This window comes from Aminobacter sp. J41 (genome assembly GCF_000526635.1).
In the GTDB taxonomy this organism is placed as follows: domain Bacteria; phylum Pseudomonadota; class Alphaproteobacteria; order Rhizobiales; family Rhizobiaceae; genus Aerobium.
The window spans coordinates 1-57,249 of record NZ_JAGL01000013.1; the positions used below are offsets into that span (position 1 = coordinate 1).

General features: G+C 63.4%; 53 protein-coding genes (1 of these 53 only partly in view). 24 read left to right on the plus strand and 29 right to left on the minus strand.

Annotated features, from left to right (window positions below; all coding sequences use genetic code 11):
- Together L630_RS0110675 and L630_RS22845 are read left to right on the plus strand one after the other, a co-directional pair.
- Positions 1-242 (plus strand): integrase core domain-containing protein (locus L630_RS0110675; protein ID WP_024848247.1); only part of this gene is annotated, 242 nt, incomplete at its 5' end.
- A gap of 386 nt (positions 243-628) precedes the next feature.
- On the plus strand, positions 629-886 hold the full coding sequence (locus L630_RS22845; RefSeq protein ID WP_144708639.1) for a hypothetical protein: 258 nt from the start codon (positions 629-631) through the stop codon (positions 884-886).
- Between the two features lie 6 nt (positions 887-892).
- Here L630_RS22845 and urtE read toward each other — a convergent pair whose 3' ends face one another.
- The 5 genes from urtE to urtA form a co-directional block, all read right to left on the minus strand.
- Entirely contained in the window at positions 893-1,588 is a 696-nt protein-coding gene (gene urtE, locus L630_RS0110685; RefSeq protein WP_024848248.1) for an urea ABC transporter ATP-binding subunit UrtE, read from the minus strand.
- Between the two features lie 2 nt (positions 1,589-1,590).
- Positions 1,591-2,337, minus strand: a complete 747-nt coding sequence (gene urtD / locus L630_RS0110690) for an urea ABC transporter ATP-binding protein UrtD (RefSeq protein ID WP_024848249.1) — start codon at positions 2,335-2,337, stop codon at positions 1,591-1,593.
- A 3-nt stretch (positions 2,338-2,340) separates the two neighbouring features.
- A complete protein-coding gene (gene urtC, locus L630_RS0110695; protein ID WP_024848250.1) occupies positions 2,341-3,555 on the minus strand; it encodes an urea ABC transporter permease subunit UrtC in 1,215 nt (404 codons plus the stop codon).
- Positions 3,552-5,165 carry an urea ABC transporter permease subunit UrtB gene (gene urtB, locus L630_RS0110700; RefSeq protein WP_024848251.1) on the minus strand — a complete coding sequence of 538 codons (1,614 nt, stop codon included), beginning with the start codon at positions 5,163-5,165 and terminating at the stop codon, positions 3,552-3,554. Before urtB ends, urtC begins: the two co-directional genes overlap by 4 nt.
- Before the next feature lie 73 nt (positions 5,166-5,238).
- A complete protein-coding gene (urtA, locus tag L630_RS0110705; protein ID WP_186445257.1) occupies positions 5,239-6,507 on the minus strand; it encodes an urea ABC transporter substrate-binding protein in 1,269 nt (422 codons plus the stop codon).
- Positions 6,508-7,026: 519 nt separating this feature from the next.
- Between urtA and L630_RS0110715 the strand changes: the two genes are divergently transcribed.
- Positions 7,027-7,476, plus strand: a complete 450-nt coding sequence (locus L630_RS0110715; RefSeq protein ID WP_024848253.1) for an SRPBCC family protein — start codon at positions 7,027-7,029, stop codon at positions 7,474-7,476.
- Positions 7,477-7,503: 27 nt separating this feature from the next.
- A complete protein-coding gene (locus L630_RS0110720; RefSeq protein WP_024848254.1) occupies positions 7,504-7,983 on the plus strand; it encodes a VOC family protein in 480 nt (159 codons plus the stop codon).
- Positions 7,984-8,003: 20 nt separating this feature from the next.
- Here the strand turns inward: L630_RS0110720 and L630_RS0110725 are convergent, their stop codons facing one another.
- The 5 genes from L630_RS0110725 to L630_RS0110745 form a co-directional block, all read right to left on the minus strand.
- Complete coding sequence (locus L630_RS0110725) at positions 8,004-10,061, minus strand: bifunctional aldolase/short-chain dehydrogenase (RefSeq protein ID WP_024848255.1); 2,058 nt, start codon at positions 10,059-10,061, stop codon at positions 8,004-8,006.
- Positions 10,062-10,089: 28 nt separating this feature from the next.
- On the minus strand, positions 10,090-11,043 hold the full coding sequence (locus tag L630_RS0110730) for a sugar-binding transcriptional regulator (protein WP_024848256.1): 954 nt from the start codon (positions 11,041-11,043) through the stop codon (positions 10,090-10,092).
- 194 nt (positions 11,044-11,237) lie between these two features.
- Positions 11,238-12,281 carry a substrate-binding domain-containing protein gene (locus tag L630_RS0110735; protein ID WP_024848257.1) on the minus strand — a complete coding sequence of 348 codons (1,044 nt, stop codon included), beginning with the start codon at positions 12,279-12,281 and terminating at the stop codon, positions 11,238-11,240.
- 47 nt (positions 12,282-12,328) lie between these two features.
- Entirely contained in the window at positions 12,329-13,315 is a 987-nt protein-coding gene (locus L630_RS0110740; RefSeq protein WP_034329967.1) for an ABC transporter permease, read from the minus strand.
- The gene (locus tag L630_RS0110745) at positions 13,315-14,829 is read right to left on the minus strand and encodes a sugar ABC transporter ATP-binding protein (protein WP_024848259.1); all 1,515 of its coding nucleotides are present in this window, start codon (positions 14,827-14,829) and stop codon (positions 13,315-13,317) included. The genes L630_RS0110740 and L630_RS0110745 overlap by 1 nt, the downstream gene beginning before the upstream one ends.
- A gap of 152 nt (positions 14,830-14,981) precedes the next feature.
- Here L630_RS0110745 and mtnK point away from each other — a divergent pair, with 152 nt between their 5' ends.
- The 4 genes from mtnK to L630_RS0110765 all read left to right on the plus strand — a co-directional run bounded on the left by mtnK (position 14,982) and on the right by L630_RS0110765 (position 19,979).
- Positions 14,982-16,250 carry an S-methyl-5-thioribose kinase gene (gene mtnK, locus L630_RS0110750; protein ID WP_024848260.1) on the plus strand — a complete coding sequence of 423 codons (1,269 nt, stop codon included), beginning with the start codon at positions 14,982-14,984 and terminating at the stop codon, positions 16,248-16,250.
- Positions 16,247-17,344 carry an S-methyl-5-thioribose-1-phosphate isomerase gene (mtnA, locus tag L630_RS0110755; protein ID WP_024848261.1) on the plus strand — a complete coding sequence of 366 codons (1,098 nt, stop codon included), beginning with the start codon at positions 16,247-16,249 and terminating at the stop codon, positions 17,342-17,344. Before mtnK ends, mtnA begins: the two co-directional genes overlap by 4 nt.
- A gap of 131 nt (positions 17,345-17,475) precedes the next feature.
- On the plus strand, positions 17,476-17,610 hold the full coding sequence (locus L630_RS23545) for a hypothetical protein (RefSeq protein ID WP_256366536.1): 135 nt from the start codon (positions 17,476-17,478) through the stop codon (positions 17,608-17,610).
- A 50-nt stretch (positions 17,611-17,660) separates the two neighbouring features.
- Positions 17,661-19,979: a glucose/quinate/shikimate family membrane-bound PQQ-dependent dehydrogenase gene (locus L630_RS0110765; RefSeq protein ID WP_024848262.1), complete on the plus strand. Its 2,319-nt coding sequence runs from the start codon at positions 17,661-17,663 to the stop codon at positions 19,977-19,979.
- 34 nt (positions 19,980-20,013) lie between these two features.
- On the opposite strand, the gene L630_RS0110770 is transcribed toward L630_RS0110765, so the two are convergent.
- Genes L630_RS0110770 through L630_RS0110805 form a run of 8 tightly spaced genes read right to left on the minus strand, consistent with a single transcriptional unit; the run spans position 20,014 to position 31,086 of the window.
- Complete coding sequence (locus L630_RS0110770; protein ID WP_024848263.1) at positions 20,014-21,759, minus strand: peptidase M14; 1,746 nt, start codon at positions 21,757-21,759, stop codon at positions 20,014-20,016.
- Positions 21,756-22,607 (minus strand): ABC transporter permease, encoded by an 852-nt coding sequence (locus L630_RS0110775; RefSeq protein WP_024848264.1) that lies wholly within the window; start codon positions 22,605-22,607, stop codon positions 21,756-21,758. Before L630_RS0110775 ends, L630_RS0110770 begins: the two co-directional genes overlap by 4 nt.
- A gap of 6 nt (positions 22,608-22,613) precedes the next feature.
- Positions 22,614-23,540, minus strand: a complete 927-nt coding sequence (locus L630_RS0110780) for an ABC transporter permease (protein WP_024848265.1) — start codon at positions 23,538-23,540, stop codon at positions 22,614-22,616.
- 54 nt (positions 23,541-23,594) lie between these two features.
- On the minus strand, positions 23,595-25,127 hold the full coding sequence (locus L630_RS0110785) for an ABC transporter substrate-binding protein (protein ID WP_024848266.1): 1,533 nt from the start codon (positions 25,125-25,127) through the stop codon (positions 23,595-23,597).
- A 22-nt stretch (positions 25,128-25,149) separates the two neighbouring features.
- Complete coding sequence (locus L630_RS0110790; RefSeq protein ID WP_024848267.1) at positions 25,150-26,964, minus strand: ABC transporter ATP-binding protein; 1,815 nt, start codon at positions 26,962-26,964, stop codon at positions 25,150-25,152.
- On the minus strand, positions 26,961-28,715 hold the full coding sequence (locus L630_RS0110795) for a biotin carboxylase N-terminal domain-containing protein (protein WP_024848268.1): 1,755 nt from the start codon (positions 28,713-28,715) through the stop codon (positions 26,961-26,963). Before L630_RS0110795 ends, L630_RS0110790 begins: the two co-directional genes overlap by 4 nt.
- Positions 28,712-30,307 carry a 5-oxoprolinase subunit PxpB gene (pxpB, locus tag L630_RS0110800; protein WP_051473197.1) on the minus strand — a complete coding sequence of 532 codons (1,596 nt, stop codon included), beginning with the start codon at positions 30,305-30,307 and terminating at the stop codon, positions 28,712-28,714. Before pxpB ends, L630_RS0110795 begins: the two co-directional genes overlap by 4 nt.
- Before the next feature lie 11 nt (positions 30,308-30,318).
- On the minus strand, positions 30,319-31,086 hold the full coding sequence (locus L630_RS0110805) for a 5-oxoprolinase subunit PxpA (protein ID WP_024848270.1): 768 nt from the start codon (positions 31,084-31,086) through the stop codon (positions 30,319-30,321).
- Between the two features lie 231 nt (positions 31,087-31,317).
- Between L630_RS0110805 and L630_RS0110810 the strand changes: the two genes are divergently transcribed.
- The gene (locus tag L630_RS0110810; protein WP_051473203.1) at positions 31,318-32,001 is read left to right on the plus strand and encodes a GntR family transcriptional regulator; all 684 of its coding nucleotides are present in this window, start codon (positions 31,318-31,320) and stop codon (positions 31,999-32,001) included.
- A gap of 14 nt (positions 32,002-32,015) precedes the next feature.
- On the opposite strand, the gene L630_RS0110815 is transcribed toward L630_RS0110810, so the two are convergent.
- The gene (locus L630_RS0110815; RefSeq protein WP_024848272.1) at positions 32,016-32,918 is read right to left on the minus strand and encodes a helix-turn-helix domain-containing protein; all 903 of its coding nucleotides are present in this window, start codon (positions 32,916-32,918) and stop codon (positions 32,016-32,018) included.
- A gap of 204 nt (positions 32,919-33,122) precedes the next feature.
- Between L630_RS0110815 and L630_RS0110820 the strand changes: the two genes are divergently transcribed.
- From L630_RS0110820 to L630_RS0110855, 8 genes are all read left to right on the plus strand, one after another.
- Positions 33,123-34,145 (plus strand): TRAP transporter substrate-binding protein, encoded by a 1,023-nt coding sequence (locus L630_RS0110820; protein ID WP_024848273.1) that lies wholly within the window; start codon positions 33,123-33,125, stop codon positions 34,143-34,145.
- A 93-nt stretch (positions 34,146-34,238) separates the two neighbouring features.
- Entirely contained in the window at positions 34,239-34,739 is a 501-nt protein-coding gene (locus L630_RS0110825; RefSeq protein ID WP_024848274.1) for a TRAP transporter small permease subunit, read from the plus strand.
- Positions 34,740-36,023 carry a TRAP transporter large permease gene (locus tag L630_RS0110830; RefSeq protein ID WP_024848275.1) on the plus strand — a complete coding sequence of 428 codons (1,284 nt, stop codon included), beginning with the start codon at positions 34,740-34,742 and terminating at the stop codon, positions 36,021-36,023. It begins immediately after the preceding gene.
- A gap of 7 nt (positions 36,024-36,030) precedes the next feature.
- Entirely contained in the window at positions 36,031-36,876 is an 846-nt protein-coding gene (locus L630_RS0110835; protein WP_144702969.1) for a dihydroorotate dehydrogenase electron transfer subunit, read from the plus strand.
- Positions 36,870-37,814, plus strand: a complete 945-nt coding sequence (locus L630_RS0110840) for a dihydroorotate dehydrogenase (RefSeq protein WP_024848277.1) — start codon at positions 36,870-36,872, stop codon at positions 37,812-37,814. Before L630_RS0110835 ends, L630_RS0110840 begins: the two co-directional genes overlap by 7 nt.
- Positions 37,811-39,085, plus strand: coding sequence for a Zn-dependent hydrolase (locus L630_RS0110845; RefSeq protein WP_024848278.1), 1,275 nt, complete (start codon positions 37,811-37,813; stop codon positions 39,083-39,085). Before L630_RS0110840 ends, L630_RS0110845 begins: the two co-directional genes overlap by 4 nt.
- Before the next feature lie 182 nt (positions 39,086-39,267).
- Complete coding sequence (locus tag L630_RS0110850; RefSeq protein ID WP_024848279.1) at positions 39,268-39,963, plus strand: orotate phosphoribosyltransferase; 696 nt, start codon at positions 39,268-39,270, stop codon at positions 39,961-39,963.
- 18 nt (positions 39,964-39,981) lie between these two features.
- Positions 39,982-40,302: a hypothetical protein gene (locus tag L630_RS0110855; protein ID WP_024848280.1), complete on the plus strand. Its 321-nt coding sequence runs from the start codon at positions 39,982-39,984 to the stop codon at positions 40,300-40,302.
- Positions 40,303-40,378: 76 nt separating this feature from the next.
- On the opposite strand, the gene L630_RS0110860 is transcribed toward L630_RS0110855, so the two are convergent.
- Positions 40,379-42,223, minus strand: a complete 1,845-nt coding sequence (locus L630_RS0110860) for an FUSC family protein (protein WP_024848281.1) — start codon at positions 42,221-42,223, stop codon at positions 40,379-40,381.
- A 445-nt stretch (positions 42,224-42,668) separates the two neighbouring features.
- Here L630_RS0110860 and L630_RS0110865 point away from each other — a divergent pair, with 445 nt between their 5' ends.
- Positions 42,669-44,021 (plus strand): MFS transporter, encoded by a 1,353-nt coding sequence (locus tag L630_RS0110865; RefSeq protein ID WP_024848282.1) that lies wholly within the window; start codon positions 42,669-42,671, stop codon positions 44,019-44,021.
- Between the two features lie 76 nt (positions 44,022-44,097).
- Here the strand turns inward: L630_RS0110865 and L630_RS0110870 are convergent, their stop codons facing one another.
- Positions 44,098-44,961 carry a LysR family transcriptional regulator gene (locus tag L630_RS0110870; protein WP_024848283.1) on the minus strand — a complete coding sequence of 288 codons (864 nt, stop codon included), beginning with the start codon at positions 44,959-44,961 and terminating at the stop codon, positions 44,098-44,100.
- A 115-nt stretch (positions 44,962-45,076) separates the two neighbouring features.
- Between L630_RS0110870 and L630_RS0110875 the strand changes: the two genes are divergently transcribed.
- The 6 genes from L630_RS0110875 to L630_RS0110900 all read left to right on the plus strand — a co-directional run bounded on the left by L630_RS0110875 (position 45,077) and on the right by L630_RS0110900 (position 50,820).
- Positions 45,077-46,291: a pyridoxal phosphate-dependent aminotransferase gene (locus L630_RS0110875; protein WP_024848284.1), complete on the plus strand. Its 1,215-nt coding sequence runs from the start codon at positions 45,077-45,079 to the stop codon at positions 46,289-46,291.
- Between the two features lie 170 nt (positions 46,292-46,461).
- Complete coding sequence (locus L630_RS0110880) at positions 46,462-47,031, plus strand: peroxidase-related enzyme (protein ID WP_024848285.1); 570 nt, start codon at positions 46,462-46,464, stop codon at positions 47,029-47,031.
- A gap of 329 nt (positions 47,032-47,360) precedes the next feature.
- Positions 47,361-47,597, plus strand: coding sequence for a hypothetical protein (locus tag L630_RS0110885; protein ID WP_024848286.1), 237 nt, complete (start codon positions 47,361-47,363; stop codon positions 47,595-47,597).
- A 154-nt stretch (positions 47,598-47,751) separates the two neighbouring features.
- Positions 47,752-48,945 carry an NEW3 domain-containing protein gene (locus tag L630_RS0110890; protein WP_024848287.1) on the plus strand — a complete coding sequence of 398 codons (1,194 nt, stop codon included), beginning with the start codon at positions 47,752-47,754 and terminating at the stop codon, positions 48,943-48,945.
- Positions 48,942-49,880, plus strand: coding sequence for an ABC transporter ATP-binding protein (locus L630_RS0110895; protein WP_024848288.1), 939 nt, complete (start codon positions 48,942-48,944; stop codon positions 49,878-49,880). Before L630_RS0110890 ends, L630_RS0110895 begins: the two co-directional genes overlap by 4 nt.
- Positions 49,870-50,820 (plus strand): ABC transporter permease, encoded by a 951-nt coding sequence (locus tag L630_RS0110900; protein ID WP_024848289.1) that lies wholly within the window; start codon positions 49,870-49,872, stop codon positions 50,818-50,820. The genes L630_RS0110895 and L630_RS0110900 overlap by 11 nt, the downstream gene beginning before the upstream one ends.
- Before the next feature lie 5 nt (positions 50,821-50,825).
- Here the strand turns inward: L630_RS0110900 and L630_RS0110905 are convergent, their stop codons facing one another.
- From L630_RS0110905 to L630_RS0110940, 8 genes are all read right to left on the minus strand, one after another.
- Positions 50,826-51,323, minus strand: coding sequence for an RES domain-containing protein (locus L630_RS0110905; RefSeq protein ID WP_024848290.1), 498 nt, complete (start codon positions 51,321-51,323; stop codon positions 50,826-50,828).
- 8 nt (positions 51,324-51,331) lie between these two features.
- A complete protein-coding gene (locus L630_RS0110910) occupies positions 51,332-51,682 on the minus strand; it encodes an antitoxin Xre/MbcA/ParS toxin-binding domain-containing protein (protein ID WP_024848291.1) in 351 nt (116 codons plus the stop codon).
- Between the two features lie 104 nt (positions 51,683-51,786).
- Positions 51,787-52,869: a sn-glycerol-3-phosphate ABC transporter ATP-binding protein UgpC gene (ugpC, locus tag L630_RS0110915; RefSeq protein WP_024848292.1), complete on the minus strand. Its 1,083-nt coding sequence runs from the start codon at positions 52,867-52,869 to the stop codon at positions 51,787-51,789.
- A 12-nt stretch (positions 52,870-52,881) separates the two neighbouring features.
- Entirely contained in the window at positions 52,882-53,730 is an 849-nt protein-coding gene (gene ugpE / locus L630_RS0110920; RefSeq protein ID WP_024848293.1) for a sn-glycerol-3-phosphate ABC transporter permease UgpE, read from the minus strand.
- Positions 53,731-53,785: 55 nt separating this feature from the next.
- Positions 53,786-54,670 carry a sn-glycerol-3-phosphate ABC transporter permease UgpA gene (gene ugpA, locus L630_RS0110925; RefSeq protein ID WP_024848294.1) on the minus strand — a complete coding sequence of 295 codons (885 nt, stop codon included), beginning with the start codon at positions 54,668-54,670 and terminating at the stop codon, positions 53,786-53,788.
- 80 nt (positions 54,671-54,750) lie between these two features.
- On the minus strand, positions 54,751-56,061 hold the full coding sequence (ugpB, locus tag L630_RS0110930) for a sn-glycerol-3-phosphate ABC transporter substrate-binding protein UgpB (protein WP_024848295.1): 1,311 nt from the start codon (positions 56,059-56,061) through the stop codon (positions 54,751-54,753).
- Positions 56,062-56,377: 316 nt separating this feature from the next.
- Positions 56,378-57,061 (minus strand): ABC transporter ATP-binding protein, encoded by a 684-nt coding sequence (locus L630_RS0110935; protein ID WP_024848296.1) that lies wholly within the window; start codon positions 57,059-57,061, stop codon positions 56,378-56,380.
- Positions 57,058-57,249 carry the end of an FtsX-like permease family protein gene (locus L630_RS0110940; protein ID WP_024848297.1) on the minus strand. The gene runs 1,014 nt beyond the window's last position, so the window shows 192 of its 1,206 coding nt (coding positions 1,015-1,206); its start codon lies beyond the right edge, outside the window; it ends in the stop codon at positions 57,058-57,060. Before L630_RS0110940 ends, L630_RS0110935 begins: the two co-directional genes overlap by 4 nt.

The window sequence follows — 57,249 nt, forward strand, 5'->3', positions numbered from 1 at the left end:
GCTACTGCGAGAGCTTCAACTCGAAGCTCCGCGACGAACTGCTTGACGGTGAGATCTTCTACAGCCTCGCCGAGGCCAAGATCATCATCGAAGCCTGGCGGCGATACTACAACACCAAGAGGCCACACTCGTCGCTTGGATACAAGCCACCGGCACCCGAGGCCATCATCTGGCCTGCGCCAGCAAGCGGAGCAGCACCGTCATCTGCCCGGGCAATAGCCCCAAGGCCGATCATGAACTAAGATTGAAACCGGACCACCCTATGGGGTCAGGCCACTTCGACATTGCTTAAACCTTTGTGGTAGATCAAAAGAATCTGGGGGGAGTATTTTCGTGGACGAAAAGACGCTTGAGGCAGCAGCAGCGCACGCCGTCACCGAAGAGGCACTTGAGGCAATTGTCGAGCGTGGGCACTATCTCGACCACCTCAAGAAGGTTAATGATGTCTATTACGACCAGATCAAGATAGCCGACCAAAAGGCGGCCTACCTGTTCACCTTTATGGTTGCTTTCCTCGTTGCTTCCGCAGAGGGTCGCGACGTCTTTAGCGCGGCGCGCTATGCGCAGGGAAGCTGGCACACCATCGTGCTTTCTGCCTGCATGGCGCTTGCGGTCGTCACCACGATATTTGCGGCGGTGCTGGTCGTGCTTCCGCGCAAGGCGACGGGCGGCACAACGCTCTACTGGGGGGGCCTGGTCCGACAACCGCCAGCGCTTCATCGAGGCCGACCGCACCGGCGACCCGCAGTTCCTGACGCGCGAATATCTCGGCAATGTCGACGCTCTGGCTTCCATCGCCCGGCGCAAGTTCATGTTCGTCGCCACCGCCTTCCGCGGCCTGCTACTCGCCATCCTCGCCTATGTCCTGCTGCTCGCGACGAGGTGAGGTGTCTCACAGCATCAGGTGCCGCCGTACTTCCGGGTCATCCAGCCCCGCCGCTTCGCCGGCGAAGACAATCTCGCCGCGGTCCATGATGGCGACGGAGTCCGCAAGTTCCCGCGCGAAATCGAGATACTGTTCGACTAGCAGGATCGTCATCCCGAGCGTGTCGCGGAGCCAGGCTATCGCGCGGCCGATGTCCTTGATGATCGACGGCTGGATGCCTTCGGTGGGCTCGTCGAGGACGAGCAACTTAGGCCGCATCACCAGCGCGCGGGCAATTGCGAGCTGTTGCTGCTGGCCGCCCGACAGGTCGCCGCCGCGGCGTGACAGCATCTCCTTCAGTACCGGGAACAGCTCGAACACGTAGTCCGGGATCGCCCGTTGCGACTTCGGCAGCGGCGCAAAGCCAGTCTCGAGGTTTTCGCGCACGGTGAGCAGCGGGAAGATCTCGCGGCCCTGCGGCACGAAGCCGATGCCGGCGCGCGCACGGTCGTAGGCCGCCAACCGGTCGATCGGCTTGCCGTCGAAGGAAATGCTGCCGCCTGATAGCGGATGCTGGCCAACGACGGCCTTGAGCAGGCTCGTCTTGCCGACGCCGTTGCGTCCGAGCACGCAGGTGATGCGACCTTCTTCCGCGTTCAATGAGACGCCGCGCAGCGCCTGGGCTGCGCCATAGTGGAGGTTGGCGTTGTGGACTTGGAGCATCGTCATCTCCCGAGATAGACTTCGATGACGCGCGGGTCCTGCGAGACATGATCGATGCTGCCTTCCGACAGTACCGAGCCCTCGTGCAGGCAGGTCACCTTGACGCCAAGCTCGCGCACGAAGTGCATGTCGTGCTCGACAATGATTACCGAATGGCGGGTGGCGATGTCGCGCAGAAGCCGCACGGTTTCTTCCGTCTCCGCATCCGTCATTCCCGCGACCGGTTCGTCGACGAGCAGCAGCTTTGGTTCCTGCGCCAGCAGCATGCCGATCTCGAGCCACTGCTTCTGGCCGTGGCTGAGATTGCAGGCGAGTTCATTGCGCCGCTCCTCGAGCCGGATGGTGGCGAGGATCTCATCGATCCGCGTGCTCTCCTCAGCCGAACTGCGGTCGAAGACGGTGCGCAGGATGTTGCGAGGGCCTTTGAGCGACAGGGCGATGTTGTCCTCAACCGTGTGGCTCTCGAACACGGTGGGTTTCTGGAACTTGCGGCCGATGCCGAGATTGGCGATGTCTGCCTCATCGTAGCGGGTGAGGCCGTGCTCGCCGTCAAAAAAGATCTCGCCCTTGTCCGGCCGCGTCTTGCCGGTGATGAGGTCCATCATCGTTGTCTTGCCGGCGCCGTTCGGGCCGATGATCGCGCGCATCTCGCCTTTGTCGAGCACCAGGGAGAGGTCATTGATAGCGCGAAAGCCGTCGAACGAGACCGACACCGCATCGAGATAGAGAATGGTGTTGTTACTGCTCATCGATCACTCGGCGGGTTGCGGACGTGCGGCTAGGGCCGGCCCGGTGACAGGCGCGGCTGCGGGGCCGGATGGGGATACCGCGGGCGGTTCGGCTGGCGGCACGGGTGCCACGCGCCGGCGAGCCTTGAGCGACGAGCGCCACTGCTCCCACACTCCGACGATGCCCTTTGGCATGAGAAGCGTTACGGCGATGAAGAGGCCGCCCAGCGCAAACAGCCAGACTTCGGGAAGAGCAGCGGTGAACCAGCTCTTGCCCCAGTTGACGGCGATCGCGCCGATGACCGGGCCGACGATGGTTCCGCGCCCGCCAACAGCTGTCCAGATCACCACCTCGATGGAGTTCGCGGGGGCAAATTCGCTCGGATTGATGATGCCCACCTGCGGCACGTAGAGCGCACCTGCAATGCCGGCCATCACGGCGGAGATGGTGAAGGCGAGCAGCTTGATGTTCTCCGGCCGCCAGCCGAGGAAGCGCGTACGGCTTTCGGCGTCGCGCACGGCGACCATCAGCTTGCCGTACTTGGAGCTGACCAGTCTCGCGGTGGCGACCACCGCGAGTGCCAGCATCAGTGCGCTGGTCGAGAACAGCGCCGCACGCGTTGCCGGCGCCTGCAGGCTGAAGCCAAGGATGTCCTTGAAGTCGGTGAGGCCGTTATTGCCGCCAAAGCCCATGTCGTTGCGGAAAAAGGCCAGGAGCAGCGCATAGGTCATCGCCTGGGTGATGATCGACAGGTACACGCCCGTGACGCGCGAGCGGAAGGCGAGCCAGCCGAAAGCGAAGGCAAGCAGGCCCGGCGCGAGCATCACCATCAGCGCTACGAACCAGAACTGATCGAAACCGTACCAGTACCATGGGAGCTCCTTCCAGTTGAGGAAGACCATGAAGTCGGGCAGCACCGGGTGGCCATAGACGCCGCGGCTGCCGATCTGGCGCATCAGGTACATGCCCATCGCGTAGCCGCCGATGGCGAAGAAGGCGCCATGGCCTAGGCTGAGGATGCCGCAGTATCCCCAGACGAGGTCGAGCGACAGCGCCAGCATCGCGTAGCAGAGGTACTTGCCGAGCAGTGCCACTGCATGCGGCGGCATATGGAAGCTGCTGGAAGGCGGCACAGCAAGGTTCAGCACCGGCACCGCGATGGCAGCAGCGACGAGAAGGATGAGGAGCAGGAGGACGCGGCGGTCGAGCCCGCCGGAAAACAGTCGCGAGAATATCATGCTTCTACCGCCCGGCCCTTGAGCGCGAACAGTCCGCGTGGGCGCTTCTGGATGAACAGGATGATCAGCACCAGGACGACGATCTTGCCCAACACAGCACCGGCATAGGGCTCAAGGAACTTGTTGGCGATGCCGAGAGAGAAAGCGCCAAGCAGCGTGCCCCAGAGATTTCCGACGCCGCCAAAGACGACGACCATGAAGGAGTCGATGATGTAGCCCTGGCCGAGATTGGGTGAGACGTTGCCGATCTGGCTGAGGGCGACGCCGGCAATGCCCGCGACGCCTGAGCCCAGGCCGAAGGTGAAGGCGTCGACCCAGGGTGTACGGATACCCATCGAGGCGGCCATGCGCCGGTTCTGGGTGACCGCCCGCATATGCAGGCCCCAGGACGTGCGGTTGAAGATGAACAGCAGCAGCGCAAACACCGCGAGCGAGAAAACGACGATCCAGAGCCGGTTCCAGGTGATCGCCATCTGGCCGATCTCGAAACTGGCGGACATCCAGGAAGGATTTGCCACCTCGCGGTTGGTCGGGCCAAAGATCGTGCGAACCGCCTGCTGCAGCACGAGTGAGACGCCCCAGGTGGCCAGCAATGTTTCGAGCGGCCGGCCGTAGAGGAAGCGGATGATGCCGCGTTCGATGGCTATGCCGACGGCACCCGCGACGACGAAGGCAATTGGCAGGGCGAATGCGAGCGACCAGTCCTGCAGGTTCGGCGCGATGCTCTGGACCGCTCCCTGCACGACAAAGGTCGTGTAGGCGCCTAGCATCACCATCTCGCCATGTGCCATGTTGATGACGCCCATGACGCCGAAAGTGATGGCAAGCCCAATAGCGGCAAGCAGCAGCACCGAGCCAAGCGAAATGCCGAACCAGATGTTCTGTGCCGCGTCCCATGCGGCAAGCACGCTGCGGATGTTGTTTGACGCGCGCTCGGCGGCGCGTCTCAGGTCGCCCTCAGACTTCGCCTCGACGGCGGCAAGCAGCGACAGGACGTTGCGGTCGCCAACGGAGCCCAGAACCTCGACTGCGGCGATCTTTTCAGCGTCGGGCAGGTCAGACTGAAGGACGGCTGCGGCGCGCGCTTCCTGCATCCTCTGCTTCACCGCAGGGTCCTCCTCGGCGGCGATCGCCGCATCGAGCGCCTCGACCATGGCAGGATCTGGATTGGCGAGCATGTTGCTGGCGGCGGAGAGCCGCGCTTGCGGGTTTTTCGCGCCCAGCGTCAGCGAGCTGAGCGTGTCGCGGATGACGCGGCGCAGACCGTTGTTGACCTTGACCTTCTTCAGCCCGGATGCAGAAGCGTCCGGCACTTCCTCGCCGGTCAGCGGGTCGAGGAGCTTGGCGTTCTTCCCAGAACCTTCAACGATATAGACGGCGCCGTCCGACTTGCGCGCCTGCAGCCTGCCTTCGCCGAGGGCTTCCAGCAGCGGCCGTACCGCTGGGTCCCCGGTTGCGCCCAGCTCACGCACCAGCGCTTCGGTCTGGTCGAACTTTTCAGCAGTTGCGAATTTCGCGGCGATTTCGGCAAGCGACGGATCCTGCGCGCGCGCGGTGCCCGCAACAAGCAGCAGCGGCAGCAGGATGAGGCACAGGGCGCGCAGGATCATCGTTAGCTCATTTCAGTCTGGGAGGAAGGAAGGCCGGGGCGAAGGCGGCATTCTTCGCCCCGGCTGTGGGGCATCAGTTGATGCCCTTTCCGCCGCACTTGCCCGTTGCGACGTTGAAGTTTCCGCACGACAGCGGCGCGCGCCAGTCGGCGATGAGGTCCTTGGAATCAGGCAGGAAGTCCGACCACTCGTCGCCCACGACGAGGCCCGGCGTCTCCCAGACGACCTCGAACTGGCCGTCGTCCTGGATCTCGCCGATCAGGACCGGCTTGGTGATGTGGTGGTTCGGCATCATGGTCGAATAACCGCCCGAAAGGTTCGGGACCGACACGCCGACGATGGCGTCGATGACGGCGTCGGCATCGGTGGTGCCGGCCTTCTCGACCGCCTTCACCCACATGTTGAAGCCGATGTAGTGGGCTTCCATCGGATCGTTGGTGACGCGCTTGTCGTTGCCGGTGTAGGCGTGCCAGGTCTCGATGAACGCGGCATTCGCCTCGCTCTCGACCGACTGGAAGTAGTTCCAGGCGGCAAGGTGGCCCACCAGCGGGCCGGTGTCGATGCCGGCAAGTTCCTCCTCACCGACCGAGAAGGCGACGACCGGGATGTCCTCGGCCTTGATGCCCTGGTTGGCGAGTTCCTTGTAGAACGGCACGTTCGCGTCGCCGTTGATGGTCGAGACCACCGCCGTCTTCTTGCCGGCCGAGCCGAAGTTCTTGATGTCCGTGACGATCGTCTGCCAGTCGGAGTGACCGAACGGCGTGTAGTTGATCATGATGTCCTCTTCGGCGACGCCCTTGGACACCAGGTAGGCCTTGAGGATCTTGTTGGTCGTCTGCGGATAGACGTAGTCGGTGCCGGCGAGCACCCAGCGCTCGACGCCTTCCTCATTCATCAGGTAGTCGACGGCCGGGATCGCCTGCTGGTTCGGGGCAGCGCCGGTGTAGAAGACGTTGCGCTGGCTTTCCTCGCCCTCGTACTGGACCGGGTAGAACAGTAGAGAATTCAGCTCCTCGAACACCGGCAGCACCGACTTGCGCGACACCGAGGTCCAGCAGCCGAACACGGCGTCGACGCCGTTGACGGAGATCAGCTCACGCGCTTTTTCGGCAAAGAGCGGCCAGTCCGAGGCCGGATCGACCACCACTGCCTCGAGCTTCTTGCCGAGCAGGCCGCCCTTCTTGTTCTGCTCCTCGATGAGCATGAGCATGGCGTCTTTCAGCGTCGTCTCCGAGATCGCCATCGTTCCCGACAGCGAGTGGAGGATGCCCACCTTGATGGTGTCCTCTGCGGCAAAGCTCTGTCCGGCGGACATCATGCCTGCGATGATGGTTGCTCCCATCAGCAGGCCGCTGGCGCGCGAAGTCAGTTTCATGACACTTCCCCTCTGGTTGTTTGCTGCGCTGCAAAAAAGCAAAGCAACCAGCGTGCCAATTATTGGTCGCTGACCTTTCTCATCAATAATCCAAGGGGTTGCGTGATCAGCATAGTGGGCTGCGAATTGCGGTGACTCTGAGCGGTCGGCAAGTTAACGCGAGTACCTGCATTTTTTTTTAGCATTTGCACAATTTGCGCAGAGTAGATGCAGTGCAGACTTCCAGGCAATTTCGCAGCTGGCGGAAATCCCAGCCCGTTTGTCATTCATGCGTGGCGGTGGTGCTTGTAGGTTCGGGGTCTGCGAAACCCGGGATGCCTGAGGTCAAGAAAAAGTTTTGCGGCAGCGGTGTCGGAGCCGACGCTCTACACACGTCTTTAATGAGCCAGCTGCTCGAGCTGGCGATCATCGGTCATGCCGGCGAAGCTTTGCAGAGCCAGAGCCCGCGCTGAGCATTCGACGACCACAGAGCAACGGGAGTGTCACATGCCAAGTACTATCCGTCTGCACCGCGTCTTCGCCGCCAAGCCTGAGAAGTTGTACCGGGCATTCACCGAGCCTGACGCCGTGGCGAGCTGGCTGCCGCCCTTCGGATTCACCTGTACTGTTCAACAGTTGGAGCCCAAAGTCGGCGGCCGGCACAGGATCTCGTTCCGCAACTTTTCCACCGGATCCAACCCTTTCTACTTCGGCGGCACCTATCTGGAACTCGTTCCGAACCAGCGGCTTGTCTACACCGACAGCTTCGAAGACCCGAACATGCCGGGCGAGATGAAGGTTACGGTCGATCTCAAGGCCGTGTCCGTTGGCACCGAGGTCAACATCGAGCAGCAGGGCGTGCCGGACGCGATTCCCGCGGAAGCCTGTTACCTCGGCTGGCAGGAGTCGCTGCAAAAGCTCGCGAAGCTCGTGGAGCCCGAGATTCCGGACGAATAGACCCCTAGCTACAAAGAGGAGGAAGCGATGAATTTTCCCAAGAACATCATCTGCCTCTGGTACGACAAGGATGCCGAGGAAGCGGCCAACTTCTATGCCAAGACCTTCCCCAACAGTTCGGTCGGTGCAGTCCAGCGGGCGCCGAGCGACTTCCCGTCCGGAAAGGAAAAGGACGTTTTGACGGTCGAGTTTACCGTCGCCGGAATTCCGTGCGTCGGCCTCAACGGCGGGCCGATGTTCAAGCACAGCGAGGCCTTCTCCTTCCAGATCGTGACCGAGGACCAGGAGGAGACCGACCGCTACTGGAACGCGATCGTTAGCAACGGCGGCCAGGAAAGCATGTGCGGCTGGTGCAAGGACAAGTGGGGCATTTCCTGGCAGATCATCCCGCGCGTGCTTCTGGAAGCAATGGCCGCGGGCGGCGCCGAAGCCAAGCGGGCCTTTGAAGCCATGATGCCGATGCGCAAGATCGACGTCGCGACGATTGAAGCCGCCCGGCGCGGGTAAGCGCGGGCGGCAGAACCGACCTACCTCAACGCAGCCGCGATGTTGCCGCCGTCGACGGTGGTAACGTCCGCGGTCGTGCGTTCGGCGAGCGCATGGTGCAGGAATGCCTGGGCGACGTGGTCGGCAGTGACTTCAAGTCCGAGCAGGTTGCCGGACATGTAGTCCTTCTCAGAGAGCCCGCGCGCCTTCGAGCGGCTGGCGATCATTTCGTCCGTCAGGAGGCCCGAACGGATGCGGTCGGCATTGACCGCGTTCGAGCGCACGCCGATCGAGCCATATTCCAGCGCATACTGGCGCGACAGGAACAGGCTCGCGGCCTTCGGCAGGCCGTAGGCACCGAATTTCGGGCCGGGATTCACGGCCTGCTTCGAGGTGTTGAAGAGCAGCACGCCGCCGGTCTGCTGCGCCTTAAAAATCCGGACAGCTTCCCTGGCGACGTTCTGGTGCGAGAAGAAGTTGAGCTCGAAGCTCTTGCGAAGGAGCGCATCGTCAAGCTCGCCGATCTCGCCCTCGAAGGCAGCACCCGCATTGGAAACGACGATGTCGACGCCGCCATAGGTGCGCACGGCCTTGTCGAAGGCGGCGGCGATGTCGACAGGATTGGTGATGTCCGCACCGACGCCGATCGAGCCGTTGCCGGCTGCTTTCGCGGCTTCCGCTGCGCGGTCTGCGTCAAGGTCGACGACGACGACATGCGAGCCCTGTGCGGCAAACAGCTTGGCCGTTGCCGCACCGATCGCACCGGCGCCTCCGGTCACTAGCGTGACCTGACCGGTGAGCGGCTTCGGCTTGTTGCCGGCGAGCTTGGCCTGTTCTAGCGACCAGTATTCGAGCTCGAAGAGGTCCGACTTTGCCAGCGGGCGGAAGTCGCCGATGGCTTCCGCGCCACGCACGGCCTCGATCCACATCTCGCCGACGTCCGAGGCAATCTTCGCGTCCTTGAGCGTGCGGCCGAAGCCGAACATGCCGAGGCCCGGTACCAGCAGGAGGCGCGGCATCGGGTCGAGCATGGTGCGCTTCATATCATCGCGCGCGTCATTCTCCTCAAAGTAGCGGGTGTAATCGTCGACGAAAGCGGCGACGCGCTCCTTCACCACTTGCTCGTAGGCCGCAAGATCGTCGGCGTCTGGCGCGGGCAGGGCAAGGGGGCCGGTCTTGATGCGGATGGAAAGGTCCGGCGTCGACACGCCCCGTGCGGCGCGGCGCTCGAGGCCCTCTGCGTTCACGAATTCAAGGACCTGCGGCGATGTGCGGAAGACACAGACCATGCGGTCGAAGCGACCCTCGCCGTGGCGGACGGCTACCGCTCCACGCAGCATCGGCGCGATCTGGGCCGGATCGGGCAGGCGATTCGGCAAGGTGACCGGAACCAGCCGGTTGACCTTGTTTGCCGCGATGTAATCTTCCGCCACTGTTACGTGTTGGATCATGCGGTCGTAAGCTTCTTTCGCCGTCGCCCCGAAGGTGAAGATGCCGTGCTTGTCGAGGATCAGCCCCTCGACCGAGGTGTCCTGCTCGTAGATCTCGGCCGCGGCCTTGGCGAGGTCGAAGCCCGGCTTGATGTAGGGCACGTATCCCATCTTCGGCCCGAACACCTTGCGGATCAGCGCCTCGCTGTCGCTGCCCTGGTCGACGATGGCGAGTACGGCGGTGGAATGGGTGTGGTCGACGAACTTGTGCGGCAGGAACGCGTGCAGCAGCGTTTCGACCGACGGGTTGGGAGAGGACGGGTTGATGAGGTTGGCGCGTTGCAGCGCGACCATGTCCTCATCCGAAAGCTTGTCCAGCGTGCGTGCCTTGAGGAGCGGTCCGAGCTTCACAGCCGGCAGCCCCTCCGGTTCGATCACCGCCATATCCCAGCCGCTGCCCTTGACGTGCAGCACCGGCCAGCGATCGCCGACTAGGTCAATCGCCTCAAGCTTGACCGAGGTATTGCCGCCGCCATGCAGCACCAGGCGCGGATCGCCGCCGAGGAGGCGGGTCGTGTAAACCCGCAGCGCAAGGTCGCGCTCAACGCCCTTCTTCGCATAGCTCTCGACGAGGGCTTCGGCTTCGGTTTCGTTCCACAGGTTCTTCATGTCGGGTCCGGCGGTCTGTTGGATTGGATCAGGAACTTTTCGGCAGGTCGGCCAGAAGGCGCTCGGCCATGCCCTGGGTGAGCACGAGATGGGTGGCGAAGCGCCCGGCGAGTGCCGCCTTCAGCGGCTCGAGCTTGGCCTCTTCCTGCACGACCATCATTCGCTTCGGAATGCTGCGCAGCGAAGCGAAGTCGGCGGAGATGACGCGGCGGTTGTAGTCGCAATCGAGCAGCTCGCCCCTCGCGTCGATCATCTGCCCGGCAATCACGCCCGTGGCACCCTGACGGCGCAGCTCTTCGACTTCCGCAGACGTCATCGCGCCGCATTTGACGACGTGCGCGTCTTCGCTGACGAGGCCGACGGAGTAGAGCGCAAGGTCGCAGTCGGCGACACCGGCCAGCTGCTCGCGGATCACCGGCTCCTCGCGCAGCTCGCGCGCCAGCCGCTCGTTCGTCAGCACCAGCGGCGCGTAGAAATTGAGGCCGCGCGCGTTGAGCCGGCGGGCGATCTCCATGGTGCACTGATCCGGTCGGTAGGAGTAGGGCGCGCCGAGATTGCCGCAGAGTTGCACGACGGTGACGTCGTGGAGGTCCGCGTAGGACATGACGTCGGCGATATTGTAGACGGTGCGGCCCCAGGCGATGCCGATTTTCTGGCCGCTTTCGGCGAGCGAGAGGAAGACGCTGGCGCCGAGGGCCGGGATCTCGGTTGCCGGATCAAAGGACGCGCCGTTTTCGGGGGCTACCCAGACGCCGTCTAGCCCGAAGGCGTCCTCGATCCGCCGCGCAAGCACGTCGCTTGCGAAGAGCGCGGTTGAGGTGGCGATGGTGACGATGCCGGTTTCGCGCGCCTTTCGCAGATAGAGCGCGACAGACGCGCGCGAGATGTCGAGCCGCTTGGCGACCTCGTCCTGCCGCAGGCCGTGGGTGTAATAGAGCCACGCTGCCTTGTGCACGATCTGGTCGGCGGGGCGGATGGACATCGACTTCTCCTCTTGGCTCGACATTATTCAATGTGAATGACAAAAGTCAATTCGCATGGCCGTTACGAAGAGGCAAGGGTGGCGGGTTCACGCCCGGGGACCCAGATGGTGATCGGTCAGCAAGCTAATGCTGAAGGCAAAAACCCGCCGGAGACCGGCGGGTTTTGTCGAGGAAGCGCTCAGCTGACGCCGCCTTACTCGTTCGGGTTCGGCATCCATGCCGGCATGGCAACGTCAGCATGGCGGAACTGCGGCATCTTTGCCGACAGGTCTTCCATGTTCTTGATATCGTTGTCGTTGAGGTCGGCCTGGGTGATGAGGGTCGGCGGCACGATGACGCTGCGGCCCGGATCTTCGCCAGCGAGCATCATGGCAAGCGCACGGACGGAGACCTGACCCACTACGGCGGGGTTGGTTGCCGCGGTTGCGGCCCAGGACGAGCCGGGCTCGCGCATTGCCGAAATGTCTGCGGTCGAGACGTCAGCCGAATAGATCTTGATGTCCGAAGACAGGCCTGCTTCATCGACCGCGATCTTCACGCCCTTGGCGAACTCGTCATAAGGGGCGAACACAACCTGGATGCCGGGGTTGGCGGTCAGCACCGAACGGGCCTGGTTGGCGACCGAGTTGGCGATGGGGTTGTCGAGCGTGCCGAACTGCGCGACTTCCTGGATGCCGGAATACTTCGCCTTGAACTCCTTCCAGGTCTCGTCGCGGCGGTCGAGCGGGGCGATGCCCGCGACATAGACATAGGCGGCCTTCCAGGACTCGCCATTGTCCTTGATCGCCTGCTCAAGGGCGAGGCGGGCAAGGTCACGGTCCGACTGCTCGATCTGCGGGATTTTGTCGTTCTCGACGTTGACGTCGAAGGCGACGACCTTGATGCCGGCGTCGACCGCGCGCTGCGCGGCTTCTTTCATCGACTCGGTCAGGCCGTGCTGGATGATAATGCCGTCGACGCCGAGCGCGATCGCCTGGTCGACCATGTCGGCCTGCAGCGCGGCGTCCTGGCGGCTGTCGAAGACGCGCAGGTCGACGCCCAGCGCCTTGGCCTGCGACTCGACGCCCGACAGGTACGCCTGGAAGAAGTCACCGGTCGAAAGGTAGCGCACGAGCGCGATGCGCACGTTCTCCGGCTTGTCGAACGGTGCCGGGCGGTCCTGCGCCAGCGCCGGCAGCGCCAGCAGGCTGGCTGCGGCGAGCGTCAGCCTGCCCAATGTCCTGCGTGTGATGCTCATTCCTCACTCCTCCACGTTATGCCGCTGTGCGGCGTATGCATTGCTCCCTATTTCGTCCTGCTCGACAGCGCGAAGGTGAACACGAGCGCCACGACGAGCACCGCGCCCTTGACGAAATCCTGCGTGTAGTAGGGGGCGTTCATCATGGTCAGCCCCTGCAGGAGAACGCCCACGAAGAGCGCGCCGATGGCGGTGCCGAAGGCGTTCGGCTTGGCGGCTCCCAGTACCGCAAAGCCGATCAGAGCGGCGGCAACCGCGTCGAGGAGCAGATTGTTACCTGAGGCGATGTCGCCGCGTCCAAGTCGCGCAGCGAGCAGAATTCCGCCGATCGAGGCGAAAATTCCAGATATGACGTAGGCCCAGATCTTGTATGCCTTGACGGGTGCGCCGGCGAGTTCGGCTGCCTTCTCGTTGGAGCCGACGGCGTACATCATTCTCCCGAAGCGGGTGAATTCGAGGAAGAACCAGATCAGCACGGCCAGTACGAGCAGTACCACCACTGACACCGGCACGAGGTTCGGCAGGAAGAAGTCGAAGCGGTGACGGCCAAGCGACAGGAACGCTTCGCTGAAGGTGCCGGTAGCCGTCGAGCCGTCCGGCAGGGTCATGCCGGCCGCGATCGAGCGGCCTTCGGTGGGGATGCGCTGCAGGCCGACCAGCAGGAACATCATGCCGAGCGTCGCCAGCAGGTCCGGGACGCGCATGTAGACGATGATGATGCCGTTGATGAGGCCGACGATGGCGCCGATGGCAAGGCAGAACAGCACCGCGACAAACGCGCTCTGCTCCATCACCACCATCGCATAGGCCGCCGCCATCATCGCACTGGTCGCGACCGAGCCGATGGACAGGTCAAAGCCGCCGACGACCAGCGTGGCCGTGACGCCCAGTGCCAGGATTCCGGTAATCGCCACGGACTGGAAGATGAAGACGGCGCTCTGCGGTGAGGCAAAGCCGGGCGCGGCAACCGCGAAGAAAATGATGAGCCCTGCAAGCAGCGCAAGGAAGCCGTAGCGGATGACGATGTTTGCCATCAGGCGGCACCTCTTCTGTCGTCTTTGTCTTCGCCGGCGACCTGCGCCAGCAGTCTGTCCATGTCCAGGTTGGCGTTCCGATGCTCGCCGACGATGGTGTGCTCCGACATCACGAGGATGCGGTCGGCCGTCTCGAGCGCTTCGTCGAGCTCAGTAAGGAACAGGAGCGTCGCGCGGCCCGGCGCGCTGGCGCGCAGCTTTGCGGCAATGTCACGCCGCGCCGCGATGTCGACACCCTGAAAGGGCTCGTCAAGGATCAGCAACTGAGAGGGCTGCGACAGCCACCGGCCGACCATCACCTTCTGCTGGTTGCCGCCCGAGAGCGTCTGCATCCGGTCGCGCTCGTTGCGGCAGACGATGCCGAGGCTCTGGATCTGCTCGCGCGCGATCGCCCGTTCGGCACGGGTGCGCAGGATACTTCCCAACGACAGCCGGGGCAGGAACGGCAGGCTCATGTTCTTGTAGAGATTGAAGTCCGCGACAATGCCGCTCTCGGCGCGATCCTTGGCGACGAGGAAGACGCCGGCTGCGATGGCATCCGCAGACGTGCGCGGCGCATAGTCTTGTCGGGCTAGCCGCATCGTTCCGCCGAGCGGCCGGCGCACGCCGAACAGCGTCTCGGCGAGCTTCGTCTTACCGACGCCCACGAGACCGGTGATGGCGACGACCTCGCCGTCACCCAAGGTGAGCGAAAAGGGGCGGGCGGACGGCGCAATGCGCAGATCGTTCGCCTCGAACACTTTGCGAGTCGCATCCGCGACGGTCACTGCCGCATGACCCATCTGGCGGCCCAGCATCGCGTTGACCGCGCCCTCATAGTCGAGCGGCTTTTCCTCGAACACGCCGGTGATGACGCCGTCGCGGAGTGCTACGATCCGGTCGGCGACGCGGCGAATGTCCGACATGCGGTGCGAGATATAGAGAATGGCGACGCCGTGGGCGCGCAAGCGGTCGATGACCGAGAACAGCCGGTTCGCCTCCGCGCTCGACAGCGACGAAGTGGGCTCATCAAGCACCATCACCTTGGGCTCATGCGCCATGGCGCGTGCGATCGCGACCATCTGCCGGTCGGCGAGCGAAAGATCCGAAATGCTTGCCCCGAGGTCCACCTGGAGCCCGAGCCGGTCGGCAACTGCCCGCGCCTCTCGACGCACCCGGCGCGGGTTGAAGATCAGCGGCGCGCTCTTGCCGCTGAGCCGGTCCATGGTGAGGTTCGTGGCCACGTCGAGCGTCGCAACGACGCCGTCATTGATGTTCTGGTGGACGGTGACCACGCCCGCCCGGATCGCCTCGGCAGGCGAAGCCGGTTCATAAGGCTGTCCCGCCAGCTCCATCACGCCGCCGCCGCGAGGATAGACCCCGCTCATGATCTTGACGAGAGTGGACTTGCCGGCGCCGTTCGCGCCCATCAGCACGGTAACGGTTCCCGTATGCAGTTCAAGATTGACGTCGTTCAGCACCCGGATGGGTCCGAACGACTTCTCCAGCCCTGCAATACGGAACATGGCATCCATGCCGCCATTCCTCCCCTGGACACGACGCTACGGCACGTTGTCGGCAAATGTCAACATGATTGACAATTGCCAGACCGCTCACTAGCGTTTTCGACATTGGAGGCGGCCGCATTCATCTCGCGGCCGGGTGCGGGTGCGACGGGAGGAGTTGCATGGACGCCAAATCTTTTGAGGCGTTAACGGTCGAAAGTTTGCCGGCACGGCTTGGTGGGCTGGAGGAGCTGCGGAGTCGGCTTGGCGCGGAGCCTTCGGCCTGGCGCGTGCGCGAGGTCGGCGACGGGAACCTCAATCTCGTCTTCATTGTCGAGACCGACAAGGGCGGCGTCATCGTCAAGCAGGCATTACCCTATGTACGCCTTGTCGGCGAAAGCTGGCCGCTGCCGCTGAAGCGGTCCTTCTTCGAATACCACGCGCTGACGCGCCAGCAGGCGCGGGCGCCTAGGCAGGTGCCGGAAGTCTACCACTTCGACGAGGCGCAGGCGCTCGTCGTCATGGAGTACCTGACGCCGCACGTAATCCTGCGCCGAGCGCTGATCGAGGGCCGGCAGCTGCCGAGCATCGCCGACGACCTCGGTCTGTTCATGGCGCGCACGCTGTTTCGCGGCTCCGACCTTTCGATGTCGACGCGCCAGCGCAAGGCCGACCTTGCCCTTTTCGCCGACAATGTCGAGCTGTGCGACATTACCGAAAACCTGGTCTTTTCGGATCCCTATTTCGAGGCCGAGCTGAACGCGCATACCAAGCCGCAGCTTGATCCGCTCGTTGCGGAGCTGCGCGCCGACCGCGACCTGAAGGTCACTGCACAGCGCATGAAGCACCTGTTTACCGCCAAGGCCGAAACGCTGGTGCACGGCGACCTGCACACCGGCTCGATCATGGTGACCGACAGCGACACGCGCGTCATCGATCCGGAATTCGCCTTCTACGGGCCGATCGCCTTCGACGTCGGCATGCTATTCGCCAATTTCTGGATGTCCTACTTCTCGCAGGAAGGACACGAGGAGGGGGGCAGCCGCGAGCCGATGCGGGCCTATCTCCTCGACGTTCTGGAACGCTGCTGGAGCGTTTTCCGCACCGAGTTCTCGCGGCTGTGGCGAGAGGAGCGCAATGGTATCCTCTACCAGCGAACGTTATTTGAAGACCAGGGTGATGCGCTTGGCGCCGAACAGGCGCTTGATGAGCTCTTGCACGAGATCTGGGTCGACTTGCTCGGCTTTGCGGGTATCGAGATCCATCGCCGCATTCTCGGCCTCGCGCACAATGCCGACTTCGAGACCATTAGCGACCAGGACCTCAAGGCGCGCTGCGAGGCAAAGGCGCTGAAGTTCGGTCGCCACATCGCCGTCAACCGCGACCGGATCCACTCCATGAGCGAGGCAAATGCGCTGGCGGCACGACTTTGCAAGGGAGCGGTAACGTGAGGGTTGGCGACAGGCACTATCGCACGATCTGGCTGGCCGAGGACGGTCGCTCAGTCGACATCATCGACCAGCGCTGGCTGCCGCACGAGTTCCGCATCGCCAACCTTTCCAGTGTCGAGGATGTTGCGGTCGCCATTCGCGAAATGTGGGTGCGCGGAGCGCCGCTGATCGGCGTCACCGCCGCCTACGGCGTTGCCATCGCCATGCGCGACGACCCGTCGGATGCCAGGCTCGAATCTGTCTGGGACCAGTTGCACGAAACCCGCCCGACCGCGATCAACCTGCGCTGGGCGCTCGACGAGATGACGCGTGTGCTGAAGCCGCTGCCGTCGGAGGAACGCGCAGAGGCCGCATTCGCCCGCGCGGCGGAAATCGCCGACGAGGACGTCGAACTTAACCGTGCCATCGGCAGTCACGGTCTCACCCTGATCCGGCAGATCGCCGCATCAAAGAAGCCCGGCGAGCGCGTCAACATCCTCACCCACTGCAATGCCGGCTGGCTGGCAACGGTGGATTGGGGCACGGCGACGGCGCCGATCTACATGGCTGTCGAGGAGGGAATTCCGGTCCACGTCTATGTCGACGAGACCCGTCCGCGCAACCAGGGCGCGCAGCTGACCGCGTGGGAGATGGCTGGTCACGGCGTGCCGCACACGCTGGTGGTCGACAATGCCGGCGGCCACCTGATGCAGCATGGCGAAGTCGACATGGTGATCGTCGGTACCGATCGCACCACCGCCAATGGCGACGTCTGCAACAAGATCGGCACCTACCTGAAGGCGCTTGCTGCCCGCGACAACGGGGTGCCGTTCTACGTCGCCTTGCCGTCACCGACCATCGACTGGACCGTGAAGGACGGGGTCAAGGAAATTCCGATCGAGGAGCGCTCCGGCGACGAGGTTTCGCTGGTGTGGGGCCGCACTGCTTCGGGCGAGGTTGTGCAGGTCCGCATTTCACCCGCCGCCACCGGCGCGGCCAATCCGGCGTTCGACGTCACGCCCGCCCGGCTCGTCACCGGCCTCATAACCGAACGCGGCGTTGCCCCGGCCTCGGCCGATGGTCTTCGCGCGCTCTTCCCTGACGAGCCCAGATAATAGCTTCCAGTCCGTCCACAAGACGGACTAAGCCCGCTGCTGATGCAGCAACGCACTGACGCATCATGCGTGGAACAAACTGCCAGCCTGACCGTTGCGGCTCAGGATCCGGCGTTGAGGCTGCGTGAGGGATGTCTTCAAGAACAGTTATATGGCTGGTTGCGATCGCGGTTATCGCCATCGCGATCGTCTTCCTGACGAGCGGGCGCGATGCGTCCGACCGTCCCGGCACGCCTTCGCCTCACGCTATCGACCAGGACCAGTAACCTGTCATTGCTCGCCTGCGTGAGCGGTGGCCCCTGCAGCGGGAGACGACATGACGCTCACCATCACTGCCATCGTGCTCGCCCTGTTCGGAATCGCACTTGCAGGCGGCGGCCTGTGGCTGGTGGTCCTGGGAGGCAGTTTCTTCTACCTGATCGCCGGGCTGGTGATGCTGGTGACGGCGGCGCTGCTCTTTCGTCGCTCGCTTGCTGCGCTGTGGCTTTATGCCGTCTTCGTCGTTGCTGCGCTCGCCTGGGCGATCTGGGAGGTCCGCTTCGACTGGTGGCAGCTTGGGCCGCGCGGCGGCATCATCATTCTGATGGGCATCTGGCTGCTGACGCCATGGGTGCGCTGGCGGCTACTTCCTGCGAGCGGGCAGCCGACGGCCGGTTTCGCGCTCGGCGCGGTGGTTCTCGTCGCGATCGCCGTAGCCGTCTATTCGATGTTCCAGGATCCGCATGATATCGCGGGCAACCTTCCTGAAGAGCGGCTCGCGGGGGCGCGCATCGGGGAGGTGCCCGACGGAGAATGGCACCAATACGGGCGGACCGCGCTTGGCCAGCGCTTCTCGCCGCTAGACCAGATCAACACCGAAAACGTTTCGACGCTTCAGGTCGCCTGGCAGTACCAGACCGGAGATGTGAAGCTGCCGGACGATGTTGGCGAGACGACCTACCAGGTCACCCCCCTCAAGGTGGGTAATACCCTCTACCTGTGCACGCCGCACAACTGGGCGATCGCACTTGACGCCACTACCGGCGAAGAAAAGTGGAAGTTTGACCCCAATGCCGGGATGAACCCCGACCGGCAGCACCAGACCTGTCGTGGCGTCACCTTCTGGGCCGACCCCGCGACCGGCGCCGACACGCCCTGTGGCCAGCGCGTCTACCTGCCGACCTCGGACGCACGCCTTATCGCGTTGGACGCTGCCACCGGCGAGGTCTGCACCAGCTTTGCCGACAACGGCGAGCTGCACCTCGAACAGGGCATGCAGTACAACCCCGCGGGCTACTACTATTCGACCTCGCCCCCGGTCATCAGTGCCGGCAGGATCATCATCGGCGGGGCCGTCAATGATAACTATTCGACACAGTCGCAGTCCGGCGTCATCCGCGCCTTTGACGTGCGTACCGGACGCCTGATCTGGAACTGGGATTCCGGCAACCCGGACGATACCGCGCCTATCGGGGAGGGCGAGTTCTACACCACCAACTCTCCCAACAGCTGGTCGGTGTTCAGCTACGATCCTGATCTCGGCCTCGTCTACATACCGCTCGGCAATCAGGTGCCGGACCAGCTTGGCATGGGCCGCAGCGAGCATGTCGAGAAATATTCGTCTTCGATCGTCGCGCTCGACATAGAGACGGGACAGGTGCGCTGGGTGCGCCAGACGGTGCACCATGACCTGTGGGATATGGATGTGCCGGCGCAGCCGGTGCTGATCGACTTGACGCTGCCTTCTGGCACGGTACCTGCGCTGATCGGTCCCACCAAGCAGGGCGACATCTACGTGCTCGACCGCCGCACCGGCGAGCCGGTCATCCCCGTTCGTGAAGTGCCGGCGCCCACCGGCGCAATCCCGGAGGATTTTACCTCACCTACGCAGCCGGTCTCGGACCTGTCACTGGAACCCCCGCCGCTCGAGGAGCGCGACATGTGGGGCATCACGCTGTTCGACCAGCTGGCCTGCCGCATCCAGTTCCATCGCTACCGGTATGAGGGGCGCTACACGCCGCCCTCGCTAGAAGGCACGATCGTCTATCCGGGAAATTTCGGCGTCTTCAACTGGGGCAGCGTCGCGGTCGATCCTGAGCGGCAGATCATGTTCGGCATGCCGACTTATCTCGCCTTCACCTCGCGGCTTGTACCGCGTGATCAAATTCCGTCGAAGGGCGAGGACGAGAAGGCGAGCGAGCAGGGGCTCAACCGCAATGAAGGCGCGCCCTATGGTGTGTTCATGGGGCCGTTCCTCGGGCCCCTTGGCATTCCCTGCCAGACCCCGCCTTGGGGCTACGTGGTTGGCGTGGACCTGCGTACCGGCGAGATCGCCTATAAGCATCGCAACGGCACCGTCTACGACATGACGCCGCTGCCGCTTCCCTTCAAGCTCGGTGTCCCGGGTATCGGCGGGCCGATGATTACGCGCGGTGGCGTGGTTTTCCTCGGAGCCGCGGTCGACAATTATCTGCGCGCCTATAACGTCACCACTGGCGAACAGTTGTGGGAAGCCCGCCTGCCCGCCGGTGGGCAAGCGACGCCGATGAGCTACACCGGCGAGGATGGCAAGCAGTATGTCCTGATCGTTGCCGGCGGCCACGGCTCCATCGGCACGAAGGCTGGTGACTACGTCATCGCCTATCGGCTGCCGTAGTGTTAGCTCGCTAGTGCCGCCTGGTAGGCCGCAGTCAGGTGGCTGCGGGGCTGTCCTTCATTATCTCCTGCCACGCTTCGTAGGCGGCGAGAACGGTCTCGCACTGCGCAGTGTGGCCGGCGACGAAGAGGTCGTCGTAGATCGTCTCGTCAGGATACTCGGTGATCAGCGTCACGGGGGCGCTGTTGCGCTCATCCAGCGAGACGAGGCAGGGGAAGCCGTTGATCATCTCGAAACCGGTCTCCCCGGCGTGGGTTTCGAACAGGGCGATCTGCTGCGCGTTCATTTCGAGCAGGCCTGGGATTCTGGCAAGGTGCTGTGTCACCGCCTCGGTCAGCGAACGTGCAGGCTCGTCCCAGCCCTTGTGATAGCGCACGATGAGGAAGAAGCCCTTGGGCACCGTCCACATCGCGAAGTTGCGCGGCACGTAGCCGGAAAGCGGCCGCGTCCACTCGTGCGAGGGGTAGCCGTGCAGGTTGACGTGCAGCCGCGCGCCGCTCATGGCCTGCGCTTCAAGGCGGATCGCCTTCTCGAACAGAAACGGGCCTGCGTTCTCGGCGCTACGGTACTCCAGGTCGTCGCCGAGCGCGGTGTAGCGGGCGGCGTGCGACATGTGGCGGGGATTGTCCTGGCGCAGGCGCTGGTGCAGGGCATAGCCGTCGGGGTTTTCGCTCGGAGCGAGGGTGAAGTGCGCACCGGGGCGCTTCGCGAGAAACTTCGAGGCCCTCAGGGCACCTACGACGCCAGTCGTCTCGTTGGCGTGCTGGCCGCCGCTGATCATGACGGGGATGTCGCTGCCGACCACATAGGTCGCCTTCACCTGCCGGCCGGAGCGGGCGGTGGCGGCGAAACTCTTTCCGCCGATGGCGGTAAGCTCGGATGCGATCTGCTCGGCCGAAAGCGGCGCCGTCGCCGTGTCGAGCGGCTGGTCAGGTGAGGGGATGAAGCCGGTCGTGAACGAGCGGGTCTCGATGCGGAGGGCGACCTCGGAGCCCTGGACGACTTCCGGCACGATCTGGCCGGGGCGCAGGGTGCGGGCGGTGAAGGCGCGGCCGGTCTTGCGGGTGAAGAATTCGATGCCGGAGAAGTAGAGGTCCTCGTGCAGTGCCTCGCGCAGACTGACGACTTCGTCGCCCACGTGGAGAGCTTCGTCCTCGGCGGGGAATTCGACGCGGATGTTCAGTTCCTCGAAGAACGGCTCCTTGTCGCCCCAATCTCGAGCGGCGATAGCACCCATCGCCGCGTCGTAGACTTCCTCGAAGTCGGTCACCAGCCGCTCGCCCTTGGCGTCGCCCGCGCGACGGATCCAGCCTGTCGGGGAGACGGCCGACTCGCCCGCAGCATCGTCATGGACGCGGTTTGGTGCGAAGACTTGCAGTTCGCGGCTCCCGCCGTTGGCACCCGTCAGGCGGACGTCATAGTGGAACGCGCCGTCATTGCGCGCGACGAAACTGATTGCGCGCTCACCGACCATCGCCGCCAGCGGGTAGCACTCGAGCCGGAAGCGGTTCTGCGGTGCTGCCTCGTGCACTGGATAGCGGATCTCGATCGCGGCAATGCCGGCGAGGTCAATCTCCTCGAGGAAGGCATAGAGCAGCGGCTTGTAGGCCGAGCGAATTCGCGCCTTCACGCCCTTTTTCGCAAGCGCTTCTTCTGCCGCCTTGCGGCTCTTGCGGTCATCGAAAACCCAAGCTTCGAATTCGTCACCCGGTTTTGCTTCGGCGATGATGCGGTTGAGGGTGCGTTCGAACTTGCGTTCAGTCAGCAGGAAGGTGCTCATGGTCTGGAACTGCGTCCACTCGGATCAAGGGTGTCTCGGAGCCAGTCACCCAGGAGGTTCAGGCCGAGGACGGTAAGAAGGATGGCAAGGCCCGGGAAAACGCTCACCCACCAGGCGGTCTGCAGGTAGGTGCGGCCGTCGGCCAGCATGCCGCCCCAGCTCGGGGTGGTCGGGTCGATGCCGAGGCCGAGGAAGGTCAGGCTGCTTTCGAGCAGGATGTTGTTGGCGACGTTGAGAGTCATCAGCACGATCACCGGGCCAAGCAGGTTCGGCAACAGGTGCTGGAAGATGATGCGGAAGTTGCTGACGCCGATCGCCTTTGCGGAAAGGATGAACTCGCGCTCGCGCAGCGACAGCACCTGGCCGCGCACGAGGCGCGCATACTTCACCCACTCGGAGATGATAAGCAGGAAGATGGTGTTGGTGAGGCTCGGGCCCACGATGGCGACGAAGGTCATCGCGAGCAGGATGAAGGGCATCGCCAGCTGAATGTCCGCAAAGCGCATCAGCAGCATGTCCCAGAAGCCGCGATAATAGCCGGCAACGAGGCCGAGGACGGTACCGAGAATGACGGCGCCGATCACCGATACGACGCCGACCAGTAGCGAGACCTTGCCACCGGCAAGCACGCGCGCCAGCACGTCCCGGCCGAGCGGATCGGTACCGAAGGGGTGCGCGAGGCTCGTGAACGGCGGCGTCAGGCGGGCGGCGAGGTCTACCTTGGCGGCTCCGCCCGGAAACAGGACGTCGGAGAACAGCACGCCCAGGACGATCAGTGCGGTCAGCACCGCGCCGAGGATGAATTCGAGATTGTTGAAGCGGGCTCGACGGGCCGTGGCTGTGGCCATGGGGTGCTACTCCAACCGGATGCGCGGATCGACAAGGCCGTAGGCGATGTCGACGATGAGGTTGACGCCGACGATCAGCAACGCCAGCACGGTGATGACTGCCTGCAGCACCGGATAGTCGCGGGCGTTGACGGCGTCGAAGGCGAGCGTGCCGAGACCCGGCCAGCTGAACACCTTCTCGATGACGACGAGGCCGCCGAGCATGCCGCCGAACTGCAGGCCGAAATAGGTGATGAGCGGAATGGCGCAGTTGCGCAGCGCGTGCTTGTAGAGGACGCGGCGCTCGCTCAGGCCCTTGGCGCGCGCGACCATGACGTACTGCGACTGCAGCGTCTCCAGCATGGCCGTGCGCACGAGGCGGACGTTGGTGGCTGTCAGGATCACGCCCATGGTCAGCGTCGGCATGATGTAGCTCTCGAAGCCGACCATGCCGCTCGGCGGCAGCAGGCCGAGGAAGATAGAGAACAGCAGCACCAGCATGGTGGCGAGCCAGAAGTTCGGGAATGAGACACCGACCAGCGAGAAGATGCGAATGATCTGGTCCGCTGCCTTCCCCTTCGAAACGGCTGCCCAGATTCCGAGCGGGATCGACATGACGATCGAGATCAGCATCGAGACAAAAGCGAGCTTCAGGGTCGACGGGGCTGCGGCGGCGATCAGGTTGGAGACCGGGGCGCCGCTGGCGAAGCTGCGGCCGAGGTCCAGCGTGAGGAGGCCGTGCAGGAAGGCGAGATACTGCTGGTAGAAGGGTTTGTCGGTGCCGAGCGCCGCCCGGACGCGTTCCAGGTCGGCTTCCGACACGGAGCCGCCGCCGCCAGCAAACATCATCACCGCCGGATCGCCGGTCAGACGTACGGCGTACGACACGAACAGCGTGATGACGATAACGACGAAGACGGCCTGGAGTATTCGCTTGAGCAGATAGCGTGCCACGGTCTCAACCTCGGGTGAGAGGAGCGCCGCTGAGAAGCGGCGCTCCGATTGACGTTACTCAACGGTAATTTCGTTGAGCTTCAGACGGTTGTCCGGAGCTGCCTGGAAACCCTTCACGCGCTTGGCGACGCCATAGATCGCGTTGGTGTTGTAGAGCGGCAGCTCGAGCGCATCGTCGGCGACGTACTTGCCGATCGCCTGCAGCATCTTCTCGCGCTGGGCGCGATCGGTCACCGGGCGCTGCTCCTCGAGCATGCGGTCGAGCTCGGCGTCGTTGCCGTACGGGTTCCACTTCTCGCCGGTGTGGTACATGGCGTAAGCGGTGTTGTCGTAGTCGAACGTCCAGCCGCCCCACTTCTGCTGGAACATCGCGCCGGTCTTGCCCTGCGGGATGATGTCCGAAATGAGCGTGCTGGTTTCGTACGGCTTGATGGTCGCGTTGAGGCCGATCGCCTGCAGGTAGCTGACAATGACCTGCGCGACCTCGTTCATCGAAGCGTCGTTGCTGCGGATGTCGATCTGCAGCTCGGTGCCCTCGGCAACGCCGGCTTCCGCGAGCAGCTTCTTGGCGCCTTCCGGATCATACGGCAGGCCCTTCAGCTGGGGATCGTAGCCGAACGACAGCGCGCTCTGGAAGCTGACGATCTCGGAAGCCTGGCCGGCAAGAATCGCTTCGACGATCGAGGCGCGATCGACGGCCATGATGATCGCCTTGCGCACGCGCACGTCGGCAGTGATGCCGTGGCGGGTGTTAAAGCGCAGCGCGTCAACGGTCGGTCCGGGAACGCTGACGACCTCAAGCTTCGAGTCGCCTTCGATGACCGGGATCATCGCGATCGGAATGGTCGGCGGGACGACGATGTCGACGCGGCCGGCCTGAAGTTCGGCAACAGCGGTCGAAGGCTCGGAGATGAAGCGGTACTCAAGCTCGGAAATCTTCGGTGCACCACCCCAGTAGTCGGGGTTCGCTTCGAGCTTGATGCTGACCTTCGGATCGTAGGAGACGAACTTGAACGGGCCCGTACCGACCGGGTTCAGGTTGAACTCCTCGCCGTTCTCCTGGACGTATTTCGGCGGAACAATCATCGCGCCATAGCCGGCGAGCTTGGTGAGCAGCACCGGATCCGGGGCGTTCAGCTTGAAATCTACAGTGAACGGATCGATGATCTCGACGCTCTCGATCGAGGTGTAGTTCGAACGCTGCGGGCCCTTGCCGCCTTCTTCGCCAAGCAGGCGGTCGAAGGTGAACTTGACGGCTTCGGCGTCGAACTCTTCGCCGTTGTGGAACTTGACGCCCTGGCGCAGCTTGAAGCGAATGCGCTTGCCGTCATCGAGCTCTTCCCACGACTCCGCGAGACCCGGGACGATCTGCATGTCCGGACCGCGGTAGGTCAGGCCGTCGTAGATGTTGGTGGCAACGGCCGCCCACGCGACCAGGAAGGTGTCGATCGGGTCCCAGCTGCCGGCATCCTGCGGCACGGACACAGTCACCTTGCCCTCGGCATGCGCCGGCATCGCAGCAAAGGACACGCTGCCCAGTGCAAGCGCTGTCAGACCCGCCAGGATTCCCCTTCTGATGATCTTCATGTGTTCACTCCTCTATGAGCTGTTAATCGGGCACTCGCGCCACGAAATGGCCAGGGGCGATCTCGTCGTGGGCAAGAATGGCGGGTTCGTCGCCGACGGCGCGGACGGGGTTCGGGATCTCGCCGTCGATCCGGATCGCTGCGCGCTCGTGCGCGGGGTCGGCAATTGGGACGGCTGACAGAAGGCGCCGGGTGTACGGGTGGGACGGGTTCTCGAAGATCTGCTGGCGGCTGCCCATCTCCATGATCTGGCCGAGATAAAGAACCGCCACGCGATGGCTCATCTGCTCGACGACCGCGAGGTCGTGGCTGATGAACAGGTAAGCAAGGCCAAGATCCGCCTGCAAATCCATGAAAAGATTGATGATCTGTGCCTGTATCGACACGTCGAGCGCTGACAGAGCCTCGTCGGCGATGATCAGCTTCGGGTTCGATGCGAGCGCACGTGCAATGCATATGCGCTGGCGCTGGCCGCCCGAGAACTCATGCGGATAGCGCGAGGCAACGGACGACGACAGACCGACGCGCTCAAGCAGTTCGTGGACGCGCTTCGTCACTTCCTTACCGCCGGTGAGGAGCCTGTGCGTGTTGATTGGCTCGGCGATCGAGAAACCAACGGTTTTGCGCGGGTCGAGCGAGGCAAACGGGTCCTGGAAGATGTACTGCACTTCCTGGCGCATCTTGAAGAGTTCCGCCGCCGTCATGTCGGCAAAGCGCTTGCCGCGGAAGCGGATGGTGCCCGACTGCGCCTTCTGCAACTGCTGGATGGTGCGGCCGATGGTGGACTTGCCGGAGCCGGACTCCCCCACCAGCGCCAGCGTCTCTCCCGGATAGACGTCGAAGCTGACCTTCGACACCGCGCTCAGCCGGTGCGTGACCTTGCCGAGGAAGGTCTTCTTGATATCGAAGCGCACCATCATGTCCTCAACGGACAGGAGAGGGGCATCTCGGCGCACAGTGTCCTGCACACGTTCCTCGCCCACGATCTTCGGCTGACCGTCCTCGAGGACGGTGAGCGGGCGCCGCTTCGGCAGGGTCTCGCCCTTCATGCTGCCGAGGCGGGGTACCGCCGACAGCAGCGTGCGGGTGTAGGGATGCTGCGGATTGGCGAAGATCTCGCGGACCGGGCCTTCCTCGACCTTCTTGCCCTTCCACATCACAACGACATGGTCCGCCATCTCGGCGACGACGCCCATGTCATGTGTGATGAAGATCATGCCCATGCCGAGCTCGCTCTTGAGATCGCGCATGATGTTGAGGATCTGCGCCTGGATCGTCACGTCGAGCGCCGTGGTCGGCTCGTCGGCGATCAGCAGCTTCGGCCGGCATGCAAGTGCCATCGCGATCATCGCGCGTTGCCGCATGCCGCCCGAGAGCTGGTGCGGATAGCGGCTCATCAGGTTCGCCGCGTCGGGCAGGCGCACCATTTCCAGCAACTCGCGCACCTTCGCGCGTGCCGCCGAGCGGGAGATATTCTCGTGCAGCAGGATCGCTTCGCTGATCTGGTCGCCGACGGTGAAGACCGGATTGAGCGAGGTCATCGGCTCCTGGAAGATCATCGCGATCTCGTTGCCGCGGATCGAGCGCATCTCGCGCTGCGAGGCCTTCGCAAGGTCGCGGCCCTCGAACAGGATCTTGCCGCTCTCGAAATGGGCTCCAAGATTGTCGGTGAGCCGCATGATCGACAGCGAGGTCATAGACTTGCCCGAGCCGGACTCGCCGACGACGGCGACGGTCTGCCCGGCTTCGACGGTGAAGCTGAGGTTCTCGACCACGCGCGACTGGCCAAAGGCGACGGTCAGGTTCTCGATCGACAGAAGCGGCGTCGAAGTCGTCATGATGGTGTCGCCTCCTGGGTGCTGTCTGGAACGATGCGGCCGAGCTCTTCGCCGGCACTGACCGGGCTGCCGGCGACAACCGAGGCTGTAAAGGTGCCATTGCTGCCGGCGAGGATCTGGGTCTCCATCTTCATGGCCTCCATCACCCCGAGCACGTCGTTCTCGCGCACGGTCGCGCCGTCCTGAACGCGCCATGCAAGGAGTGTCCCGGACATGGGCGCCAGCACGCTGCCCGGATCTTCACTCGCCGTCTCTCGGTTCTCCTCGGCGTCGTCGGCTGCGCCGGCTCCGAACACCGTCCAATAGGCCCGCGGTACATCGACGTCGACCATCCTGCCTTCAATCTCGATCCTGGCGCGCCGGGTCTGCTGCGATCGTGCAGGCTTGGCGCGGGCGTGGGGTTCGAGCTTAGCGGCGAAATCGGTCTCGATCCATCGGGTGTGGACACGGAATACGGGGCCGGTGAAGTCGGCCTCTTCGAGCACCTGCCGGTGGAAGGGCAGCACGGTCGGAATGCCCTCGATGTTGAACTCGGCGAGCGCCCGCCGCGCACGCGCAATCGCCTGCTCACGGGTGGCGCCGGTTACGATGAGCTTGGCAGTGAGCGAGTCGAAATTGCTCGGCACAACGGAGCCTGCCTCGACGCCGCTGTCTAGACGGATGCCGGGGCCCGTCGGCGGTTCGAACCGCCTGATCTCGCCGAAGGCAGGCAGGAAGCCACGGCCCGCATCCTCGGCGTTGATGCGGAACTCGATGGCGTGGCCGCGCGGGGCAGGGCTTTCGCTGATCGACAGCGGCAGTCCATCGGCAATACGTAGCTGCTCGACGACGAGGTCGATGCCGGCGGTTTCCTCCGTCACCGGGTGTTCGACCTGCAGGCGGGTGTTCACTTCGAGGAAGGAGAGGACGCCCGAGGCGCTCAGCAGATACTCGACGGTTGCCGCGCCGGTATAGCCGACTTCGCGGCAGATCGCGGCTGCGGAATGGTGGATCGCGGCGCGTTGGTCATCTGTGACGAACGGCGCGGGGGCTTCCTCGACCAGCTTCTGGTTGCGGCGCTGCAGCGAGCAGTCGCGTGTGCCGACCACGACCACATTGCGGTGCGTGTCGGCGATGATCTGCGCCTCGATATGGCGCGGGCGGTCGAGATACTGCTCGATGAAGCACTCGCCGCGGCCAAATGCGACCAGAGCCTCGCGCCGGGCCGATTCGAAGAGCTCCTCCACCTCGGCAAAGTCGTGGGCGATCTTCAGGCCGCGCCCGCCGCCGCCATGCGCTGCCTTGATCGCAACGGGGACGCCGATCTCGCGGGCGAAGGCCAGCGCCTCGGCGGCACTGTCGATCGCGTTTTCGCTGCCACGGGCAAGCGGCGCGCCGATCTTGGCTGCAACGCGCCTGGCTTCCAGCTTGTCGCCGAGCGCGCGGATGACATCTGCAGAGGGGCCGATCCAGGTCAGGCCGGCATTGACGACCGCCTCTGAAAATTCCGCCCGCTCCGACAGAAAGCCGTAGCCGGGATGCACGGCATCCGCCCCGCTGCGCTTCGCAATCTCGATCAGCTTGTCGATGTTGAGATAGGTGTCCTTCGGCGTCGAGCCGCCGAGGGCATAGGCTTCGTCGGCGTGACGCACAAACAGGGCGTTGACGTCCTCGTCCGCGTAGACGGCGACCGACTTCACCCCGTAGTCGCGGCAGGCGCGCACGATGCGCAGGGCAATCTCGCCGCGGTTTGCGATCAGAACCTTCTTCATGGTCTGCCGCCCTTTCTCGTGGTCTCGATGGCGTGGAAGCGGATGCGTGCTCCCGCCGGGATCTGGCTGGCATAGCTCAGCTGCTCTTCGCGCAGCGTGGCAATGACGGGATAGCCACCTGTCACCGGATGGTCGGTGAGGAACAGTACCGGCTGACCGTTGGCGGGTACCTGGATGGCGCCCGAAAGCGTAGCTTCACTCGGCAGTTCATCGCGAAGCTTGCGTTCCAGCGGCTCACCGGCAAGGCGCATGCCGACGCGGTTGCTCTGCTGGCCGACCGTCCATTCCTGTGTGAGGAAGAACTTGACTGCCTCGTCCGTGAACCAGTCGTTGCGCGGGCCAAGATAGACATCGAGCTCGACGGTCTCGCCGGTAGCGGGCATCGCAAAGGGAGGCTCAGCCGAAGGCTGCACGGCAATCTTCGTATCCCGCTCAGGGACGAATACCTGGTTGCCCACCTGAAGGGGGGCGGGGCCAAGCTGCGCAAGCGTGTCGGTCGATGAGCTGCCCAGAACGGGCTTGATGTCGAAGCCACCGCGGATGGCAAGATAGGAGCGAACGCCCCGGCGCGGCGCTTCGATGGTGACTGTGTCCCCGTCGTTCAGGGCAAGCGGGGTCCAGGGGGCAAGCCGCACGGCGTCACCGTCGGCGTCGCGGACGAGGATGCCCTCGGCAGCGCCAGTGACTGCGGCAACGAGGTTGCCTTTCACGCGGAAGGTGAATGGAGCGGGCGGAATCTCCAGGGCCGCGGCATCGCGATCATTTCCGACGATGCGATTGGCTGCGATCAGCGAGCTGCGATCGGATGCGCCCGATAGGCTGATGCCCTGCGGTGCCAGGCCGGGACGCCCAAGATCCTGCGCCATCACCGGGAGAGGCGAGCTCACCACCTCGATCCATTGCGATGACGCGGGAGCCGTGGTCGCCTTCTGCACCGGCTGGGCAGGCCTTTTCGCGTCAAAATTCTCCACGCGGCGGAAGCGGACGCTCATGCCGGGGCGTAGCAGCGCAGCCGGTTCGCGGTTGATGTCGAACATGGCAATATCGGTACGGCCGATCAGCTGCCAGCCGCCGGGGCTGGCCTTGGGGTAGACGCCGGTGAACTCACCTGCGAGCGCCACGGATCCCTGCGGCACGACCGTGCGCGGCGACGAGCGGCGCGGGACGCGCAACGTGGAATCCTTGCTGGCGAGATAGGCAAAGCCCGGGGCAAAGCCCGTGAAGGCGACCGAAAACAGCGTCTCGGTGTGCCGGCGGATCACCTCATCGATGCTGCATTCGAGGATATCGGCGACGTCGCCCAGGTCTTCGCCGTCATAGACGACCGGAATTTCGACAACAGTCCCCGGAGCACCGGAGTCCGCTGCGCGGCTGCGCGCTAGGATTTCGCGGAGCAGCTGTTCCGGGTTGGTTTCATGCGGGTCATGACGCACGAGAAGGGTCCGCGCGCCTGGAACCATCTCCTTGATCTCGTCGATGGGCTGCTCCGCCAGGCCCATGCTTGCCGCCATCACCTCGTCGAGCGTGTCGAACTCGATAAGGAACGCGCCCGGCCGCACCGGGCGAATTCTCGCAGGTGATGATGACGACATTTCACTCATTTTCAGGCGCGGCCAGGCGCAAAAGGCGCAATCTCGATGCCGGCTCCATCAAGCGCCTGTCGCACTGCGCGCGCCATCGCGACGGCGTTGGGCGAGTCGCCATGAACGCAGATCGACTGGGCGTTGAGCCTGACAGTGGTGCCGTCAATCGCCTCGACAATACCGTCGCGTGCCATCACAAGCGCGCGCTGCGCGACCGCCTCGACGTCGTGGAGCACCGCGCCAGGCTTGGTGCGGGAGACGAGCTGCCCGTCGGCCGTATAGGCGCGATCGGCGAATACTTCTTCGACTACCGTGAGGCCCGCCGCGCGAGCCTGTTCCACCACCGGCGCACCGGCCAGCGCGAGCAGCACCAGCTCCGGATCGAATGCGAGGATGGCGCGGATGACGTCGTCGGCCTGCCGCTCGTTGTGCGCGATCGTGTTGTAGAGCGCGCCGTGCGGCTTCACGTAGGTGACCTTGCCCTTCGCGGCCGTCGCGATGCCTTGCAGCGCGCCGATCTGGTAGATCACGTCGCCAAAAAGCTCTTCGCTGGTCGGCTCCATGTTGCGACGGCCAAAGCCCGCGAGATCGCGATAGCCGACATGGGCGCCGATCGCGATATTCCGCTCGACGGCTGACCTCACGGTGCGCAGGATTCCCGCAGGATCGCCCGCGTGGAAGCCGCAAGCGATGTTCGCGCTACTGACGACATCGAGCATGGCGACATCATCGCCCATCGGCCAGGGCCCAAAGCTCTCGCCAAGATCGCTGTTCAGATCACAGACCAATTGTGCCTCGCGGGTCGATTAACATGTTCACCAGGTTGCGAGCCGCAACGTCGGACACTAACAAGCTCCCACAAACTTGTCCAGACTGTTGAACAATCACGTCAACAAGATTGGATGACGACACGTATCCTGCGTTTCTGGTACAAAATCGATACGAGTCGGACGTGGTTGTTGAACGCTTGGGCATCACCATCCGCCTCAACTCGATTTCAGCAGCAGTGTGAGAATTGCATGCCAGCACCAGCCAAGATCGTGACCCCGATCGTCACTGCAGTCCAGCCGTTGGCTGACTCCGTTGCCGCGCGCATCCGGGAGAAGGTCATTTCGGGAGAGCTGTCGCCGGGCGAGCACCTGTCGGAAGTGTCTCTGAGTGAGGAATTGCAGGTCTCGCGCAACACGCTGCGTGAAGTCTTCCGGCTGCTGACCAAGGAAGGCATTCTCCGTCACGAAGCGAACCGGGGGGTCTTCGTCACGACGCCGAGCATCTCGACGATCATCGACATTTACCGCATCCGTCGGCTGATCGAATGCCAGGCGCTGGCGGGCGCCTATCCGCGCCATCCGGCAATCGCGAAAATGCGCGAAGCCGTCGAGTCGGCGAAGGAGGCGCGCAAGGCCGGCAGGTGGCTTGCAGTCGGCAGCGCTGACATTGCCTTTCACAGTGCGATCGTCGAGCTCGCCGACAGCCCGCGCCTGTCAGCCTTTTATTCGCATATTTCGCTCGAGCTGCGCCTTGTCTTCGGGCTCTTGAAGGACCCGGAATATCTGCATGCGCCTTTCGTTGACCAAAACGAGAAGCTGATCGAGCAGGTTGAGGCCGGCAACTTCAAGCAAGCAGCGGAGATGCTGGACTCGTACCTGCAGCAGGCCGAGCGCTTCATCATGCTGGCCTACTCAAAGGCGATCGAGGGCTGACGTTTTGTACCGGGTCAGACGGCCACGGCATATTTCGCGATCATTTCGCGCAGGTAGCTGGCCGCTTCCGCACCCTTGAGGGCAGATCCCCAGAGCCTCGCGGCAATATCCTCGTGCAGCGTCATTGCCTCGGGCGCCGACGTAATCAGCGCGACGCCGAGCCGGACATTCGGCTGCTCGCCGAGCCGGAACGGGCTGATTGCCAGCACGGACCGATCCGCCTGGCGAAAGATCTGGAAACTCGTCGCGGGGACGGGTTCGCGCACAATGCCCATCTGGACGCCGATCGGCTGTGACTCGAAGGTCGCGAGAATGTGCTCGGCCTCGCGGCGGGCAGCGATCCTCCGCTGGGTGGAGATCTCGTTTGGCAGGTCGTGCCGGCCGATCAGGCCGTTCAGAAGAAAGCGCTCCAGGTCAACGGATGAAATGAGGCTCACGATATGCGGGCGGCGCTCGCGAAAGGCGGCCTTGCGCGCGGCCAGCGTCGACATCAGCTGGTCGATCATCTGCAGGCCGTCCTTGTCGATGTCTGCTGGTGTCGACTCATGCAGGACCGTCGACAGCATCTCGTCGTAACGGTCGGAGGTGAGCAGGTATGACACCGGGCTGAACAAGCCGATGATCTGCTGGCACTCTTCCTCTAGCTGGCGCATGCGCTCGAAGAAGACGGTGGAGCTGCTGATATACTCGACGCCAACGCCCATCAGGCTCGGAAGCGAAACTCCGAGCTCATTGGCAATGGCCGTCAGCGTCTCGATCTTGCGGATATCACCTTTTTCGACCCGGTAGAGCGCGGCGCGCGAGATTCCCAGCTTCGCGGCAAGCGTTCCAGGCGCAAGACCGCGGCCAAGCCGGTGCGCACGCAGGCGCGCGCCGATGTCGCCGAAGTTCACTCCATCCGCCGCGTTCGAGCTCAAGCCTTGCCTCTTCCGTTATCGTTGCGCCCGTTATCGGGGCCAAACTCACGTGATGTCAACAAACGTCCAAATTTTGAGGTGTGGATCATTAACGAGACGGCGCGGCCTCTCGTCTCATTTTTGAGAATTGCGATTGACAAGGGTAGAAGCGGTTCGTACGAATTTCGCTTTCTTGAACTCCACAATAACGAGTTGAGGTGGGACATGAATATTTTCGCGCGCGGGCTAAAGAGTGTAGCGATGGTCAGCATCGCTGCCGTGATGGCCGCTTCTCCTGCATGGGCAGCTGACTTCGTTGCCAAGATCGGTCACCTGGAGGCGGCCCAGCAGTCGCGCCATGTCCATCTCGAAAAGGTCGCCGAGCTCGTCAAGGAGCGCACCAATGGCGCCGTCGAATTCCAGATCTTCCCGCAGGGCCAGCTGGGCCAGCAGCGCGAGATGACCGAGGGCGTCCAGCTCGGCACGCTTGAAGCAACGGTTGCTCCGGCTGCGTTCCTCGGCGGCTTCAACCCGGTCGTGTCCGTCCTCGACATTCCGTTCCTGCTGCCGGACAATGACGAGCAGGCACAGCAGATCCGTAGCGGCGAGTTCGGCAAGGCGCTGTGCGACACCTTCGAGACGCGCGGCGTTCACTGCGTCACCCTCTGGCCGAACGGCAAGAAGCACTTCACCTCGAACCGTCCGCTGGCCAAGATCGACGACTTCGCCGGCCAGAAGTTCCGCGTGATGGACTCGAATATCCTCATCGAGCAGTTCAATGCGCTCGGTGCTTCGGCAATCGCCCTGCCGTTCGGCGAGCTCTACACCGCGCTCCAGACCGGCGTGATCGACGCGCAGGAAAACCCGATGGATACCATCCAGCGCATGAAGTACTACGAGGTGCAGAAGCACCTGGTGGTTTCCGACCACGGCGCGATGGAGGATGTCGTCCTCTTCAACCCGACCTTCTGGAGCAGCCTGCCGGAGGAATACCAGAAGATCATCACCGACACCTTCGTCGAGGTCATTCCGGACCTGATCGCGCACAAGGCTGCTTCGGTTAAGGAAGCGCTTGACGAGATCAAGGCCTCGGGCATCGACATCCGCGAGATGGATGCCGCCGAGAAGGAAGCCTTCCGCGAGAAGATGTACCCGGCGACCCGTGCCGCCTTCCTGAGCCGTACCGGCGATGAGGGCCAGCGCATCATCGACATCTACGAAGCCGAATACGCCAAGGTCACCAAGTAATCATTCCAACCCGGGTGGTCTCCGCTCCGGCGGGGATCACCCATTTTCTTTTCGGCCAGTAGCCCAGAGCGTTTGCTGATTGGAGAAAGCCGCATGAAGGCCCTAGCTGCACTGCGGACTGTCGAGCGGGTCGCCGTTGTGGCGATCTTCCTCCTCATGATCGTCCTTTACTTCATCAACGTGGTGTCGAGGCAATTCGGCGGTTCGTTCGCCACCAGCTTCGCCTGGGTTGAAGAGACTGTGCGCCTGCTCAGCCTGTTCCTGGTCTTCCTGGCGCTCGGCCTCGCACTGGAGCGCGGCCGCCATGTCGGCGTCTATAGCTGGCGCGACCGCATCGCCGAGCGGTTGCACCTGCCGATCCGCAAGATCATCGACGCGATTGCCATCGTCTTCAGCCTGTACCTCGCATGGCTCGGTTATAGCATGACGGCTTTCGTTTACTCGACCGGGCAGATCAGCCCGACGCTGAACGTGCCGATCTTCTGGATCTATCTCGCCCCGACAATCGGGTTCCTTCTGCTTGGCCTGCGCTATGCGCTCAGCCTTTTCGGCGTCATTGACCGCTATGCCGGTCAGGACGGGGGAGAACACTAAATGCTGCTCCTGGTCGTCGCAGCCGCTGCGGTACTGCTGCTTGTTCTCGGCTTTGAGATGATGCTTGTCCTCGGCGTCCCGGCGCTGATGGTCAAGGAATTCTTCTACGGCAACCTTCCTGATCCGGTGATCGTCCAGAAGATCGTGGGTGGCATCAACCACTCGACGCTCCTGGCAATTCCCTTCTTCATCCTATCTGCAGAGCTAATGGGTGACGGCCAGATCGCGCGCCGCCTGACTCAGCTGGCAGATGCCTTCCTTCGTCACTTCCGCGGTGGTTCCGGCTATACCGCGATCGGCGGCTCTCTCGCCTTCGGCTCGGTCTCCGGATCTGCACCCGCCACCGTTGCCGCGATGGGCAAGATGGTGTTCCCGGAAATGCAGAAGGCGGGATTCAAGGACAAGTTCAGCCTTGGCCTCATCGCTTCGAGTGCCGAGACCTCTCTGCTTCTCCCGCCCTCCATTACACTCATCATCTATGGTTGGATGACCGGCACCTCGGTCGCAAAGCTGTTCATCGCCGGCATCGTGCCGGGTTTCGTCCTCGCATTCGCCTTCGCTCTGCTCGTCTGGTGGGAAGCGCGCAAGAACGGCGTCTCCCGTGGCGAGAAGGCGAGCTGGAGCGAGCGCCTGCAGTCGATTTCTCGTGCCGGCTGGGCGCTGGGCATGCCGCTCATCATTCTCGGCGGCATCTACACTGGCTATTTCACGCCGACGGAGGCTGCGGCGGCCAGCGTCGTCTACGCCATCTTCGTTGAGAGCGTGATTTTCCGGACCCTTACGCTCAAGAAGCTGTTCGCGATCACCGAGCGCGCTGCGCTGTCGACCGCGATCATCTTCATCCTGCTCGCGCTGGGCGGCCTCCTTTCCTATTTCGTCACGCTCGCGCAGGTGCCGCAGGCGATCCTCGCCTTCATCAACCACATCGATGCTGGCCCGATCGTCTTCCTGATCGTCATCAACGTGATCTTCCTGATCTTCGGCATGTTCGTCGACCCGAACTCGGCGCTGCTGATCCTGGTGCCGCCGCTCTACCCGGTGGCCATGGCGCTCGGCATCGATCCGGTTCACCTCGGCGTCATCGTCACGCTGAACATCACGATTGGCATGATCACGCCGCCGTTCGGCCTGGACCTGTTCGTAGCAGCGTCGACGCTGTCGAGGCCGGTTATGCTGATCATCTCCGGCATCGGGCCGTTCATCGTCGCAAACATCGCGACGCTGTTGGTGATTACCTACATCCCCACGGTCTCGACCTTCCTGCCAAACCTCATAATGAACTGAGTTTGTCATGAATGCAGCTTTGAAGCTGGGTGACGTGCGCGAAGCCATCAAGCCGGTGGTCTTCGAGCGCGACCTGCAGATCATTTCCAACGTTCAGGTCAATGGCGAGTATCGCCAGATGGTCCTGAAGGCGCCGCGCGAGATGCTGGAGCAGTGCCGGGCCGGCCAGTTCTTCCACCTGCTGTGCCCGCAGCTTGGTGGGGAGAACCCGTACCTGCGCCGGCCGATGAGCATCTACGGATTCTACCCGGACAAGGGCGAGCTGCATTTCCTCTACAAGGTCACGGGCGAGGGTACGCGCGCTCTGGCGCATCTTGGCGCCGGCGACACGCTCAACGTTCTTGGGCCGCTTGGTCGTGGTTTTACGATCGCTGATAACTGGCAGCATCTGGTGCTGGTCGCGCGTGGTGTTGGCCTTGCGACGCTGGCTCCTCTGGCGCTCGAGGCCAACCGGCTTGGCCGCAAACTCACCGCGATCTGCAGCGCGCGCAGCGACGACGTGCTGATGTCGGTCCACTACTTCCGCTCGCTCGGCGCGAATGTCGTCACCGTCACGGATGCCGAAGGCACGTCTTCCATTGAAAACCTTGAGGCGATCATCGAAGGGTTGATCGCAGAGGAAGGCGTCGACGCCTTCTACACTTGCGGCTCCAACCGGATCCTGCGGCTGCTGCAGCGCATCGGTGAGAAGCACGAAATTCCCGGCGAGATCGCGCTTGAGCAGCAGATGGCCTGTGGCTTGGGCATGTGCCACTGCTGCGTGCGCCCGTTCCGCAAGGAAGACCGGGTCGTCAATCTTCGCGTCTGCCGCGAAGGCCCTGTCTTCGACATGCAGGAGGCGATGCCATGGTAGATCTGACGGTTGATGTCGGTTCGCTCCGGCTGAAGAACCCGATCATGCCGGCTTCTGGTACGTTCTCGGAAGACTTGGCCGACGTGTTCGACCTCGACCTTCTTGGCGCGCACGTCACCAAGACGATTACGCGCGGCTGGCGCGACGGGAACCCCACGCCGCGCGTTTGCGAGGTTTCCGGCTCGATGCTGAACTCGATCGGCATTCCGAGCAAGGGCGTTGGCTATTTCATCGAGAGGGTCATTCCTTTCTACAAGCGCTACGAGACGCCGCTCGTCGTCAGTATCTCCGGCAACACCGCCGATGAGTTCGCAACGCTGTGCTCCGAAGTAAGCGTCGACGGCGTGGCAGCCATCGAGGTCAACATCTCGTGCCCGAATATCGAGGAAGACGGCAAGGCGTTCGCCATCCGCCCGTCCTCGACCTTCGACGTGATGACCAAGCTGCGCAAGGCGACGCATCTGCCGCTTTGGGCGAAGCTGACGCCGAACACGGGCGAGACGCCGGAGGTCGCGCGCGCTGCCGAAGACGCGGGCGCCGATGCGCTGGTGGTAGCCAACACCATTCTTGCGATGGCGATCGACATCAACACGCGCCGACCGAAACTCGGCAACCTCATGGGCGGGCTCTCCGGCCCGTCGCTCAAGCCGATCGCGCTGCGCATGGCCTACCAGTGCGCACGTGCGACGAAGATCCCGGTCATCGGCTGTGGCGGCATTTCCAGCGTCGAGGACGTTTTGGAATTCCTGATCGCCGGTGCGACCGCGGTTCAGGTCGGCACGGCGACCTTCATCCACCCGCTCGCCATGCCGCGGATCATTGATGAGCTTGCCGCATGGCTGGCCCGCCATGGCTACAGTTCCGTGAAGGACGTGATCGGCAGCGTCATCGATGACGAGCAGAAGGCGGGAGTGGTCTTCATGGAGGCTGCGCCATGAACGCGCTGCCCAGGCCCGCGGATGTGAGTGCGGTCTCGGACCTCGAGATCGCCAGCTATCTCTTCGACGAGATCGCCAGTCGTACCCGCGACGTCGAGGGCGTCAGCCGTCCGGCCTTTTCGCAGATCGAAACAGACACGCTCCGCTTCCTCGAAGACTTCGCGCTGAGCCACGGCCTGTGCGTCTGGTATGACGCGGGCCAGAATGCCCGCTTCTGCCTGCCGGAAGATCGTGATGCAAAGCGTTACGTGATCGTCGGCTCGCATGTCGACAGCGTGCCCGCGGGGGGAAACTTCGATGGCCTCGCAGGTGTGGTCGCTGGCCTGCTTTGCCTGCTGCGAGCCAAGCGCGAGGGCTTGAAGTTCTCGCGGCCAGTGCACGTCATTGCCATGCGTGGCGAGGAAAGCGCCTGGTTCGGCCCGTGCTACATCGGCTCCAAGGCACTGACCGGCACGCTGGCGTCCGAACTGGGCGCAAAGCACAAGGCTGACGGCCGCACGCTGGACGAGCATATGGCCGATGTCGGCATCCCGATGGAGAAGGTGCGCGAGTCCGTACCTCTGATGGACCTGTCGGAAATCGAGGCCTATCTGGAACTTCACATCGAGCAGGGCCCGCTGCTGATCGGCAAGAAGCTCCCGGCGGCGGTCGTTTCGGGCATTCGCGGCAATTTCCGCCACCGTCGCATCCGCTGCCTTGGTGAAGCCGGCCACTCCGGCGCCGTGCCCCGCGCCTATCGTCGCGACCCGGTGCTGGCGATGTCGGACCTGCTGGTGCGCCTCGATGAGAGCTGGATGACCATTCTCAACATGGGTGACGACCTGGTGCTGACCGCAGGTATGGTCAGCACCGATCCGGCCACGCATGCAATGTCGCGCATTCCGGACGAGATAAGCTTCAGCCTCGACATCCGCAGCCAGAGCGCCAAGACGCTTGACGACATGCGCCGCCTGCTCGACGCGGAGATGCGGCAGGTCGAGAAGGAGCGCAAGGTTCGCTTCGAGCTCGACCGCGAGATGCGCGTGGAACCTGCGCTCTGCGCGCCGGAAATCGTGGCAGGACTCAAGGCCGCGATGGAGCGGCTCGGCATGGAGCCTTTCGTCATGCCGTCAGGCGGTGGCCATGACGCCGCCGTGTTCGCGGCCGCGGGCGTGCCATCCGGCATGGTCTTCGTGCGCAACCGCAACGGCTCGCACAATCCGCAGGAAGCTATGGATCTGCCCGACTTCCTCGCGGGAACCGACATCCTGCACGAGTTCCTCAAGGGGTAATCGATGGCACACGCGCTTGCTGCACGGTTTTCGGTTAACGCGGGGCCTCGTCGCGCCGCGCCGAAAGCCGGCGGCGAGGCGTTTTCCGTTTTCCCGGTCAAGTTCCGGGTCCAACCCGCGCTGCGGCTGGATTGATAGCCGGGAAGTTGGTAGCGAGGGCTATCAATAGGAAGGATTCAGCGATGTTCCCGAATACATTCCCGGATCGCTCGGTAATTTCCGAAACGGTGGCCAAGATGCTGCTGGAGGTGAATGCCGTGCATTTTCGGGCTGACCAGCCGTTTACGTTTACCTCTGGTCTCGCAAGCCCGGTCTACATCGATTGCCGGCGGCTGATTTCCTATCCTCGCATCCGTTCTGCCATCATGGACTTCGGCGCATCGGTCGTGTTCCGCGACGTCGGCTTCGAGCAGTTCGAGGCTGTGGCCGGCGGTGAGACCGCCGGCATTCCGTTCGCAGCCTGGCTGGCGGATCGTCTCGCGCTGCCAATGGTTTACGTCCGCAAGAAATCGAAGGGTTTTGGCCGCGACGCGCAGATCGAGGGCGCGTTGTCAGAAGGCCAGCGGGTACTGCTGGTTGAAGACCTGACGACGGATGGAGGCAGCAAGCTCAAGTTCGCGGAGGCCGTCGCCAAGACGGGCGCGCAGGTCACCGACACCTTTGCAGTGTTCTACTACGGCATCTTCCCGGATACGCCGCGCAAGCTCGAGGCGGCAGGCATGCGCCTGCACTATCTCGCTACCTGGTGGGACATCCTGAAGGTGGCGAAGGACCAGAACCGGTTTTCTAACGAGACCATTGCGGAAGTCGAACGCTTCCTCACCGAGCCGGTGAAGTGGTCAGCCAACCACGGTGGCATTTCGGCGCTGCCGCTCTAGATCAACAAGGGAAACAGCATGTTTGATGTATTCTTGAAGGAACTGAACGACAACGGCGGCAGCGTGCGTGCCTACGACGCGGTAGCTCGCGCTGCCCGTGCGCGCATTGCCACCGAGCCGCAGAACGCAGCCGCCCTGCTGCTGATCTCGGCGGCTGCGCAGCAGTTTGTCGACGCTTATGACGACCAGCCGCTGACTTCGGATGCTGCGACCGAGGAGCTTTCGCGCTTCAGCGCCCTCGTCACCTCGCTCGACACCGCCTTTACCAGTGGCTCCTTTGAGGACCAGCTGAAGGCTCTCAACGAAGTCGCGACCGTTCTGATGAACCATCGCGCCTGAGCTGGTTCTTTCGGGAGGATGATTTTGAACGGCCAGCCGTGAGGACAGCCGGACCGTTCGATCTGTACCCTGTGATCTAGCCCTGTGCGATCAGCGATGCGTAGGCCCTGCCCGCATCGCTGACTGCCTGCGCCTGCCCGCCTTCAAGCCGTTCAGCGAGCAGCCTGAACGCGCGCGTGTCGGCGCGCGGGTTATTGTCCAGCTGGCCGATCCGTCCCATGACGAGCTCCGCTGCCCGCCGCACCGCCGCTGTGGTGTCGCTCGCCCCAGCCAGTTCGCGGCAGAGGAATACAGTCTGCTGCAGCACGAACATTGCCTTTCCCGCCACCTTTGCCCGCTCCTCGGCACGCGCCAGCCGTTCCGAGATGCGTACGAGCCGCAGCACGCGGTGATACATCCGCGCCTCAAGGACCTGCCGGTTAATCGGCTCCGACAGCGGTGTCGCCGCCAGGCCTGCAAGTTCCCGGCGCGTGATTTTCAGCAGGTGCTGCTGGCGCCGCTGCAGGTTGATCGGGAAGACGAAGAGATAGGCTGCGAGCGCCACGACCGGACCGGCGAGCACCGCCAGTGCCTTGACGATCGAGTCGCTGAATGTACCGGTAAGTGGCAGGCCGGGCTGCGACATCAGCAGCATGATCATGCTGAAGTCGGTCGCGGCAATGACCGTGCGCCGGTGTGCGACAAGCAGCGGCGCGATCATGATGAACGGGAAGAAGAGCAGAAGCTGCTGAAGTTCGTTCGTGGCGATCGGCCATGCCATCCACCGCACGGCCAGCGCCGCGAGCACGCCGAGGAACTGGCCGAGGATGATGTGGCGCATGGTGATCGCCGGGCTCTCAAAGGTCGAGAACAGCGAGATCATCACCGACAGACCGAGCAGCATGAAGCCGCCGAAGTCCCAGCCGGTGAACAGCCAGATCAGCCCGAACAGCAGCATGCCGCCGCCGGCGCGAAGGCCGGCTTCCCGCGCACCAAGCCAGTCGCGGTGCAGGAAGACGGCTGGCGCGGCGACGCGACGGATCGAGCTGCTCACCGCAGAACCATCTTCAGGCACCAGCTCGGCGAGCGCGGCTCCGAGCCGGCCGAGGGGGCTTTCCGTCTCTGTGCTGATCGCTGACAGCAGTCGCGCGGCTCTGGTGCCGTCCCCCCGCTCCAGCGCATCGGCAACGGACGCAGTACGCGGATCGCGTTCCGGAGTGCGCTGCATCAGCAGCGGGACCACCGCCAGAAGTACCGCCCGCAAGCGCTTGATTTCATGCCGGGAACTGATCGAGCCCGCAGCGTGCGGCTCGAGGTCTTCATCGATGGCCGCGAGCTCCGAAAGATAACGGCGGCGGTCCCAGTCGCGCTGATCGATACCACCTTCGCGCAAAAGGCGAGCGACGAGCCGCGTGACGCGGCCTCGGAGATCCTTCTCGTCGGTGCGCTTGGCGAAATAATAGCCAACCAGCGTTGCGACGACGACGCCGGTGAGGACCGTAGCGAGGCGGTCGGCGCCGAGATGGAAGACGAGGTCCGGATGCTTCGTGTCGAGCAGCGCCACCATCGACGCCGAATATCCGGCGAGTACCGTACCGTATGTGACGACACCGCGCTGCAGGTTGCCGAACCAGGTGCAAAGGCCAATCCATACGGCGAGGCCGACGACGAGCACTGCCGGATGCACCATCTGGCTGCCGAGGACGAGGCCAATACCTGCCACTGTACCGACAAGCGTGCCGAACATGCGGAAGAAGCTCTTTTCGAGGAGCATTCCGCGCAACGGCTGAGACGCCGCCCAGACCGACATCCCGGACCATTGCGGGTGCTCAAGCCCCATCAGCCATGCGAGCAGGATCGAGAGCCAGCAGGCAAGCGCAGTACGCGCGGCGAAGCGCAGCCGCGCGATGTCGAATCCGTTTCGGGTCAGCCGGTCGGTCATCTGCTGTCCATACAGCAGTTTTGTTCCTCGGCTCAAACTGTCGCTGGGTGAGACTGGCTGCGCACCCTCCCGGAGGCTGTCGTATCAGATTATGAGGGATAGCGGCCTCGCAACGTCAGTGACCTTACGTAAGTGACTGCTTTCTCAGGGGACGAAGGCCGTTCCGCAGCGGCATCGTTTCCGCAACAGAATTGCGTGCTGCGGGTGTGATCGGCAACAGTCCGAACCGTTGTGACACACAAGCTTTATCTTAATATCTTTTCGATCGCGAAGAATGTGAATTCACGAACGCGCTTCACCTTGTTATATGCCGCCCCGTGTTCGCGCGAGGCTGCAGCATTCCTCCCTGCTTACGGCACTCGCGCATGCGCGTGACTCGGCTTGGCCGGCCGATCAGTCCCTCCCAAACGCGCTCCGCAAATTCCCCCGGCCAGGAGTAAAGTGAATGTCATCCACTGTTGCAGCTGCGCCGCAGGAACGAGCGCCAGCCAACCCCCGATCTCGTGTGCTGCTTGCCAGCCTCGTTGGCACGACGATCGAATTCTACGACTTTTATGTGTATGCGACCGCAGCAGTTCTCGTCTTCCCCCACCTGTTCTTCCCGGCAGGCGACGACACCGCGGCACTTCTCGCATCCTTCGCGATCTTCGGCGCTGCGATGATTGCGCGCCCGCTTGGCGCCATCTTCTTCGGCCACCTAGGCGACAAGCGCGGCCGCAAGATCACCCTCGTTGGCGCGCTGCTGACGATGGGTATCGCCACCTTCCTGATCGGCCTGCTGCCGACCTACGCCTCGGTCGGCTGGCTCGCCCCGGCGCTGCTGGTGATCATGCGCCTCGCACAGGGCTTCGCGCTCGGCGGCGAGTGGAGCGGCGCAGCACTGGTCGCGACTGAGAATGCGCCTGAAGGCAAGCGCGCCATCTTCGGCACCTTTCCGCAGCTTGGTGCACCGCTCGGCTTCATCATCGCCAACGGCCTGTTCCTGATCATCGCGGCCGTACTGCCGTCCGAGGATCCGTCGCGTCCGTCGGAAGCCTTCCTCAACTGGGGCTGGCGCATTCCGTTCCTGTTCTCAGCCGTGATGGTCGTGGTCGGACTCTGGGTCCGCCTCAATCTCGTTGAGAGCACGGCGTTCGAAAAGACGGTCAAGACGGGCAAGGTCCGCAAGCTGCCGCTGGCCGAAGCCTTCAAGAAGTACTGGGTCGAGCTGATCCTCGGCACCTTCTACATGCTCGCGACCTACGTCCTCTTCTACCTGATGACGACGTTCTCGCTCAGCTACGGCCGCGCCGGCGTCAACGGTCCGCTGCCGGGCCTGGGCTATGACTACAGTGACTTCGTGCTGATGATGATCGTCGGCGTCATCTTCTTCGGCATCTTCACCATGGTGTCGGGTCCCTGGGCTGATCGTTGGGGCCGCCGCAAGACCCTGATCTGGGTCACGATCGCCATTGCCGCGTTCGGCATGCTGTGGGTGCCGATGCTGTCGGCCGGCTTCGTCGGCGTCATGGCCTGGCTGATCCTCGGCTTCACGCTGATGGGCCTGACCTTCGGCCCGATGGGCGCTCTGCTGCCGGAGCTGTTCCCGGCAAACGTCCGCTACACCGGCTCGGGTATCTCCTACAACGTTTCGTCGATCCTCGGCGCGGCTGTTGCCCCGTTCATCGCGGTGGCGCTATGGAGCTACGGCGAGGGCAGCCCGTTCTGGGTGGGCGTCTACCTCACGGTGATGGCTCTCATCACCCTGATCTCGCTGCTGGTCGGTAGCGAAACCAAGGACATCGACATCGAGCAGTAAGCTGCCTGATGTAGCGATCTTAGAAGGCCCGGGCCGATGTGCAGCCCGGGCCTTTTTCTTTATCGGGCTCAATCAGTCACAGCGATTGCTGGCAGCATTCGACGAAGGCGCGGACGGCGGCAATGCGCGGACCCGAACGGCCCCACAGCACGCCCGTCTGGCGTACCTCGCCGGCATCGAGACAGATCTTCTGCAGCCTGAGACCTTCCGGCCAGGGGGGCGCCCAGTCTGGTACAATGGCAAGGCCGAGACCGCGGTCGACGAGGGCGGCAATCGCATCCAGCGCATCGAGTTCCAGCCATTCCCGCAGCTTCAGCCCTTGCTTGCGCAGATAGCGATCGACGATCTGCCCGCCCCACTGGTTGCGGTCGTAGCGGATGAAGGGTGCCTGCGTCAGTGCCGCATGCGGATCCTCAATCGGCGTGTCCTCCGGCGCAATGAGCACCAGCGGCTCGTCGCGCAGGGTCAGCCATTCGTGGGACTTCGGAATGGGGAAATGCGGGCGCACAAGGATGGCGGCGTCACATTCGCCTGCCAGCAGCGCGTGGTAGAGGTCAACCGAGGCGCCGGGGCGGACAAAAACCTCGATACGCGGAAAGTTCTGGCCAAGCGTGGCGAGAATGGCGGGCAGCAGTCCGGTCAGCGCTGTGGCCGTCGCGCCGAGACGCAGTTGCCCGGCCGGCATGTCATTGGCTGCTGCTGCCTTCAGTGCGCGCGTTGCTTCAAGCAAGGCATGAGCCTCGGCCAGCACCGCAAGGCCGGAGGCAGTGGGTCGCACGGTGCGTCCGGTGCGGCTTACCAGCGAGTGTCCAAGCTCAGCCTCAAGCGCGCGCAGCCGCTGGGCGACAGCGGCAGGTGTCAGGTTCAGGCGACGGGCGGCCTCGGCAATCGAGCCGCAACTCGCAACCGTCACGAAGCTTTCAAGGAAGCGGGTGTCCATCTTCTACAAAAACTATCGTTTGAAGATATGAAAAGCAACATTTTACAACTGATCGTCGTCGTCTATCAGGAGATGGACAACGCGCATGTCGCGGCAGCAGATCAGGAGATGACAGGTGTCGATCGAAGAGAAGTTCAGCAGGCTGGGAACCGACAATGCGCCGGGCCAGGAAGTGCGCCAGAGCGCCGCGGGCATCGAGGCGCTGATGCGCGGTGAAAAGCTCGAAGGCAAGCCGGTCGACTTTTCGCATGGCGACGTCGACGCGTTTCTGCCGACGCCGGGCTCGTTCGAGGTGTTCTCGGCCGGCTACGCATTAGGTGGCAAGCAGGCCTACACCGAGTACCGCGGCGACTACGGAATCCGTGAGCTGCTAGCCGAACGTCTGGCTTCATTTACCGGCGCGCCGGTAAACGCCCGCGACGGCCTCATCATTACGCCGGGCACGCAGGGCGCACTGTTCCTTGCGATCGCCTGCACCACGGCGCGCGGCGACAAGGTCGCGATCATGCAGCCGGACTACTTTGCGAACCGCAAGCTGGTCGAGTTCTTCGAAGGCGAGATGATTCCGGTCCAGCTCGACTACGTCAATGCAGGCAACAATGCCGGCATCAACCTCGGCGAACTCGAGGATGCCTTCAAGGCGGGGGCCAAGGTGTTCCTGTTCTCGAACCCGAACAATCCGGCAGGCGTCGTCTATTCTGCCGATGAAATCGCGAAGATTGCCCAGCTCGCTGAGCGCTACGGGGCGACTGTCATCGTGGACCAGCTCTATTCGCGTCTGCTCTACACCAGTGCCACCTACACGCATCTGCGCGCCGGCAACATCGATCCTGAGAACGTGATTACCATCATGGGCCCGTCGAAGACGGAGTCGCTCAGCGGCTACCGCCTCGGCGTAGCGTTCGGCTCGAAGAAGCTCATCAACCGCATGGAGAAGCTGCAGGCAATCGTCTCGCTGCGCGCGGCAGGCTATAGCCAGGCCGTGCTTCGCACCTGGTTTGCCGAGCCGGAAGGCTGGATGGACGAGCGCATCCGCCTGCACCAGGCGATCCGCGATGACCTGCTTACCGTACTGCGGGGTTGCGAAGGGGTATTCGCCCGCACGCCGCAGGCGGGCAGCTATCTGTTCCCGCGTCTGCCGAAGCTTGACGTTTCCTATGCCGACTTCATCAAGATCCTGCGCCTGCAGGCAGGCGTGTCGGTTACGCCGGGTACCGAGTTCAGCCCGCACTGCGCCGACAGCATTCGCTTCAACTTCTCGCAGGATCATCAGGCGGCTGTCGCAGCCGTCGAGCGTCTGGTTACGCTGGTCGAGCGCTACCGCGCCTGATTTTTTGGTCCTTCCCTGTGAGGTCAGCGCCCTTGCGAGAGCCTCGCGGGGGCGTTGATTTATGTGCGCCAGCCGGTGAAACTGCGGTCAGGCAGGTGGGGAACCTGCATCGCCAGCATTCATCAGCCGGTTCTTTCCGAGCCGGCTGCAGCAGCACAAAGGATTTGCCCATGACCGAGCGCGCCATCAGCCGGTTCCCGGTGCCCAAGCTCGAGGACCTTCCCGAGGATATCCGTGAACGCATCATGGCGGTGCAGGAAAAGTCGGGCTTCATCCCGAACGTGTTTCTGGCTCTCGCGGACCGCCCGGACGAGTTCCGCGCCTTCTTCGCCTATCACGACGCGCTGATGGATAAGCCCGGCAACCTCACTAAGGCCGAGCGCGAGATGATCGTGGTGGCGACGAGTGCCGCCAACCAGTGCCAGTACTGCGTGATCGCACATGGCGCGATCCTGCGCATCCGTGCCAAGAACCCGCTGATTGCCGATCAGGTCGCGATCAACTACCGCAAGGCCGACATTACCCAGCGACAGAAGGCGATGCTCGACTTCGCCATGAAGGTTTCGACCCGTGCTTCCGAGGTCGGCGACGAGGACTTCGAGATGCTGAATCAGCACGGCTTCACCGAGGAGGACATCTGGGACATCATGGCGATCACCGCTTTCTTCGGCATGTCGAACCGGATTGCCAACGTCACCAGCATGCGCCCGAATGACGAGTTCTACACGCTCGGCCGGTAAGGCAGAGGGCCATTCAAGGTGAATCGAACGGGCGGCCTTGAAACTGAAAAGTTCTGAAACTAGCTCGATATGCGCGGCGCCTTCTGGGCCGCGCCCCGCATCGGTCCGGCCGGACCGGTGCGGCGGAACCTCTCAATGATTGTTTGTCCTTCAGGGAGAACGATATGAAGTTCCATCATTGCTGCGACCGCTTCCACGCAGACTTCGCGCATCGACCATGTCGAACGTTCACCGCCGCTTCAGCGCTGGTGATGTGACCCCGCCACCGACGGAAACTGCAGGCTCTGCTTTCGAGGGAGAAGCATAGAGTACGCTGATCGGAGTTTGACATGAGCATGATGCCACGCTTTGACCAGGTGCCGACCCCCAACCACCCGCCGAGCGAATTTCTCTCGCATGACGCTGAGGCGCGCGAGGTGATCAAGCCGATGATTGATTTCATGCTCGACAGCCTGGCGCGCGCGGGGTGGGATCCGCGCACGGCGGCTTCGGCGATGATGTTCCACGCCGCTGCGCGCGTGTCCTCCTTCTCCATGGGTGAAGCAAGCCGGCAGCCCGCGGGATGATGAAGGTCCGTCGGACGTCGTAACTGCAAGTCAATACCATGCCGCGCCACGCATGCCCGCTTCTGTTCTGGCAATCCCGCCCGTCCAGAGAAGGGCGAAGCGTGCCTGCGCGGCCCACTGATTTTTCGCACATCAACGAAAATGGGAGAGAACGATGACAACCAAGTCGGGATCGCTTTTGGCTGTGACCTCTCTTGTGACGATTCTGCTCGCGGCCGTGCCGGCCGGCGCGCAGGAGGCAGGAACGGGGGAGGCGCTGAAGGGTTTCTGGCTGACCACATCCTATCCGGAACTGGCGATCAAGCCGGGTGAGACCCATACCCTCTCGCTATCGCTGCGCAACGAGAACCTGCCGCCGCAGCGTGCCTCGATCGAGGTGGCCGGCGTGCCGGAAGGGTGGGAGTGGGCGCTGAAAGGCGGCGGCAAGGAAGTGTCGGCCGCGATGGTCTCGCCGGATTCCACGGAACGGCTGTCGCTTGAACTGACCCCGCCGCAGGACGCGGCTACCTCAGAGGCCTACAACATTGAGGTGAAGGCCCGCACGGCGACCGACACCGTTATACTGCCGCTGACCGTGAGGCTGTCGGGCTCAGAGACGGCGTCTTCCGGGCTGTCGCTTGATCCGGAACTCCCTGGCCTTCGCGGCACCTCGCGCTCCACCTTCTCCTTCAAGATCAAGGTGAAAAATGAAGGCGCCGAGGACGGCCTGTTCAATCTCGCCGCCAGCGTTCCGGCCGGCTTCAATACCCGCTTCAAGAAGGGCTATGGCTCTGAGGAGATCACCGGCGTGCCGATCGCTGCGGGCGCGACCGAGACGGTGACGATGGAAGTCATTCCGGCGCGCAATGCTGCAGCCGGTCGCTATGATGTCGGGCTTGAGGTTTCGGGCAACGGCATCGCAGAGTCGACGCAGGTGAGCCTCGAGATCACCGGCGAGCCGCAGCTGCGCCTGGTAGGCCCGCAGGAGCGCCTGTCCGGTGAAGCCGTCGCCGGCAAGGAAACCAGCTTCGCGTTTACTGTCGTCAACGCCGGCACCGCGCCGGCCTCTGGCATCGAAATGGCCGCGACACCGCCGACCGGCTGGAACGTCGAATTCGACCCCAAGGAGCTTGGCCAGCTTGCGCCAAACTCCACCGCGGAAGTCAACGTGAAGATCACGCCGTCGGAGAAGGCGGTGGCCGGCGACTACATGGTCTCGCTGCGCGCGGAAAATGACACCGTGTCCGAAAGCGTGCAGTTCCGCACCACCGTCCGCACCTCGACCATGTGGGGCGCCGCCGGCCTCGGCATCATTGCTGCCGCCGCGCTGATCCTCGGCGGCGCCGTGACGAGGTATGGCCGGCGATGAGCGAAATCGTTCTTGAGGCGAAAGGCCTGACGAAGAAATACGGCAACTTCGCCGCCGTTTCTGGCATCGACCTCAGCGTCAGCAAGGGCGAGGTTATCGGCCTGCTCGGTCCCAACGGCGCGGGCAAGACGACGACGATCCTGATGCTGCTTGGGCTCACCGAGGCGACCGAAGGCACCGTCAACATCCTCGGCAAGGACCCGCTGCGACAGCCGCTCGAGGTCAAGCGCGAGGTGGGGTATCTCCCAGACGCCGTCGGCTTCTACGACCTGATGACGGGGCGCGAGAACCTGCGCTTTACGGCGAAGCTCTCCGGCATGAGCCGGGAGGAGGCCGAGAAGCGGATTGCGGACGCGCTTGCCACCGTGCGGCTCAGCGAGGTTGCTGACCGCCGCGTGGCCACCTATTCGCGCGGCATGCGCCAGCGTCTGGGCATCGCCGAACTGATCATGCGCGAATGCAAGGTCGCAATCCTCGACGAGCCGACCTCGGGCCTCGACCCGCAGTCTACCTATGACCTCCTCAACCTCATACAAGAGCTGTCGCAGGGCGGCATGACGATCCTTCTGTCCTCGCACATGCTGGACGTGGTGCAGTCAATCTGCACGCGGGTCGCGCTGTTCCATCGCGGCCGCATCGGCTTCTTCGGCACGATCGAGGAACTTGCGGCGCGGATCGGCCGCGGCTCCTTCGTCATCGACGTCGAGGCGGATGGGGCCGACCTGCAGAACGTCGGCGCGCAGATCTCCGGGGTATCCTCCGTGCAGCGGCAGCCCGACGGACGCTGGCAGGTCGAGGCGGCACACGACGTGCGCCCGGACCTCGCCCGCCTGATCGTTTCGGCGGGCGGATCGCTGAAGAACCTCGACCTCAGGAGGGCGCGCCTCGACGAGGCCTACGACCAGTATTTCAGGGAGCTTGCACATGCCGCGTGAAGGTTCACCGTTCAAGGGCGTCGGCATCGTCGCCCTCAAGGAGGCGGCCGACCACATGTCGAGCGCCCGCATGCATCTGGTGATGCTGCTGGTGTTGTTGACGGCAATCGCCGCCGCCTGGGGTGCCATCGACCGTATCCGCGACACGACGGCGGAAGACGCCTATCTGTTCCTCAAGCTGTTCACGGTCGCGCGCGAGCCGCTGCCGTCGTTCGCTGCCTTCCTCGGCTTCCTGCTGCCGCTGGTGGCGATCAGCCTCGGCTTCGACGCAGTCAATGGCGAGTTCAACCGGCGCACCATGAGCCGGCTGCTCGCACAGCCGGTTTATCGCGATGCGATCCTCTTCGGCAAATTCCTTGGCGGGCTTCTCGTCATCGCGATCGCGTTGCTGACCTTGTGGCTGCTGACCGTGGGCCTTGGCATCCTGACGCTCGGCCTCCCGCCCTCGGGGGCAGACATCGTCCGCAGCGTGTTCTGGCTGATTGCGACGCTGTTCTATGCGGGCGTGTGGCTGGCGCTGGCGATCTCGTTCTCGACGGTCATCCGCACGCCGGCGACCTCGGCCCTCGCAGCGCTCAGCGTCTGGCTGATCCTGACCTTCTTCTGGGGCATGATCGCGCCGCTGCTGGCGAGCCTCCAGCCGGTTGATCCGTTCGATCCGGTCAGCATCGTCAATCAGTACGAGCTGCAGCAGTCGATCGCTCGGTTCTCACCGCAGACACTCTACAGCGAGATCACCGGACTGCTGCTGAACCCGTCGGCGCGCTCGGTTGGCCCGCTCTTCATGCACCAGCTGCAGGGCGCTGTCATTGGCGCGCCGTTGCCGACGATGGAGAGCGTCATGATCGTCTGGCCGCAGATCTCCTGCATGGTCGCCGCCATGCTGGTGCTGTTCACGCTGGCCTATGTCGTGTTCCAGCGCCAGGAGGTGAGGGCATAGCTCGCCTAGCGGGACAGGCGGCCTTCGTCGTCAATGACGGTAAGCCGTGCTGGGGCGCCCGCGCCCCAGCGCCACACCACGAGGTTGAGGTCCTCCGGCGTCGCGCCCTTCGCGAAACTGCGTACCAGCAGCCCGTGATAGCCGGCCTCGACAAGTTCGCGCGCAAACGCCTGCGTGCGCGCCTCTCCCCTAATCCGCATCTGGTCGCGCCAGGTCGTATCGGCGAGACCCACGGCATCCATGCCGAAAACATCAAGTGCGTCGTCGTCGCGGCTGTCGAAGACGTTGCCGATGTCGGCGTCGTAGGAGACGAGCGTTGTCGGTTGCAGGCTGCCGGCCTGGTTGGCCTCGCGCAGCGCGGTCATGATGCTCAGCGAGAGGTAGAGGGCGGGCGTGCCCTTGCGGTTGAAGCGTCCGCCATACAGTTCAGCGCCTCGGCCGGACAGCGGCTCGCGCGCGTAGACGGGATTGATCGCCCGGTAGAGGGTGCCTTGATAACGCAAGGGGCGGCTCAGGCGTGAACGCCGGCGTCGACGGCGTCGATATAGTCGAGCACCTCGTTGGCACGTCCCTCGCGCACCACCTGCATTGCCGTGAGGCCGGAGAAGCCGGGCAGGGGCTCGGAGCGGTACCACGCATAGGCCATCAGGGCCGACCCGAAGCGCGGCTCGACCTTGTTGATGATCTCGGTCACCTCGCGCAGGCGCCGCTGGGTCTTGTCCGAGCGCAGCCGGTCCTTGCGCTGGATGGCGTCCTTGCCGAGGCCCGCGCTGCGGGCGATCTCCTCGCTGGTCGTGCGCAGCACTTCCGCGATCTTGCGCGGCGAAAAGATGCCGTCATCTGCGTATTGTGCCAGGCCCATGGAATCACCTCATGAAAAATGCCGCTGTTTCTGACGAAATATAGCGTCAGAAACAGCGGCATTCAAGGAATGAGCTGAGCGGAGGTCGTGGCACCGCGTCGTTGTCAGATCCGCAGACCCGTCGCGGCGTCAAAAATGTGCGCCATGCCGGGTTGGACGGCGAGCGGCAGCACGTCGCCGTCCTTCACGCGGACGCTTCCGGGCAGGCGCGCGATCAGCGGCTCTGACCTGCCGTTGCTCGACAGTGGATAGCCATGCGCGAGCGTATCGGCGCCCAGCGTTTCGACTGCCGTCACCTTGAGTTCGAGGTCGGCGGCGGTGGCATCGTTCACCAGCGTCATGTGCTCGGGGCGGATGCCGAGCAGCACGTCTCGGCCGGGAGCAGGCAGTGCGGTTTCCTTCGGGTTCACCGTGCCGCCGGCGGCCAGCGCCAGACCGTTTTGGGTACCTTTGGCGGGCAGAAGGTTCATGGCCGGCGAGCCGATGAAGCCGGCGACAAAAATGCTCGCAGGGCGCTCATAGACCGCAAGCGGCGTGTCGATCTGCTCGGCGCGGCCCTGGTTCATGACCACCAGAGTATCGGCGAGCGTCATGGCCTCGACCTGGTCGTGGGTCACGTACACGCTGGTGACGCCCAGCGACTTCTGCAGGTTCTTGATCTCGATGCGCATCTGCCCGCGCAGCTTGGCGTCGAGGTTTGACAGCGGCTCGTCGAACAGGAACGCCTTGGGGCTACGCACGATGGCGCGGCCCATCGCAACACGCTGGCGCTGGCCGCCCGAGAGCTCGCGCGGCTTGCGCTCGAGGAAATCGGCAAGTCCGAGTGTCGCTGCTGCCTCGCGCACGCGCCGGTCTATTTCGGCCTTGTCCATGCCGCGGTTGCGCAGGCCATAGGCCATGTTGTCGTAGACCTTCATGTGCGGATAGAGCGCGTAGTTCTGGAACACCATGGCGATGTCGCGCTCTGCAGGGCCTCTTGTATTCACGACTTCGCCGCCGATCGAGACGGTACCCTCGGTGATTTCCTCCAACCCCGCGATCATGCGAAGCAGGGTGGACTTGCCGCAGCCTGAGGGGCCGACGAGGACGCACATCGCGCCATCCGGGATCGAGATCGACACGCCTTTCACAGCCTCGACACGGCCGGCATAGACCTTGCGGACATCCTTCAGTTCAACTGTTGCCATAAGCTGCGTTTCTCACTTCTCAGTTTCGACCAGGCCCTTCACGAACCAGCGCTGCATCAGCACCACCACCAGGATCGGCGGCAGGATAGCGAGCACGCAGGTGACCATGACGAGGTGCCACTGGGTGTCGGCATCGGCAAAGGAGATCATTTTCCTCAGCGCGATGACGATGGTGTTCATGTCGTTGCGGTTGGTGACCAGCAGGGGCCACAGGTACTGCGTCCAGCCGTAGATGAAGAGGATCACGAACAACGCCGCGATGTTGGTCTTCGACAGCGGGAGCAAAATGTCCTTGAAGAACCGCCAAGGTCCGGCGCCATCGACGCGTGCGGCCTCGACCAGTTCGCCGGGGATGGTGAGGAAGAACTGCCGGAACAGAAGCGTGGCCGTCGCCGAGGCCATCAGCGGCAGGGTCAGGCCCGTATAGGTGTCGATCAGGCCGAGATCGACCATCACCTTGTAGGTCGGCAGGATGCGCACTTCCACCGGCAGCATCAGTGTGACGAAGATCACCCAGAAGAAGAACATCCGCAGCGGGAAGCGGAAGAACACGATTGCGAAGGCAGACAGGATCGAGATGACAATCTTGCCGATTGCGATGGCCAGCGCCACGACCGTGGTGTTGAAGAGCAGGGTGCTGACGTCGACGCCGCCGATGCGGCCAATGCCGCCGAACAGAGCCGTCGTGTAGTTCTCCCAGAAGCGGCCGCCCGGCAGCAGCGGCAGCGGCGGACGCAGGATCGTCTGCAGCGAGTGCGTCGAGGCGACGAAGGTGTAGTAGATCGGAAAGGCGACAATCAGCAGGCCGATGATCAGGATCGCATGGGCCGTGTAGCGCGAGCCGCGGCTGATGCCGAGCATCCCGCCCTGTTCCTTGCGGCCGAGCGCGACGGCGCGGGTGGCCGGTTGTGCGAGATCAGCCATAGTGCACCTTCCTTTCCACGTAGCGGAACTGGAAAGCGGTCAGCAGGATCACGATGATCATCAGGATGACCGACTGAGCGGCGGAGTCGCCGAAGTTCAGGTTCACGAAGCCATCGTTGTAGACCTTGTAGACCAGCGTTTCGGTCGCCTTGCCGGGGCCGCCACCGGTGACAGCATGGATGATGCCGAAGGTGTCGAAGAAGGCGTAGGTCGTGTTGATGACGAGCAGGAAGAACGTGGTTGGCGCCAGCAGCGGGAAGATGATCGTCCAAAAACGCTTGGTCTCTCCCGCGCCATCGATGGCGGCTGCTTCGATCAGCGTCTTAGGGATGGCCTGCAGCCCGGCGACGAAGAACAGGAAGTTGTAGCTGATCTGCTTCCATGCCGCTGCCGCGATGACCAAAGCCATCGCCTGGGGACCATTCAGCAATGGATCCCATTGAATACCGGCGGAGCGCAGCATGTAGGCAAAGCTGCCCATGGTCGGGTTGAACATGAACAGCCACAACATGCCCGCGATTGCCGGAGCAACCGCATAGGGCCAGATCATCAGCGTGCGGTAGAAGCCGCGGCCTCGAATGATCTTGTCGGCCATGACGGCGAGCAGCAGCGCGATGACCATGGCGATGAAGGCCACGGAGACCGAAAAGATTGCCGTGGTCTGGACGCTGTCGATGTAGCTCGGCTGGCTCAGCACCCGGCGGAAATTCGCAAAGCCGACAAAGGTGCTCTTGAGACCGAACGGGTCTTCTCGCAGCACCGACTGGTAAAGCGCCTGGCTTGCGGGCCAGTAGAAGAACACAATGGTGATAGCGAGCTGCGGCAGGAGCAGCAGGTAGGGCAGCACCTTGTTAGGAAAGACGACGCGTGGGGACAAGGGGTCTCCTCAAGCTGGCGTGGACAGCATCGGACACCCGCGCACGCGGCGCGGGTGTCCATTAATCAGCAAAGCTGGCTTTAGTTGCCGAGGGCCTGCTGAATTGCCGCGTTGCCGCGCTCGACGGCCTTGTCGAGAGCCTGCTGGGCAGTCTGCTCGCCGGCGAGCATCTTCTCGAACTCTTCGTTCTGGATGTCGCGGACTTGCGGCAGGTTGACGAGGCGCACGCCCTTCGAGTTCGGGGTCGGCTCCTTGCCCATCATCTGCTGGATCGGGATCTCACGGCCCGGGTTCTTGTCGTAGAAGCCGGAAGCCTTGGTGGCCTCGTAAGCTGCCAGCGTCACGGGCAGGTAGCCAGATACTTCGTGCAGGCGCTGCTGGATTTCCGTCTGCGACAGGAAGTTGAAGAAGGCTGCGACTGCCTTGTACTCTTCGTCGCTTTTGTTGCCGAACACCCAGAGGCTGGCGCCGCCCGGGATCGTGTTCTGCGGAGCGCCTTCGAGATCCGGATAGTATGGCAGCTGGCCGAGGCCGTAGTTCATGCCCGACTTGATCACGTCGCCGAGACCGCCCGAGGACTCGGTCATGATCGCGCATTCGCCCGACAGGAACAGCTGCTTGGCCTCGGACGTGCGGCCGCCATAGCGGAACGTGTCATCCTTGGCAAGGTCGGCAATGTTCTGGAAGTGACGGACGAACGGCTCGGTATTGACGGTGAGCTCCACGTCAGTTGCGCCAAGGCCGTTCTCATGCGTCGCGTACTGGAGGTTATTCCAGGCAGCGAAGTTCTCGAGACCGATCCAGGTCAGCCAGGTCGAGGTCAGGCCGCACTGAGCCGCGCCGCTCGACTTGATCTTCTTGGCTGCCTCGAAGACTTCCGGCCAGGTTTTTGGCGGGTTTTCCGCGTCCAGACCGGCTTTCTGGAAGATGTCCTTGTTGTAGTACAGAATCGGCGAGGAGGAGTTGTACGGGAACGACAGCATCGTGCCGTCGGGCTTCGAGTAGTAGGCAACAATGCCGGGCAGGTACTGGCTCTTGTCGAACTGTGAACCGCCCATCGAGATGACGTCGGCGACCGGCTTCACGGCGCCCTCGGCGGCCATCATCACGCCGGTACCGACGTCGAACACCTGGATGATGTGCGGAGCCTGGCCGGCGCGGAAGGCGGCGATGCCTGCGTTGAGGGTCTCGGGATAGGTGCCCTTGAAGACGGGCGTCACCTTGTATTCGCTCTGGCTCTCGTTGAATTCCTTCGAAAGCGTCTCGACGACCTCATTGTTGGCACCGGTCATCGCATGCCACCACGAAATCTCGGTGACTGCGAAAGCAGTCGACGTCGAGAGAATGGTGAAAGTTGCGGCGATGCCCGCCGCGAAGCCCTGAATTTTCATATTTGTCTCGCTCCCAATTAGTTGGCGAAGGCCGGGCCGCAGCAATGCTTTGGCGATGCTTCGGCGCCGGTTCCGCAGACGGTAGTATTGTCTCTATGTGACAGTTTCACAACCGTTTTGATTTTCTTTGTGCTGTTTCACTTTTAGGGCAGTGCGAAGCAAAAGCGAAACCAAGCGAAACAAAGACTGGCGCGCCCCCCCCCCAGGCGCCGCTCAGGCTGTGGAAGCGCAGCCTGCGTCAGGGCCAAAGGTGGGAAAAGCCTATGAGCGAAAGTTTGTAATGTTGCCGCTTGCAGGGGACGCGAATCCCCTTCCGTCAGCTTTCGGCGACAGCCTTGCCGTCGACCACCTTGATCTGCCGCTTGCACGCTGCAGCGATCTTTTCGTCGTGGGTGGAGATGAGAAAGGTCGTCTTCTCAGTCTCGTTGATCTCGCGGATCAGCTCCATGACCTGCCCTGCAGACTCGCGGTCGAGGTTGCCGGTCGGCTCGTCGGCGAGCACCAGCTCCGGCTGGTTCATCAGCGCCCGCGCTATTGCCACGCGCTGCTTTTGTCCGCCCGAGAGTTGCGTCGCGCGAAAGTGGATGCGGTTGCCCAGCCCTACCCGGCGCAACAGCTCCTCGCCGCGCTCGCGTGCCTCGCGCGTCTCGCGTCCCTTACTGACGGCAGTGGGGAAGACCACGTTCTCGAGCGCCGTGAAATCTGGCAGCAGGTGATGAAACTGGAAGACGAAGCCGATGTGACGGTTGCGGAATTCGGTCAGCGCCGCATCGCTCGCACTCGTCATGTCCTCCCCGAGCATCGCATGGCTGCCGGATGTCGGCCGCATCAGCGTGCCGAGGATGGTGAGCAGCGTGCTCTTCCCGGACCCTGAAGGGCCAAGCAGGGCGGCGAGATCGCCCTCGACGAGCGTGAGGTCGAGGCCGCGCAGCACGCGCGTTGCCGTCTCGCCTTCGCCGAAGGTCTTGACCAGATCGCGGATCTCGACCAGCGCCGTCATTGGCCAATTACCTCGACAGGATCGACCCGGGCGGCGGCGCGCGCGGGCAAGATCGATGCGACCATGGCGCCGAGGACAGTTAGGAGAACGGCCACAAGGTAGTCGCCCTGGCGCACGTCGATCGGCAACGAGCCCGACTGCGCCTGTTCCGGGACCGGAAACGGCGACATGACAACGTAACCCAGCCC

Bases quoted from the DNA above. Each gene is read 5' to 3' on its own strand.
- L630_RS0110835 (WP_144702969.1), top strand. From the start codon at position 36,031: ATGAATGCAGCTTTGAAGCTGGGTGACGTGCGCGAAGCCATCAAGCCG.
- L630_RS0110935 (WP_024848296.1), bottom strand. From the start codon at position 57,061: ATGACGGCGCTGGTCGAGATCCGCGATCTGGTCAAGACCTTCGGCGAA.
- L630_RS0110720 (WP_024848254.1), top strand. From the start codon at position 7,504: ATGAATTTTCCCAAGAACATCATCTGCCTCTGGTACGACAAGGATGCC.
- ugpB (WP_024848295.1), bottom strand. From the start codon at position 56,061: ATGAAAATTCAGGGCTTCGCGGCGGGCATCGCCGCAACTTTCACCATT.
- pxpB (WP_051473197.1), bottom strand. From the start codon at position 30,307: ATGTCGTCATCATCACCTGCGAGAATTCGCCCGGTGCGGCCGGGCGCG.
- L630_RS0110740 (WP_034329967.1), bottom strand. From the start codon at position 13,315: ATGGCAAACATCGTCATCCGCTACGGCTTCCTTGCGCTGCTTGCAGGG.
- L630_RS0110900 (WP_024848289.1), top strand. From the start codon at position 49,870: ATGCCGCGTGAAGGTTCACCGTTCAAGGGCGTCGGCATCGTCGCCCTC.
- ugpC (WP_024848292.1), bottom strand. From the start codon at position 52,869: ATGGCAACAGTTGAACTGAAGGATGTCCGCAAGGTCTATGCCGGCCGT.
- ugpE (WP_024848293.1), bottom strand. From the start codon at position 53,730: ATGCTCGGCATCAGCCGCGGCTCGCGCTACACGGCCCATGCGATCCTG.
- L630_RS0110870 (WP_024848283.1), bottom strand. From the start codon at position 44,961: ATGGACACCCGCTTCCTTGAAAGCTTCGTGACGGTTGCGAGTTGCGGC.
- L630_RS0110770 (WP_024848263.1), bottom strand. From the start codon at position 21,759: ATGAGCACCTTCCTGCTGACTGAACGCAAGTTCGAACGCACCCTCAAC.
- L630_RS0110745 (WP_024848259.1), bottom strand. From the start codon at position 14,829: ATGGATGCCATGTTCCGTATTGCAGGGCTGGAGAAGTCGTTCGGACCC.
- L630_RS0110830 (WP_024848275.1), top strand. From the start codon at position 34,740: ATGCTGCTCCTGGTCGTCGCAGCCGCTGCGGTACTGCTGCTTGTTCTC.
- L630_RS0110820 (WP_024848273.1), top strand. From the start codon at position 33,123: ATGAATATTTTCGCGCGCGGGCTAAAGAGTGTAGCGATGGTCAGCATC.
- L630_RS0110855 (WP_024848280.1), top strand. From the start codon at position 39,982: ATGTTTGATGTATTCTTGAAGGAACTGAACGACAACGGCGGCAGCGTG.
- L630_RS0110825 (WP_024848274.1), top strand. From the start codon at position 34,239: ATGAAGGCCCTAGCTGCACTGCGGACTGTCGAGCGGGTCGCCGTTGTG.
- L630_RS0110795 (WP_024848268.1), bottom strand. From the start codon at position 28,715: ATGAAGAAGGTTCTGATCGCAAACCGCGGCGAGATTGCCCTGCGCATC.
- L630_RS0110890 (WP_024848287.1), top strand. From the start codon at position 47,752: ATGACAACCAAGTCGGGATCGCTTTTGGCTGTGACCTCTCTTGTGACG.
- L630_RS0110910 (WP_024848291.1), bottom strand. From the start codon at position 51,682: ATGGGCCTGGCACAATACGCAGATGACGGCATCTTTTCGCCGCGCAAG.
- L630_RS0110785 (WP_024848266.1), bottom strand. From the start codon at position 25,127: ATGAAGATCATCAGAAGGGGAATCCTGGCGGGTCTGACAGCGCTTGCA.
- L630_RS0110865 (WP_024848282.1), top strand. From the start codon at position 42,669: ATGTCATCCACTGTTGCAGCTGCGCCGCAGGAACGAGCGCCAGCCAAC.
- L630_RS0110840 (WP_024848277.1), top strand. From the start codon at position 36,870: ATGGTAGATCTGACGGTTGATGTCGGTTCGCTCCGGCTGAAGAACCCG.
- L630_RS0110765 (WP_024848262.1), top strand. From the start codon at position 17,661: ATGACGCTCACCATCACTGCCATCGTGCTCGCCCTGTTCGGAATCGCA.
- L630_RS0110730 (WP_024848256.1), bottom strand. From the start codon at position 11,043: ATGTCCATCCGCCCCGCCGACCAGATCGTGCACAAGGCAGCGTGGCTC.
- L630_RS0110850 (WP_024848279.1), top strand. From the start codon at position 39,268: ATGTTCCCGAATACATTCCCGGATCGCTCGGTAATTTCCGAAACGGTG.
- L630_RS0110885 (WP_024848286.1), top strand. From the start codon at position 47,361: ATGAGCATGATGCCACGCTTTGACCAGGTGCCGACCCCCAACCACCCG.
- L630_RS0110775 (WP_024848264.1), bottom strand. From the start codon at position 22,607: ATGGCCACAGCCACGGCCCGTCGAGCCCGCTTCAACAATCTCGAATTC.
- mtnK (WP_024848260.1), top strand. From the start codon at position 14,982: ATGGACGCCAAATCTTTTGAGGCGTTAACGGTCGAAAGTTTGCCGGCA.
- urtE (WP_024848248.1), bottom strand. From the start codon at position 1,588: ATGCTCCAAGTCCACAACGCCAACCTCCACTATGGCGCAGCCCAGGCG.
- L630_RS0110895 (WP_024848288.1), top strand. From the start codon at position 48,942: ATGAGCGAAATCGTTCTTGAGGCGAAAGGCCTGACGAAGAAATACGGC.
- urtB (WP_024848251.1), bottom strand. From the start codon at position 5,165: ATGATCCTGCGCGCCCTGTGCCTCATCCTGCTGCCGCTGCTGCTTGTT.
- L630_RS0110845 (WP_024848278.1), top strand. From the start codon at position 37,811: ATGAACGCGCTGCCCAGGCCCGCGGATGTGAGTGCGGTCTCGGACCTC.
- L630_RS0110860 (WP_024848281.1), bottom strand. From the start codon at position 42,223: ATGACCGACCGGCTGACCCGAAACGGATTCGACATCGCGCGGCTGCGC.
- L630_RS0110810 (WP_051473203.1), top strand. From the start codon at position 31,318: ATGCCAGCACCAGCCAAGATCGTGACCCCGATCGTCACTGCAGTCCAG.
- L630_RS0110790 (WP_024848267.1), bottom strand. From the start codon at position 26,964: ATGACGACTTCGACGCCGCTTCTGTCGATCGAGAACCTGACCGTCGCC.
- urtD (WP_024848249.1), bottom strand. From the start codon at position 2,337: ATGAGCAGTAACAACACCATTCTCTATCTCGATGCGGTGTCGGTCTCG.
- urtA (WP_186445257.1), bottom strand. From the start codon at position 6,507: ATGGGAGCAACCATCATCGCAGGCATGATGTCCGCCGGACAGAGCTTT.
- L630_RS0110715 (WP_024848253.1), top strand. From the start codon at position 7,027: ATGCCAAGTACTATCCGTCTGCACCGCGTCTTCGCCGCCAAGCCTGAG.
- urtC (WP_024848250.1), bottom strand. From the start codon at position 3,555: ATGATATTCTCGCGACTGTTTTCCGGCGGGCTCGACCGCCGCGTCCTC.
- L630_RS0110735 (WP_024848257.1), bottom strand. From the start codon at position 12,281: ATGAGCATCACACGCAGGACATTGGGCAGGCTGACGCTCGCCGCAGCC.
- L630_RS0110725 (WP_024848255.1), bottom strand. From the start codon at position 10,061: ATGAAGAACCTGTGGAACGAAACCGAAGCCGAAGCCCTCGTCGAGAGC.
- L630_RS0110880 (WP_024848285.1), top strand. From the start codon at position 46,462: ATGACCGAGCGCGCCATCAGCCGGTTCCCGGTGCCCAAGCTCGAGGAC.
- L630_RS23545 (WP_256366536.1), top strand. From the start codon at position 17,476: ATGTCTTCAAGAACAGTTATATGGCTGGTTGCGATCGCGGTTATCGCC.